At 69.4% G+C, this 56,187-nt stretch carries 55 protein-coding genes and 1 pseudogene (1 of these 56 only partly in view); 23 read left to right on the top strand and 33 right to left on the bottom strand.

The features are described from left to right. Positions 1–46: 46 nt before the first annotated feature. The 4 genes from rsgA to ACFWTE_RS06075 form a co-directional block, all read right to left on the bottom strand. On the bottom strand, positions 47–1,153 hold the full coding sequence (gene rsgA, locus ACFWTE_RS06060) for a ribosome small subunit-dependent GTPase A (RefSeq protein ID WP_378778225.1): 1,107 nt from the start codon (positions 1,151–1,153) through the stop codon (positions 47–49). A 240-nt stretch (positions 1,154–1,393) separates the two neighbouring features. Next, positions 1,394–2,275, bottom strand: coding sequence for an MHYT domain-containing protein (locus ACFWTE_RS06065; RefSeq protein ID WP_378778226.1), 882 nt, complete (start codon positions 2,273–2,275; stop codon positions 1,394–1,396). A 130-nt stretch (positions 2,276–2,405) separates the two neighbouring features. After that, the gene (locus ACFWTE_RS06070; RefSeq protein ID WP_378778227.1) at positions 2,406–3,287 is read right to left on the bottom strand and encodes an MHYT domain-containing protein; all 882 of its coding nucleotides are present in this window, start codon (positions 3,285–3,287) and stop codon (positions 2,406–2,408) included. Positions 3,288–3,576: 289 nt separating this feature from the next. Then, a complete protein-coding gene (locus ACFWTE_RS06075; RefSeq protein WP_378778296.1) occupies positions 3,577–4,110 on the bottom strand; it encodes a TetR/AcrR family transcriptional regulator in 534 nt (177 codons plus the stop codon). A 429-nt stretch (positions 4,111–4,539) separates the two neighbouring features. Here ACFWTE_RS06075 and ACFWTE_RS06080 point away from each other — a divergent pair, with 429 nt between their 5' ends. From ACFWTE_RS06080 to ACFWTE_RS06100, 5 genes are all read left to right on the top strand, one after another. After that, the gene (locus ACFWTE_RS06080; RefSeq protein ID WP_378778228.1) at positions 4,540–5,241 is read left to right on the top strand and encodes a carbonic anhydrase; all 702 of its coding nucleotides are present in this window, start codon (positions 4,540–4,542) and stop codon (positions 5,239–5,241) included. Between the two features lie 217 nt (positions 5,242–5,458). Then, positions 5,459–6,163, top strand: coding sequence for a carbonic anhydrase (locus ACFWTE_RS06085; protein WP_378778229.1), 705 nt, complete (start codon positions 5,459–5,461; stop codon positions 6,161–6,163). 300 nt (positions 6,164–6,463) lie between these two features. After that, on the top strand, positions 6,464–6,976 hold the full coding sequence (locus tag ACFWTE_RS06090) for a hypothetical protein (protein ID WP_378778230.1): 513 nt from the start codon (positions 6,464–6,466) through the stop codon (positions 6,974–6,976). A gap of 98 nt (positions 6,977–7,074) precedes the next feature. Then, positions 7,075–7,446, top strand: a complete 372-nt coding sequence (locus tag ACFWTE_RS06095) for a hypothetical protein (RefSeq protein WP_378778231.1) — start codon at positions 7,075–7,077, stop codon at positions 7,444–7,446. Positions 7,447–7,517: 71 nt separating this feature from the next. Next, positions 7,518–7,763, top strand: coding sequence for a hypothetical protein (locus ACFWTE_RS06100; RefSeq protein ID WP_378778232.1), 246 nt, complete (start codon positions 7,518–7,520; stop codon positions 7,761–7,763). Between the two features lie 102 nt (positions 7,764–7,865). On the opposite strand, the gene ACFWTE_RS06105 is transcribed toward ACFWTE_RS06100, so the two are convergent. The 8 genes from ACFWTE_RS06105 to ACFWTE_RS06140 form a co-directional block, all read right to left on the bottom strand. Then, the gene (locus ACFWTE_RS06105; protein WP_378778233.1) at positions 7,866–8,870 is read right to left on the bottom strand and encodes a sugar phosphate isomerase/epimerase family protein; all 1,005 of its coding nucleotides are present in this window, start codon (positions 8,868–8,870) and stop codon (positions 7,866–7,868) included. 41 nt (positions 8,871–8,911) lie between these two features. Beyond that, positions 8,912–9,622: a hypothetical protein gene (locus ACFWTE_RS06110; protein WP_378778234.1), complete on the bottom strand. Its 711-nt coding sequence runs from the start codon at positions 9,620–9,622 to the stop codon at positions 8,912–8,914. Positions 9,623–9,785: 163 nt separating this feature from the next. Beyond that, entirely contained in the window at positions 9,786–10,637 is an 852-nt protein-coding gene (locus tag ACFWTE_RS06115) for a sugar phosphate isomerase/epimerase family protein (RefSeq protein WP_378778235.1), read from the bottom strand. Then, entirely contained in the window at positions 10,638–11,840 is a 1,203-nt protein-coding gene (locus ACFWTE_RS06120) for a substrate-binding domain-containing protein (protein ID WP_378778236.1), read from the bottom strand. Positions 11,841–11,842: 2 nt separating this feature from the next. Beyond that, positions 11,843–12,919: an ABC transporter permease gene (locus ACFWTE_RS06125; RefSeq protein WP_378778237.1), complete on the bottom strand. Its 1,077-nt coding sequence runs from the start codon at positions 12,917–12,919 to the stop codon at positions 11,843–11,845. Continuing rightward, a complete protein-coding gene (locus ACFWTE_RS06130) occupies positions 12,916–13,992 on the bottom strand; it encodes an ABC transporter permease (protein ID WP_378778238.1) in 1,077 nt (358 codons plus the stop codon). Before ACFWTE_RS06130 ends, ACFWTE_RS06125 begins: the two co-directional genes overlap by 4 nt. Further along, complete coding sequence (locus ACFWTE_RS06135; protein ID WP_378778297.1) at positions 13,989–15,599, bottom strand: sugar ABC transporter ATP-binding protein; 1,611 nt, start codon at positions 15,597–15,599, stop codon at positions 13,989–13,991. Before ACFWTE_RS06135 ends, ACFWTE_RS06130 begins: the two co-directional genes overlap by 4 nt. A 74-nt stretch (positions 15,600–15,673) precedes the next feature. Beyond that, complete coding sequence (locus ACFWTE_RS06140) at positions 15,674–16,813, bottom strand: Gfo/Idh/MocA family protein (protein ID WP_378778298.1); 1,140 nt, start codon at positions 16,811–16,813, stop codon at positions 15,674–15,676. Positions 16,814–16,928: 115 nt separating this feature from the next. Here ACFWTE_RS06140 and ACFWTE_RS06145 point away from each other — a divergent pair, with 115 nt between their 5' ends. Beyond that, positions 16,929–18,158: an ROK family protein gene (locus ACFWTE_RS06145; RefSeq protein ID WP_378778239.1), complete on the top strand. Its 1,230-nt coding sequence runs from the start codon at positions 16,929–16,931 to the stop codon at positions 18,156–18,158. A gap of 31 nt (positions 18,159–18,189) precedes the next feature. On the opposite strand, the gene ACFWTE_RS06150 is transcribed toward ACFWTE_RS06145, so the two are convergent. From ACFWTE_RS06150 to ACFWTE_RS06165, 4 genes are all read right to left on the bottom strand, one after another. After that, entirely contained in the window at positions 18,190–19,080 is an 891-nt protein-coding gene (locus ACFWTE_RS06150; protein ID WP_378778240.1) for an immunity 49 family protein, read from the bottom strand. Between the two features lie 99 nt (positions 19,081–19,179). Further along, on the bottom strand, positions 19,180–20,070 hold the full coding sequence (locus ACFWTE_RS06155; protein WP_378778241.1) for an immunity 49 family protein: 891 nt from the start codon (positions 20,068–20,070) through the stop codon (positions 19,180–19,182). Positions 20,071–20,198: 128 nt separating this feature from the next. Next, positions 20,199–20,636, bottom strand: a complete 438-nt coding sequence (locus ACFWTE_RS06160; RefSeq protein WP_378778242.1) for a hypothetical protein — start codon at positions 20,634–20,636, stop codon at positions 20,199–20,201. Between the two features lie 38 nt (positions 20,637–20,674). Further along, the gene (locus ACFWTE_RS06165) at positions 20,675–21,520 is read right to left on the bottom strand and encodes an immunity 49 family protein (RefSeq protein ID WP_378778243.1); all 846 of its coding nucleotides are present in this window, start codon (positions 21,518–21,520) and stop codon (positions 20,675–20,677) included. 122 nt (positions 21,521–21,642) lie between these two features. On the opposite strand from ACFWTE_RS06165, the gene ACFWTE_RS06170 reads away from it, so the two are divergent. Continuing rightward, positions 21,643–22,095 (top strand): hypothetical protein, encoded by a 453-nt coding sequence (locus tag ACFWTE_RS06170; protein ID WP_378778244.1) that lies wholly within the window; start codon positions 21,643–21,645, stop codon positions 22,093–22,095. 60 nt (positions 22,096–22,155) lie between these two features. Here ACFWTE_RS06170 and ACFWTE_RS06175 read toward each other — a convergent pair whose 3' ends face one another. The 5 genes from ACFWTE_RS06175 to ACFWTE_RS06195 form a co-directional block, all read right to left on the bottom strand. Beyond that, the gene (locus tag ACFWTE_RS06175) at positions 22,156–22,563 is read right to left on the bottom strand and encodes a toxin-antitoxin system YwqK family antitoxin (protein ID WP_378778245.1); all 408 of its coding nucleotides are present in this window, start codon (positions 22,561–22,563) and stop codon (positions 22,156–22,158) included. After that, complete coding sequence (locus ACFWTE_RS06180; protein ID WP_378778246.1) at positions 22,563–25,538, bottom strand: hypothetical protein; 2,976 nt, start codon at positions 25,536–25,538, stop codon at positions 22,563–22,565. Before ACFWTE_RS06180 ends, ACFWTE_RS06175 begins: the two co-directional genes overlap by 1 nt. A 106-nt stretch (positions 25,539–25,644) precedes the next feature. Continuing rightward, positions 25,645–26,022, bottom strand: a complete 378-nt coding sequence (locus ACFWTE_RS06185; protein WP_378778247.1) for a DUF6507 family protein — start codon at positions 26,020–26,022, stop codon at positions 25,645–25,647. A gap of 33 nt (positions 26,023–26,055) precedes the next feature. Further along, positions 26,056–26,397 (bottom strand): hypothetical protein, encoded by a 342-nt coding sequence (locus ACFWTE_RS06190; RefSeq protein ID WP_378778248.1) that lies wholly within the window; start codon positions 26,395–26,397, stop codon positions 26,056–26,058. A 413-nt stretch (positions 26,398–26,810) separates the two neighbouring features. Next, the gene (locus ACFWTE_RS06195) at positions 26,811–27,539 is read right to left on the bottom strand and encodes a DUF6069 family protein (protein ID WP_378778249.1); all 729 of its coding nucleotides are present in this window, start codon (positions 27,537–27,539) and stop codon (positions 26,811–26,813) included. Between the two features lie 193 nt (positions 27,540–27,732). Between ACFWTE_RS06195 and alr the strand changes: the two genes are divergently transcribed. From alr to ACFWTE_RS06225, 6 genes and pseudogenes are all read left to right on the top strand, one after another. Further along, complete coding sequence (alr, locus tag ACFWTE_RS06200; protein WP_378778250.1) at positions 27,733–28,863, top strand: alanine racemase; 1,131 nt, start codon at positions 27,733–27,735, stop codon at positions 28,861–28,863. Positions 28,864–29,079: 216 nt separating this feature from the next. Beyond that, positions 29,080–29,571, top strand: a pseudogene (gene tsaE / locus ACFWTE_RS06205) (tRNA (adenosine(37)-N6)-threonylcarbamoyltransferase complex ATPase subunit type 1 TsaE); the annotation flags it as partial. A gap of 141 nt (positions 29,572–29,712) precedes the next feature. Further along, positions 29,713–30,390, top strand: coding sequence for a tRNA (adenosine(37)-N6)-threonylcarbamoyltransferase complex dimerization subunit type 1 TsaB (gene tsaB / locus ACFWTE_RS06210; protein ID WP_378778251.1), 678 nt, complete (start codon positions 29,713–29,715; stop codon positions 30,388–30,390). 59 nt (positions 30,391–30,449) lie between these two features. Next, entirely contained in the window at positions 30,450–30,884 is a 435-nt protein-coding gene (rimI, locus tag ACFWTE_RS06215; RefSeq protein ID WP_378778299.1) for a ribosomal protein S18-alanine N-acetyltransferase, read from the top strand. Continuing rightward, positions 30,877–31,911 carry a tRNA (adenosine(37)-N6)-threonylcarbamoyltransferase complex transferase subunit TsaD gene (gene tsaD, locus ACFWTE_RS06220; RefSeq protein ID WP_378778252.1) on the top strand — a complete coding sequence of 345 codons (1,035 nt, stop codon included), beginning with the start codon at positions 30,877–30,879 and terminating at the stop codon, positions 31,909–31,911. Before rimI ends, tsaD begins: the two co-directional genes overlap by 8 nt. Positions 31,912–32,224: 313 nt before the next feature. Beyond that, complete coding sequence (locus ACFWTE_RS06225) at positions 32,225–33,055, top strand: SDR family NAD(P)-dependent oxidoreductase (protein ID WP_378778253.1); 831 nt, start codon at positions 32,225–32,227, stop codon at positions 33,053–33,055. Between the two features lie 72 nt (positions 33,056–33,127). On the opposite strand, the gene ACFWTE_RS06230 is transcribed toward ACFWTE_RS06225, so the two are convergent. The 4 genes from ACFWTE_RS06230 to ACFWTE_RS06245 all read right to left on the bottom strand — a co-directional run bounded on the left by ACFWTE_RS06230 (position 33,128) and on the right by ACFWTE_RS06245 (position 35,410). Continuing rightward, entirely contained in the window at positions 33,128–33,607 is a 480-nt protein-coding gene (locus ACFWTE_RS06230; protein ID WP_378778254.1) for an ATP-binding protein, read from the bottom strand. After that, positions 33,604–34,119 carry a hypothetical protein gene (locus ACFWTE_RS06235; protein ID WP_378778255.1) on the bottom strand — a complete coding sequence of 172 codons (516 nt, stop codon included), beginning with the start codon at positions 34,117–34,119 and terminating at the stop codon, positions 33,604–33,606. Before ACFWTE_RS06235 ends, ACFWTE_RS06230 begins: the two co-directional genes overlap by 4 nt. Positions 34,120–34,424: 305 nt before the next feature. After that, the gene (locus tag ACFWTE_RS06240) at positions 34,425–34,607 is read right to left on the bottom strand and encodes a DUF397 domain-containing protein (RefSeq protein WP_378778256.1); all 183 of its coding nucleotides are present in this window, start codon (positions 34,605–34,607) and stop codon (positions 34,425–34,427) included. Then, complete coding sequence (locus ACFWTE_RS06245; RefSeq protein ID WP_378778257.1) at positions 34,604–35,410, bottom strand: helix-turn-helix domain-containing protein; 807 nt, start codon at positions 35,408–35,410, stop codon at positions 34,604–34,606. Before ACFWTE_RS06245 ends, ACFWTE_RS06240 begins: the two co-directional genes overlap by 4 nt. A 189-nt stretch (positions 35,411–35,599) precedes the next feature. On the opposite strand from ACFWTE_RS06245, the gene ACFWTE_RS06250 reads away from it, so the two are divergent. The 6 genes from ACFWTE_RS06250 to ACFWTE_RS06275 all read left to right on the top strand — a co-directional run bounded on the left by ACFWTE_RS06250 (position 35,600) and on the right by ACFWTE_RS06275 (position 42,280). Next, on the top strand, positions 35,600–36,154 hold the full coding sequence (locus ACFWTE_RS06250) for an ATP-binding protein (RefSeq protein WP_378778258.1): 555 nt from the start codon (positions 35,600–35,602) through the stop codon (positions 36,152–36,154). A 290-nt stretch (positions 36,155–36,444) separates the two neighbouring features. Beyond that, positions 36,445–36,747, top strand: a complete 303-nt coding sequence (locus tag ACFWTE_RS06255) for a hypothetical protein (RefSeq protein WP_378778259.1) — start codon at positions 36,445–36,447, stop codon at positions 36,745–36,747. A 44-nt stretch (positions 36,748–36,791) separates the two neighbouring features. Further along, positions 36,792–39,209 carry a hypothetical protein gene (locus tag ACFWTE_RS06260; protein WP_378778260.1) on the top strand — a complete coding sequence of 806 codons (2,418 nt, stop codon included), beginning with the start codon at positions 36,792–36,794 and terminating at the stop codon, positions 39,207–39,209. A gap of 42 nt (positions 39,210–39,251) precedes the next feature. Then, on the top strand, positions 39,252–40,526 hold the full coding sequence (locus ACFWTE_RS06265) for a PQQ-binding-like beta-propeller repeat protein (protein WP_378778261.1): 1,275 nt from the start codon (positions 39,252–39,254) through the stop codon (positions 40,524–40,526). 91 nt (positions 40,527–40,617) lie between these two features. Next, complete coding sequence (locus ACFWTE_RS06270) at positions 40,618–40,899, top strand: hypothetical protein (protein WP_378778262.1); 282 nt, start codon at positions 40,618–40,620, stop codon at positions 40,897–40,899. A 115-nt stretch (positions 40,900–41,014) separates the two neighbouring features. Next, the gene (locus ACFWTE_RS06275) at positions 41,015–42,280 is read left to right on the top strand and encodes a PQQ-binding-like beta-propeller repeat protein (protein WP_378778263.1); all 1,266 of its coding nucleotides are present in this window, start codon (positions 41,015–41,017) and stop codon (positions 42,278–42,280) included. A gap of 86 nt (positions 42,281–42,366) precedes the next feature. Here ACFWTE_RS06275 and ACFWTE_RS06280 read toward each other — a convergent pair whose 3' ends face one another. The 3 genes from ACFWTE_RS06280 to ACFWTE_RS06290 form a co-directional block, all read right to left on the bottom strand. Continuing rightward, positions 42,367–43,272 carry a phosphorylase gene (locus tag ACFWTE_RS06280; protein WP_378778264.1) on the bottom strand — a complete coding sequence of 302 codons (906 nt, stop codon included), beginning with the start codon at positions 43,270–43,272 and terminating at the stop codon, positions 42,367–42,369. Positions 43,273–43,374: 102 nt separating this feature from the next. Beyond that, on the bottom strand, positions 43,375–45,243 hold the full coding sequence (locus tag ACFWTE_RS06285; protein WP_378778265.1) for a hypothetical protein: 1,869 nt from the start codon (positions 45,241–45,243) through the stop codon (positions 43,375–43,377). Between the two features lie 135 nt (positions 45,244–45,378). Next, complete coding sequence (locus tag ACFWTE_RS06290) at positions 45,379–46,128, bottom strand: hypothetical protein (protein WP_378778266.1); 750 nt, start codon at positions 46,126–46,128, stop codon at positions 45,379–45,381. Positions 46,129–46,245: 117 nt separating this feature from the next. On the opposite strand from ACFWTE_RS06290, the gene ACFWTE_RS06295 reads away from it, so the two are divergent. Together ACFWTE_RS06295 and ACFWTE_RS06300 are read left to right on the top strand one after the other, a co-directional pair. After that, positions 46,246–46,998, top strand: coding sequence for an NUDIX domain-containing protein (locus ACFWTE_RS06295; RefSeq protein WP_378778267.1), 753 nt, complete (start codon positions 46,246–46,248; stop codon positions 46,996–46,998). A 105-nt stretch (positions 46,999–47,103) separates the two neighbouring features. Further along, on the top strand, positions 47,104–48,072 hold the full coding sequence (locus ACFWTE_RS06300) for a zinc-binding dehydrogenase (protein ID WP_378778268.1): 969 nt from the start codon (positions 47,104–47,106) through the stop codon (positions 48,070–48,072). Between the two features lie 595 nt (positions 48,073–48,667). Here the strand turns inward: ACFWTE_RS06300 and ACFWTE_RS06305 are convergent. The 5 genes from ACFWTE_RS06305 to ACFWTE_RS06325 all read right to left on the bottom strand — a co-directional run bounded on the left by ACFWTE_RS06305 (position 48,668) and on the right by ACFWTE_RS06325 (position 55,117). Further along, a complete protein-coding gene (locus ACFWTE_RS06305; RefSeq protein ID WP_378778269.1) occupies positions 48,668–49,684 on the bottom strand; it encodes a permease prefix domain 1-containing protein in 1,017 nt (338 codons plus the stop codon). Next, entirely contained in the window at positions 49,681–50,043 is a 363-nt protein-coding gene (locus ACFWTE_RS06310) for a PadR family transcriptional regulator (protein ID WP_378778270.1), read from the bottom strand. The genes ACFWTE_RS06305 and ACFWTE_RS06310 overlap by 4 nt, the downstream gene beginning before the upstream one ends. Next, a complete protein-coding gene (locus tag ACFWTE_RS06315) occupies positions 50,040–50,375 on the bottom strand; it encodes a hypothetical protein (protein ID WP_378778271.1) in 336 nt (111 codons plus the stop codon). Before ACFWTE_RS06315 ends, ACFWTE_RS06310 begins: the two co-directional genes overlap by 4 nt. Before the next feature lie 897 nt (positions 50,376–51,272). Continuing rightward, complete coding sequence (locus tag ACFWTE_RS06320) at positions 51,273–53,447, bottom strand: hypothetical protein (protein WP_378778272.1); 2,175 nt, start codon at positions 53,445–53,447, stop codon at positions 51,273–51,275. Between the two features lie 371 nt (positions 53,448–53,818). After that, on the bottom strand, positions 53,819–55,117 hold the full coding sequence (locus tag ACFWTE_RS06325) for an SAM-dependent methyltransferase (RefSeq protein WP_378778273.1): 1,299 nt from the start codon (positions 55,115–55,117) through the stop codon (positions 53,819–53,821). A gap of 293 nt (positions 55,118–55,410) precedes the next feature. Here ACFWTE_RS06325 and groES point away from each other — a divergent pair, with 293 nt between their 5' ends. Together groES and groL are read left to right on the top strand one after the other, a co-directional pair. Next, positions 55,411–55,722: a co-chaperone GroES gene (gene groES, locus ACFWTE_RS06330; protein ID WP_267948087.1), complete on the top strand. Its 312-nt coding sequence runs from the start codon at positions 55,411–55,413 to the stop codon at positions 55,720–55,722. A gap of 114 nt (positions 55,723–55,836) precedes the next feature. After that, a protein-coding gene (groL, locus tag ACFWTE_RS06335) for a chaperonin GroEL (RefSeq protein ID WP_378778274.1) crosses the window boundary here: on the top strand, positions 55,837–56,187 show its start. Its footprint extends 1,257 nt past the window's final position; only the first 351 of its 1,608 coding nucleotides appear in the window; it begins with the start codon at positions 55,837–55,839; the stop codon falls past the right edge of the window.

The raw sequence follows: 56,187 nt of genomic DNA on the forward strand, positions 1-56,187 counted from the left end.
CTCCCGGCCGGGAGGGGCCCCGCTTCCGTCGGGCCGCGGCGCCGGGTCAGCGGCCGCGCTTGCGCCAGGCGTTGGCGCGGGCCTCCTGGTCGGCCGCCTTCCAGCGCTGCTTGCGCTCCGCGCGCACACGCTGGTCGCCGCGGGAACGGTTCCACTCGGCCTCGCGGCGGAGCCGGTTCCAGCGGGCCAGCCGCCGGGCGTCCAGCTCGCCCTCGTCGACGGCGGCCAGGATCGCGCAGCCGGGCTCGGACTCGTGCGCGCAGTTCCGGAAACGGCACCGCCGGGCGAGTTCGCGGACGTCGGCGAAGGTCTGGTCGACGCCGCCCGGGTCGCCCGGCACGTCGATGCGCCGCACACCGGGGATGTCAAGGACCAGCGCGCCGCCGGGGAGCTCCAGGAGTTGCCGGTGGGTGGTGGTGTGCCGTCCGCGCTTGTCCTGGCGGATCTCTCCGGTGGCCGCCAGCGGTTGCCTGGCGATCGCGTTGACCAGGCTGGACTTGCCCGCCCCGGAGGTGCCCAGGAGCACCCACGAGGTGCCGGGCAGGAACCGTGCGGCCAGCTCCCGCAGTCCGTCGCCGGTGTGGGCGCTGACGGCGTACACGTCGGCGCCGGTGGTCACCGACCTGACGAGTTCGAGGACCCCGGGGAGGCCCTCACCAGCCAGTTCGGTCTTGGTGACGGCCACGACCGGGGTCGCGCCGCTCGCCCAGACCAGGCTGAGGAAGCGTTCCAGGCGGCCCACGTTGGGACCCTGGTCGGCGGCCTCGCAGATCAGGACCGCGTCGATGTTGGCGGCCAGCACCTGGTCGTGGGAGTCCTTGGCCACGCCCTGGCGGACGAGGCTGCTGGAGCGTTCGAGAACCGCCTCCACGAGCCAGGTGTCACCGGAGCGTCGGACGGCGACCCAGTCGCCGGCGCACGGGGCACAGGAGGGGTCCGCCTGCGCGGCCCTGGTCAGGGCCGGGGCGTAGTCGGCGCGGGCCTCGACTGGGAGGCGGACCAGCGCGCCTCCCCTGCGGGAGGAGGTCACGCGGGCGGGGAACAGCGGATGTTCGCCGGCGTTGGCGGCGGCGTCAAAAGCGCGTTGGACACGCGGGTTCCATCCCAGTCGGCTCAGCGGGTGGAGGGTGGGCGTGTCCGTGTCGGGTGTCATCACGGCGGTCTCTCCGGGAGGCGAGCCGTCTGGAGGGCGGGGCCCTCAGGGCTCGCGGACGATCAGGAAGGTGGGGACTGGGGTACTCGCAAAGGCAGCCATGGCTTCTTCCTTCCGTCGTCGGCCGTCGTCCTGTCCACGACGCGCTCGGGCCCGCCGAGTCTAGGACCGGCGGGCCCGGGGCCTCCAGTGGTTTTTCCGGGGGCCGCGACGGTGCGCGGCCCCCGGTCGGACGGTGGTTCAGCGGCGCCTGGTCCACACGTCGTCCCCCGGGGGCCGCGTCGGCGGGGCCGGACGTGAGGCGGCCACGCCGTGCCGGGGGCGGTATCCGGCCTCGGGCGGGCGCTCGCCGTCAGGGGGCGCGGGGGCCGCGTGGACCGGGCGCCGGGTGTACTCGGGGCGCTCCTCGTCCACCCCGAGGAGGAGGAAGAGGCTGCATACCAGCAGGAAGACGAACAGGCCCACGATCAGGGGCAGCAGGAGGTCGGTGGCGCTGGCCCCGGGCGGGGGGCCGTAGCGGTTCAGGCGCGGGGGCTCGATGTGGACGCCCAGCATGCCGGTGTAGTGCATGGAGGTCACCGCGACACCCATCACCGGCGAGGCGAGCAGGAGGGCGGTGAACCCGCGCAGCCGGGAGGCGCACCACAGGGCGCAGGTGGCCGCGACCAGCGCGATGCCGCAGGCGAGGGCGACGTAGCCGGGCTCGTGGTGCATCTCGCCGTGGACGTTCATCGAGGCCATGCCGGTGTAGTGCATGGCGATGATGCCCGTTCCGGCGATGAGTCCGCCCAGGAGCAGGGTGGACGTGCGCTGCCGGACGATCGTGATGGTGAGGGCGGCGCCCATGACCACGACGGCGGTGACGCCGCTGACACCGGTGAGCACGGCGTCGTAGCGGATCGAGGTGCCGACGGGGGAGAACCCCATCATGGCGATGAAGTGCATGGACCACAGGGCCATGCCGCCGAGGGAGAGGGATGCCAGGGCCAGCCACTGCCACCGCGTGAAGGTCGTCGACCGGCGCGCACGGGCGGCGAACGCCAGCCCGAGGAGCGAACCGATGGTCGAGACCGTGAAGGCGATGGTGGGGGTCAGCCAGTCCTGGGTGGGGAAGTCGGCCACAAATCGCTACTTTCTATGACCTGAATCACAATCGACCAGGACCTGGATAGTAGGGATGGCCTGGGGTGGGACGCCAGAGGTTTCCCGAAACCCGCGTGGCCTGATGTGGCCATTGACCGCCCAGCATCGCTCAGCGACGTTCCGGTGACGCCCCGCGGTCTCGTGCCGGGCGGTCCCAGGCGCTGCCGGTGCTGTGGCGTCCGGTGTAGCGGCCCGTCTCGTTGCCCGGGGACGCGGGGTCGGACGCGCGTTCGCCGTCCTGCCCGTCGCTCCCCGACCTGCGGCGGGGGGCGGTGTCGTCGACGCCGAGCATCAGCAGGAGGCTGCACACCAGGAGGAAGACGAACAGGCCGACGACCAGGGGCAGGAGCAGTTCCGGGGCGGTCGAACCCGGGACCGGTCCCCGGAGCGGGTCGTCGTTCACGGTGACGTGCATGCCGAACATGCCGGTGTAGTGCATGGAGGAGACCGCGACACCCATGACCAGGGAGGCGAGCAGGATCGCCGGCACGCCCCTGATCCTCTGGGCGAACCAGAGGGCCACGGTCGCGGCGACCAGGGCGATGACCACGGCCAGTCCCACGAACAGCGGGTTGTGTTCGAGATGGCCGTGCATGTTGATGGACGCCATGCCCATGTAGTGCATGCCGACGATCCCCGCTCCGGCGATGGCGCCGCCCGCCAGGAGCCACCCCGTTCCGCTGCGGACGACCGTCAGGTACTGGGCGAGCCCCATGGCCGCCACGGCCAGCAGGCCGCTGGCGATGGTGAGGGTCGTGTCGTAGCGGATCGACGTCCCGGGGACGTGGAAGCCGAGCATGGCGATGAAGTGCATCGACCACACGGCGGTGCCGCCGAGGCACAGCGCGCTGAACGCCAGCCACGTCCCCCGGGCCGCTCCGCGGGAGCGCCGGGCGCGGGTGGCGAACATGAGGCCGACGAAGGAGCCGATGACCGACACGGCGTAGGCGATCACTGGGGTCAGGACCCCGTGGGTGAAGTGCTCGATCATGGCCGGTGGCTCCAGAGGGGGTGGGGGGAGGGTCCTGTTCGTGCCAATCCTAGGAGGCCGGATCCGCTCGGGGGCGCCCCAGGGCTGTGTGGGGATCGGGCACGGCGCAAGGGGCCTTGGTCCCGGGGCTGTACGGGGGAGGGTGGTCGCGACCTCTGTGACGCGAAACATGGACGTGGGGAGGGGTATGCCGGGGAGTCACGGCCCTGCGTCGCCCGCGACGGACGCGCGGCACGCACCGGCCGCACGCACCGGCCGCACGGTTCGGTCGGCCGCACCGCCGTGCCGGCTACGCGCGCAGCCCCCCGAAGGCGATCCGGGCGAGGGTGTCGGCGACCTCCTCGGAGGCCAGCCCCCGGTCCGGCTTGTACCACTCCACGAGCGAGTTGACCATGCCGAACAGCAGGCGGGCCGCGACCGCCGGATCCACGTCGCTGCGGATGTCGCCGTCGACGATCCCCTCGCGCACCAGGTCGGCGATCAGGTGGTCGAACGCGCGGCGCCGCTCCAGGGCGCGCTTCTCCACCTCCGTGTTGCCGCGCACGCGCAGCAGCAGGGTCACGTGGGGCAGCTCCTCCACCAGGACGCGGACGCTGCCGCGCAGGACGTGGTCGAGCCGGTCGATGGCCGGGCCGGTCGTGGACGCCTCCTCGCGGGTGACCGCGAACAGGGCGTCCATCGCCAGGTCCAGGGAGCGGCGCAGCAGTTCGGTCTTGCCGGTGACGTGGTGGTAGATCGCCGACTTGGTCACGCCCAGGGCGCGCGCCAGGTCCTCCATGCTGGTGCCGTCGTACCCGCGTTCGTTGAACACGCGCGCGGCCACGCGCAGGACGGAGTCGGCGTCGTGGCCGGGGCGGCCGGAGCGCCGCCGTCCCGCCCCGCGGCGGGAGGACGCTGATTCGTGAGGGGAAGTTCGGGACACGGTTGTCGAATCTACCTGGTGAAGCGCACCGAGGTGCGCGGATGGCGGTCCGGGGGCGTCATCGGTGTCCCCGGATCCGCACGAGGGCGGGGAAACCCAACGAACGGTCGGTCGGTAACAGATCATAGGTGGACCCCGGACCTCGGACCCCGGACCGCCGTACGGCGCCCCCGTGTCCGGGGGTGTGCCCCGGCCGCCGGACGGCGGGGAACACGTTTGGCCCAAGGATTGCCACGGCGGGATTGTCCGCCGCGGCGACCAGGCGTAGCTTCGGCCTCATCGTGAGGGCCCGGGCACCGCCCGCGCCCACCCGACCCTGAGCGAGGCAGCATGGCGATCGTCCAGAACGCCGCCCCACGGAGGGCGACGATCACCGAAGGGCACGAGGCGGACCGCAGGCGGCAGAGGCTCGACCGGGGCAACGCCCGGTGGCGCAGTTTCGGCTCCGCCCATCCGCGCCAGGGCTCCGCGCGCAGACGCGAACTGCTCGAACACCAGGCGCCCCGGGTGTCCGTCCTGTCCTGCGCCGACTCCCGTGTGCCCCCCGAACTGGTCTTCGACCAGGGGCTCGGTGACATGTTCACGACCCGGTCGGCCGGCCAGGTGCTGGACTCGTCGGTGCTCGGCACGCTCGTCTACGGGGTGGACGAGTTCGACACGGTTCTCCTGGTCGTCCTCGGCCACGACTCGTGCGGGGCCGTGCAGGCCGCCATCAGGGCCCACCGCGCCGGGGCGCTGCCCCCGGGCCACGTCGGCTACCTCGTGGGGCAGATCATGGAGGTCGTGGAGACGGTGCCGGAACAGGAGACCGAGAAGGCCTTCCTGGACGCCTGTGTACGGGCCAACGCGCGTTCCGTCGCCGAGCAGGTACGGCAGGAGCCGGGGCTGCGGGAGGCGGTGGAGGCCGGAACCATGAGGGTCGAACCCGCCCGCTACGACCTCAGGCGCTCCCGGGTTGAGTGGCTGGACGACGCTTCCAGGAGCGGTCGGGGTGGCGAGGGGGTTCCGGCGCAGAGAGCCCGCAGCCGGTGAAGCAAGTGAAGCAAGTGGAGGAAGAGGCCGTCCGGAGAATTCCGGGCGGCTTTTTTCATGTTCTGCGAGGGGGTTGTGAGGCTTCCGAGCATGGGGTGATTCTGCGTGGCGCTAGGGATGCGTTAAAGCCCTTGGAGTCATTTGCCGTACAAGAGTAATTTGGTCCTCGTTTAGCGGCAAAAGTCCTTTCTGTCGCTAGTCGAGAAGGGAAACCCCCATGGCCATCACCCGTCGCGGCGCGCTGCGCGCATCCCTCCTCGGCGGAGTCGGAGCCGCGGTCGCCACCGCAGCCCCCGCCTCCGCCTGGGCGGTCCCCATGCCCACGCCCGCACCGCACCCCCAGGACGCGGCCTCGGCCCTGCGCCTCCTCAAGGAGGGCAACCGCCGCTGGCGGCGCACCGCCTCCCGCCACCCACACGAGGGAGCCGCACGCAGAGCCGAGATGGCGCTCGGGCAGGACCCGTTCGCCGTCGTCCTCGGATGCGCCGACTCGCGGGTCCCGCCCGAGCTGGTCTTCGACCGGGGACTCGGCGACCTCTTCACCATCCGGTCGGCCGGCCAGGTGCTCGACTCGTCGGTCCTCGGCAGCATCAGCTACGCTGCCGAACACCTGGAGGTCCCCCTCGTGGTCGTCCTCGGGCACGCCTTGTGCGGTGCGGTCACCGCGGCCGTGGACGCCCACCGCACCGGGGAGGTCCCGCACGGCCACATCGGCTACCTGGTGGAGCAGATCCTGCCCGTCGTCGAGGCCACACCGGACGACGGAGACGACTTCGTGGACGCCTGCGTCCGCGCCAACGCCGACCACATCGCCGACCAGCTCCGGGAGGACGACGACCTGCGCGACCTGGTCGACGCCGGTCGGCTGGACATCGTTTCGGCCCGCTACGACCTGGAGACCTCAAGGGTCTCCTGGCTCTGACGCCGGGGCTGTCCGGTCCAGGGCGTAAGACCTGAAAACCCCACAGAACAAAAAAGGTGATCGACCGGATTCTTCCGGTCGATCACTGCTGTGCAAGGGGTTCGGGGGAACATTCCCCCTCAATGCATTCCCGGAAGGAAATGCCAGGGAGGGCCTCCTGTCAGGCAAAACAAAACAGGTCATTCAAAAACCTGCGGATGCGAGGGAAGAGGCTTATTCTCGTGATGTCCGCAAAGGACTGTTCGCCTGATTCGCAGTGGGCCGGTCGGTAGTCGGCCCCCTTTCTCGCAAAGGACCGCCGTGCGTGCCTTCGACCAGCAGATGCGGGAGATGCTCCAGACCCCAGGGGTGCGCAGTGTCGGCCTCGTCGACTGGCGTGACGGCCGCACCCTGGCACGCGTCGGCGCCGAGGACCGGTCCGCCGACACGGAGGCGATCCTGCGGGCCGTCCACAGCGGTCCGCTGTGGTCCGTCGGCGACCTGGAGGACGTGGTCGTCACCGAGACCGACCACCACCTGCTGCTCGCCGTACTCGACAACCCCGACCTGTGCCTCCAGGTGTGGATGGTGCGGGAGGAGGGCAACCTCGGCTACACCCTGCGGCGGCTGCGCCGCATCGCCCGCACGATCCGGACACCGTCCCCTCCGCCACCCCCGCGCGGCGCGGACCTGCCTCCCCGGCACGACGGGGGCAGGCCCCGCCCCGCCGTCCGGGCCGTCGCGTCCGTGGACCGCCGCGTCCTGGAGCGGGTCCTCGCCGGGCTCCGCACCCTGCCCGTCGACCATTCCCGGACCGGAACGGTGGTCGCGTGACCGCTGGCGCCTCCCCCCGGCGGGGCGTTCCGGGGATTCGCCGCTGGATCGCCGACCGAAAGCCACCGCGCCGCCCTACACCAAGGAGAGAGAAGGACATGCCGAACATCGAATCCGGGCTCAAGGAAATGATGGAGATCGACGGGGCCGTCGGCGCCGCCGTCGTCGACTACAGCAGCGGAATGGCGCTGGGTACGCTCTCGGCCACGAACTCCCTCGACCTCACGGTCGCCGCGGCGGGGAACACCGAGGTGGTCCGCGCGAAGATGCGCACCATGGACCAGCTGGGCATCAACGACGCGATCGAGGACATCCTCATCACCCTGTCCGGCCAGTACCACGTCATCCGGCCCCTGGCCAGCCGCAAGGGGCAGGGACTCTTCCTGTACCTGGCACTGGACCGCGCCCGGGGCAATCTGGCCCTGGCGAGGCACCGGCTCAAGGGAATCGAGGAGACTCTGGAGGTGTGAACACTCCCGGAGGAGCAGGCGATGGGGGAGAATGCCGGTGTCAAACCCCCCGACGCCGCAGGGAGCCCGGTATGTTCCGGATCGTGATCAGCCGCCTCACCGACGACGGACTGCACGTCACCCCCGAACAGCACGGAACCGCCATGTCCGTCGACGAGGCGGTCCTGGCCGTCAGGCGGCACCTGCCCACCGCGGACACCGGGGCCCTTCGCAGCGACGCCGTGCAGACCTCCGTCAACCGGGTCAACGACTTCCGGCGCGACGTCCGCACCGGAGAGGGCGACCACTTCCGGGTGGTCATCGCACCCATGATGTGACCCGGTGCCCGACGGCCCCGGACAGGGGGCCGGCCCCGTCCCTCCCCGGATGGACTCCCGGGAGGGGCGGGGCCGGGTCGCCCCGGCGCCGGGGCGGACCGGTCAGTCCGATCCGAAGACCGAGTCGAAGGACGACTCCGGCGGGTCGTAGGCGTTGGAACGGACGAAGTCGACCGCCTCCGCGGCCCCGACCATGCGGTCCATGCCCGCGTCCTCCCACTCCACCGAGATCGGCCCCTCGTAGCCGATCGCGTTGAGCGTGCGGAAGCAGTCCTCCCAGGGGACGTCCCCGTGCCCGGTCGACACGAAGTCCCAGCCCCGGCGCGGGTCGCCCCACGGCAGGTGGGAGCCGAGCCGCCCGTTGCGGCCGTTGCCCGTCCGCCTGCGGGTGTCCTTGCAGTCCACGTGGTAGATCCGGTCCCGGAAGTCCCAGAGGAACCCGGCCGGGTCGATGTCCTGCCACACCATGTGGCTGGGATCCCAGTTCAGGCCGAACGCGGGCCGGTGGCCGACGGCCTCCAGCGCCTTCTGGGTGGACCAGTAGTCGTAGGCGATCTCGGAGGGGTGCACCTCGTGCGCGAACCGCACCCCCACCTCGTCGAACACGTCCAGAACGGGGTTCCACCGGTCGGCGAAGTCCCGGTACCCGGCCTCGATGACGTCCTCGCCCACCGGCGGGAACATCGCCACGTACTTCCAGATCGCCGACCCGGTGAAGCCCACGACCGTGGACACGCCCAGCCTCGCGGCCGCGCGGGCGGTCGTCTTCATCTCCTCGGCCGCCCTCTGCCGCACACCCTCGGGCTCCCCGTCGCCCCACACGCGGGAGGGCAGGATGTCCCGGTGCCGGTGGTCGATGGGATCGTCGCAGACGGCCTGGCCGAGCAGGTGGTTGGAGATCGCCCACAGGCCCAGGCCGTGGCGCTTGAGGATGTCCAACCGGTCGCGCACGTAGTCGTCGTCCACGGCGGCCCGTGTGACGTCGAGGTGGTCGCCCCAGCAGGCGACCTCCAGGCCGTCGTAGCCCCACGAGGAGGCCAGGGAGCACACCTCCTCGAAGGGCAGGTCGGCCCACTGTCCGGTGAAAAGTGTGACTGGTCGCGGCATGTTCGCTGTCTCCGTGGTCGGGGGTGTCGGTGCGTCGGGGGTCAGTGGTCGTCGTCGTGCCCCTCCCCGGGGGCGGGGGCTCCGCCGCCCTCCCCGGAACCGTCGGGCCGGAGGGCACCGGAGTCGGGGGCGGCCGGCAGGTACAGGTGGACGTGCTCGCCGCCGGCCCCGAGGCTGAGCAGGTCGAGCTGGGTGGCGGCTGCCGACCAGGAGACGACCGCCTCGGTGCGCAGGTCCATGGCGATGTGCAGGACGTCCATGCGCAGCTCCTCGTCCTCGATCTGCGCCGCCTTGGCGTAGGTCTCCACCGCCATGGACAGCAGGTGGACGGACGAGGTCAGCCCGGTGTGGGCGACGCTGTGGGAGGGCCCGCCGGACGGCGGATCGCCGAAGTGCGCGGAGGCGTCCCGGACGCCGGTCCGCCAGCCGTCGACGGTGGCGGCGTCGGTCGTGTCCAGCGGCGGGTGCGACCCGTCGGTGGGCAGGAACTCCTCCATGTCCTCCACGATCGGTGAGAGGCCCTCGTGGGCCATACGGGTGTGCCCGACGAGGTCGCCGACCAGGTCGGCCTCACCGCCGGCGGCGCCGGAGGAGGGGGCGGCGCCGCGGCCGAGGAGGAGAACGGCGGCGGCGACGAGTGCGCCGACCAGGAGCAGGGAGCAGGCGGTCAGCCACCACGTGGTGGCCGTGGCGGGTACCGCCGTGTCCTGCGTGTCGGTGACCGGGTCGGAGGGGGACGGGTGTGTGGACATCGTGACGTCTCCTAGAGAAGAGCGGAGCCGCCCAACTTCAGATGGCGCTTTCCGGTGAGCGCGGCACCGAGCGGGGGTGGTGGGGGTCGGCCCGGCCCGGGCGCCGCGGACCGCGGTGCGGACACGGTCGCGAACGGGTCGCGTCCAGGCACGGCGTCTCCTCTCAGGAGGTCAGTGAACGCAGGTGGGCCAGGCCGTCGACGGCGATCGCGTCCTGCGACGCCGCCAGCGGTCGCCAGACGGAGGCCGCCGTGGCGATGCTGGCATTGTCCGCCGTGAACGATTCGATGACCAGGGGCCCCCGGTACCCCGCCGCGTCCAGCGACGCGAGGATGCCGCGCCAGTCCAGGTGGTCGGCCCCCGGCGCGCCCCGGTCGTTCGCGCACACCTGCACGTGCTTGATCCGCCCGGCGGCGCGTCCTATCGCCGCCGCCACGTCCTGCTCCTCGATGTTCATGTGGTAGACGTCGAGGGCCAGCCCGCAGTGTTCGGCGGGCAGGTCCGCGAGCATCTCCATCCCCTGGTCCACGGTGTTGATCAGGCTCGTCTCGTACCGGTTGAGCGGCTCCACCGCCACGCAGACCCCCGCGGCCGAGGCGTACTCGACCACGGGGGCCAGGCCCTCGACCAGTTCCGCACCAGCCCGCAGACGTTCGTCCGCGGACAGCCTCCATGTGCGGCCGACCGAGGCGTAGGCCGGGCCGGCGACGACGGAGGAGCCGACCGTCGCCGCCGTGTCCACGACCCGCTTGAGGTAGTCCTGCGTGGCCGAGCGGGTGGCGGGGTCGGTCGCGACGAGCTCCCGCCCCTGCCCCATGACCAGCACGACGGTGGCCCGCAGGCCCAACCCGTCCAGCAGGGCGCGTGCGCGCCGGGGGTCCCAGTCGCCGACGTCCTCGACCGGAAGCTCGATCACGTCGAACCCCCACCCCGCCACGCGGGGGGCGATCCGCTCCAGTTCGGCGTCGGTCAGCGGCGACGTCCACACCCAGGTGTTGACCCCCAGCGCGCGCATCTACCGGTCCGTCCAGGCCTCGGGGAAGCCCGGCAGGTCCTCGCCGCCGAACTTCGCGTAGTGCAGCGACGGCATCTCGTCGTTGCGCTCCAGGTACTCGGGCAGGTCGTCCTGCGTGATGGGCGCCTGCGGCAGGACCCACTCGGAGGGGACCTCCTCGCCGGCGAGGATCATGCTCGCGGCGAGGACCGGCGTACGCCACTGGAAGTTGGAGTAGACCGGGGCGATGGCGGTGAGGCCCTCCTCGTCCCACTTGCGCATGAAGCTCAGCTCGTCCTCACCCGCGATCACCGGGTAGGGCTGTCCCGCGTCCTCGAAGGCCTCCAGGCCGGCGACCGCGCCGTCGCCCGCGTCCATCCAGATACCGTCGATCTCGCCGCGCTGGAGGTGCTGGGAGACCAGGTCCTTGATCTTGGCCCCGTCGCCCTCGGTGAACTCGTCGGCGACCACGTTCAGCTCGCTGCCGCCGAAGATCTCCTGCGCGGCGGCCCAGCGGTGTTCGAGCACGTCGACGCCGGGCAGGATGCGCAGCGCCAGCACGTTCGAACCGGGCTCCAGGTTGTCGACCAGGAACTCGGCGGCGTCCGCGCCGTAGGCGTAGCCGCCGATCGGGTGGATGAACGTGACCATGCAGTCGGAGTTCACCCCGCGGTCGAAGACCACGACCGGGACGCCGCTCTCGCACGCGGTCTCCACCGCCGGGGTCAGGGTGGCGGTGGTGGACGGCGAGATGATGATGGCGTCGCAGTCACCCGAGTCCACGAACGCCTGGATGTCGGAGATCTGCTGGTTGTCGTCGTCCGCGGCGTCCGACACCCGGAAGTCACCGATGGCGCCCTCCTCCTGGAGCGCCTCCACCTGCTGTTCCATGGTGATGAAGCCGGTGACCCGCCACGGGTTGGACACCGAGGCGTTGGAGAAGCACAGGGTGGCGTCCTCGGGCGCGTCGTGGGCGAACTCGGAGGTGTCGGCCCACTCGGGCTCGATCGCCTGCATCCAGGGCTCGTCCTCGGGCCCCTCCGGGGTGATCTCGCGCTGGGCGAGCTGGGTGTCGTACTCGGCCTGGTCGAACCACTCCTCGTTGGGGGTGAGCTCGGCGCCCTCCTCACCGGAGGCGCCGTCCTCCGGGGCGTCGGTCGTACACGCCGTGAGCATCAGTGTCAGGCCGGCGGCGCCGGCGAGCAGCACGCGGGGGACGCGCATGGTTACCTCCTGGAAGTGCCGAGCGGCTGCTCGGTCGTACGGTCCGGTCGCCGTCGCAGGCGCTCCGGAAGTCGAAGTCCGCCACGGCGGGCCGCATAGGCCACGGCGGCGATGATGATGACTCCCTGCACCGTCGGCTGGATGGTCGACGGCAGGTAGAGCTGGTTGAACAGGGTGAACAGCGCCTCGACGGTGAGGGCGCCCAGGACGGCGGCGACCACCGTGCCGCGGCCCCCGCCGAGGACCACCCCGCCCAGGACGACGGCGGTGATGGCGGTGAACTCCAGGCCCTGGCCGACCTGGGCGGTGACCCCGGCGTACCCGCCGACGAGGATCGCGGCGACGGTCGCCAGGAGGGCGGAGCCGACGAAGGCCAGGGTGCGCACCCACCACACCCGCACCCCGGAGAACGCCGCGGCGACGTCGTTGTCGCCCGTCGCGATGAGGGAGCGGCCGTAGGGCGAACGCATGAGGAACACCCCGGCGACGGCGAGGACGGCGGCGATCACCAGCGCCCACGGGAGCTGCCCGAGGAAGGGCAGGTCCTCGATGCCGCCGCGCCCCGGGACGCGGAAGGCCTCCGACAGGGCACCGGTGGGCGCACCCCCGGTCCAGTACCGGACGGCCCCGAACAGGATGAGCATCGTGCCCAGGGTGGTGATGATCGACGGCACCCTGAGCAGGGTCGTGACGAGGCCGTTGACCAGGCCGACCACCAGGCCGAAGGCCAGCATGGCGCCGATCACCGGAAGGGTCATGGACTCCTCCCCGTCGATCAGCCGGGCCGCGATCACCACCTGGGCGCCGACCAGGGAGCCGACCGACAGGTCGAACTCGCCGGAGACGATCACGAGGTACTGCCCGATCGCGAGGATGACCAGCGGGGCGGCCTTCTTGGCGAACGCCATCAGCGGCGGCCCCTCGAAGAACGACGGGTTCTGGGTGGCGATGACCACGAAGATCAGCACCAGCAGCAGGGCGACGGTCGCGGTCCCTCCCCGGCCCAGCGCGGCGAGCGCGGTGAGCACGCCCGCGCCGCGCCGGCGGACGTCGGGGGGAGTGGTCGTGGGCGCGGTCATCGGCGGCCTCCCAGGGGTTCCGGCGCGGGTCGGGGCCCGGGATCGGGGACGGGCGGCGGCGGTGCGCCGCCGGAGGGGAAGCGGACCCGGACGGCGGTACGCGAGTGCTGTCCCCGGGCGTAGACGGCGACGGCGGCGATGACGATCACGCCGCGCATCACGTCCTTGACGAACGGGTCGACGGCCAGCACGTTGAACACCGTGTCGAGCGTCGCGAGGATGAAGACCCCCGCGACCGTCCCGGCCACGCCGCCGCGCCCGCCGAGCAGGTAGGTGCCGCCCAGGACGACGGCGGCGATGGCCTCCAGCTCGTAGCCGTTGCCGTAGACGGTGGCGCTGCCGGTGCCGAACCTGGCCGCGAGCAGCAGGCCCGCCACACCGGCCATGACGGAGCACAGCACGTGCGCGGTGACGGTGGGCACCCCGGCGCGGACCCCGGAGAGCCGCGCGACCTCGGCGTCGCCGCCGACCGCGTACATGTGGTAGCCCGTCCGGGTGCGGTGCAGGAACAGCACGGCGGCCGCCGCGAGGCCCAGCATGACGAGGGTGGACACCGGCAGGACGCCGATCCGCGTGTAGCCGAAGGCCTGGAACGCGGTGGGGATCGCCCCCGCCGGGCCCTGGAAGTTGGTGTCCAGGTAGCCCTTGATGATCAGCCCCATCCCCAGCGTGGTGATGAAGGGGTTGACCCGCAGCCGGGTGATCACGAGGCCGTTGGCCAGGCCGATCAGCGCGGCCAGGCCCAGCGCCGCCCCGACGCCGAGCAGCATCCGTGACGGGTCGCCCGCCATGGTGGTCGCCGCGACCACCGTGGACAGGGCGGCCACGTAGCCGACCGACAGGTCGAGGGAGCGGCACAGGATGACGAGGGTCTGACCGATGGCCAGGAACCCGAGCAGGCTGCTGCGGGTGAACAGGTCGACCGTGTTGGCGGTGGTGAACAGGTTGCCGCCGCGCGTGGCGACGTAGACGGCGCCGGCCGCGAGCAGGACCACCAGGGCCAGGTAGACCAGGCCGGTGGTGCCGAGCCGGGACCACAGGCCCCGGGAGGTGGAGGTGATGGCGCGTGTCACGGGGCGGCCTCCTCGTGCCGTGCGGGGGAGCCGCTGCCGTCGTCGGGGTCCGACGCGGTGCCGGTGTCGGGTCCGGTGCCGTCGGAGCGGACGGCCGCGATGCGCGGGTCCTCCGTCGGGGGTGCCCCTCCCGGGTCCTCGGGCGGGGCACCGGTGGCCATCGCCATCACGGCCTCCTCGCTCGCCCCGCCGGGCAGTTCGCCCGCGATCCGGCCGTCCTCCAGGACGACCAGCCGGTCGGCCATGCCGATCAGCTCGGGCAGTTCGGAGGAGATCAGCACGATCGCGGCCCCGGACGCCGCGAGCTCGCGCATCAGCCGGTAGACGGCCTGTTTGGCGCCCACGTCGATGCCGCGCGTGGGCTCGTCGAGGATGATCACCCCGGGTTCGGTCGCCAGCCACTTGGCCAGGACGACCTTCTGCTGGTTGCCGCCCGACAGGTACTGGACCTCCTGGTCGTGGCCCCCGCGCGTCACCAGCTCCAGGGAGGAGAGGATGCCGGGCAGCCGCCGGACCCGGCGGGCCGAGCCGAACGGCAGCACCGCGTCCAGGACGAGGCGGCCGTTGGCGGTGATGGACTGGTTCAGGGCCAGCCCCTGCGCCTTGCGGTCCTCCGTCACCAGGACCAGCCCGGCGCGCACCGCCTGGCGCGGCGAGCGCAGAGCGATCCGCCTGCCGTCCACCACGACCTCGCCCCGGGTGAAGCGCTCGATGCCGAACAGGGCGTGGGCGACCTCGGTGCGGCCGCTGCCCTGAAGGCCCCCGAGCCCCAGGATCTCGCCGCCCCGCACCTCGAACCCGATCCCGTCCAGCTGGGTGTTGCCCCCGCCCCCGACCGACAGCCGGACCTCGCCGACACGGTCGCCGTGCGGTTCCAGGCGGTCGGGGAAGACCGACGAGACGGGGCGGCCCACCATCTTGCGCACCAGCTGCGCGGGGCCGATCCCGTCAGCTGGAACCGTGTCCACCAGGTGCCCGTCCTTGAGGACGGTGACGGTGGCGGCCAGGTCGAAGATCTCCTTCATACGGTGCGACACGTAGAGCACCGCCACCCCGCGCTCGCGCAGCCGGCCGATGATCCGGTACAGGACCTCCACCTCGTGGTCGGCCAGCGCCGCGGTCGGCTCGTCCATGGAGATGATGCGCGCGTCGTGCGACAGCGCCTTGACGATCTCCACGACCTGCTGCCCCGCCACCGACAGGGACCGGACCTTCGCCCACGGGGCGATGCCCTCCAGGTCGAGTTCGGCGAGGAGCTCGGCGGTGGCCCGCTCCATGGCCCGGCCGTCCACGAGGCCCCGGCGGCGCGGTTCGCGGCCCAGGAACACGTTCTCCGCGACGGTGCGCTCGGGAAGGAGGTTGAACTCCTGGAAGACCGTGGCCACCCCGGCGCGCTGCGCCTGGACCGGGTGCTCGAAGGAGACCCGGTCCCCGGCCAGCTCGATGGTGCCCGCGTCCGCGCGGTGCACCCCGGCCAGCACCTTCATCAGGGTGGACTTGCCCGCGCCGTTCTCCCCGACGAGGGCGTGCACCTGCCCCGGGTACAGGTCCAGGTCGATGCCGTGCAGCACGCGCACGCCGAGGAACGACTTGGCGATCCCCCTCATCCGCAGCAGGGGCTCCCCGGGCTCCGGGGTCGGGGGGCCGGCGGGGGCCGCGGAACCGGACGCGGGTGCGGCGGTCATACCGCCTCCTCCGGGACGTCGACCCAGCGGCGCTCCCGTGCGGAGGCCATGACCGCCTCGGCGATGACGGCGGCGCGCAGCCCGTCGGCGAACACGGGCAGGCCCTCCGGTTCCTGTCCCGCGATGGCGGCGCCGGTGTCGAGGACGAGGGCGTTGAAGCAGTCCTGGTAGCCCTGGGGGTGGCCGACGGGGACGGTGACCAGGCGTGCGGCGTCGGCGCTCAGCGCGGGGTCGTCGCGGGTGATGGTCGCGGTGCGTCCGCGGCTGCCCGCCCAGAGTGTCTCCGGGCGCTCCTGGTCGAACATCAGGGAGCCCTCGGTGCCGGAGACCTCCAGCACCAGCTGGTTCTTGCGGCCGGGGGAGACCTGGCTGATCACCGCGCTGCCGATGGTGCCGCCGACCGTGGAGAACTGGAAGGAGACCAGGTCCTCGGTGGAGACGGGGCGGCCGTCCCGGGTGTCGTTGACGCGGGACGTCTGGGCGCACACGGTCGCGATGCGGTCGCCGGTGACGAACTCCAGCATGTCGCACCAGTGGGAGCCGATGTCGCCGAACGCCCTGGTGGGACCGCCGAGTTCGGGGTCGACCCGCCAGTTGTCCTCCTCCGGGTAGAGGAGCCAGTCCTGGAGGTAGCCGCCGTGGGCGAGGCTGACGCGGCCGATCGACCCGGAGGCGACCAGGGCGCGGGCCTCGCGGGCCATGGGGTGGAAGCGGTACGTGAAGGGGACCACGGCGACCCGGTCGGCCTCCCGCGCGGCGAGCACGAGGCTCCGCGCGGTGTCGGCGTCGGTGGCCAGGGGCTTCTCGCAGACGACGTGCTTTCCGGCCGCGAGGGCGGCCAGGCTCAGCTGCGCGTGGAGGTGGTTGGGGGTGCAGACGTGGACGACGTCCACGTCCTCGCGGTGGATGAGTTCGAGGGCGTCCGCGTGGGCGTGGGCGATGCCGTTGGCGAGCCGGAACCGCTCCGCCTTGGCCGGCGAGGAGCCCGCGACCCCGACGACCTCGCCACCGGCGGCACGGACGGCGTGGGAGTGCACCCGGCCCATGAAGCCGGTGCCGATCACCGCGGCGCGGTAGGCGTTGGGCGTGGTCAGACCGGGTTCGGCTACGTCACCCAGGCTTGTGACCTTTCTCACTGACATGTCGCGAACAGTACGCCGGACTTATGTCGATCGTCAAGCAGAAGTTGACTGAGGTGCCCACATTAGCCGGAGGCCGGGCAGGCATAAGATCCTGTGCTTCACTGTTTCCATGACGGAAGACGCGCTGACTGACTCGGGGGGCCAAGGCGTGACGGAACTGCGCGCCGCGGCCGCACCGACCTCCGCACCCGGTGCGGGAACCCTGCTCCGACTCCTGCGGGACGGCCGGCCACGCACCCGCTCGGAGCTGGCGTCGGTGACCGGACTGGCCCGCTCGACCGTCACCCAGCGCGTGGACGCCCTGCTCTCCAGCGGACTCATCGGACCCGCCGGGGAGGCCGTGTCGACCGGAGGGCGGCCCCCGACGACCTTCTCGTTCCGTCCGGAGGCCCGCGTGGTGCTCGCCGCCGACCTCGGCGCCACCCACGCCCGCCTCGCGCTCACCGACATGTCCGGGACCGTCCTGGCCGAGGACCGCGCCGACCTGGACATAGCGGCCGGCCCCGAGACCGCCCTGGACTGGGTCGTCGACCACGGCAAGGACCTGCTCAAGGGCGCTGACCGCGGGGTCGGCGAACTCCTGGGCCTGGGCATCGGCCTGCCCGGCCCCGTCCAGCACTCCACCGGCCGCGCCGTCAACCCGCCGATCATGCCCGGCTGGGACAACTTCGACGTGCCCGGCTACGTCCACAGCCGCCTCGACGTCCCGGTCCTGGTGGACAACGACGTCAACATCATGGCCATCGGCGAGCACCACACCGCCTGGCCCGACGCCAGCCACCTCATGTTCGTCAAGGTCGCCACCGGTATCGGCTGCGGCATCATCAGCGAGGGCAGCGTCTACCGGGGCGCACAGGGGGCCGCCGGGGACATGGGGCACATCCACGTGCCCGGCCGCGGAGACAAGCCCTGCCGCTGCGGCAACACCGGCTGCCTGGAGGCTGTCGCCAGCGGCGCCGCCCTGGCCGCCGACCTCACCGGGGCGGGCGTCCCCGCGTCGGGGGCCCGCGACGTCGTGGAACTCTCCCGCGGCGGGTCCGTCCCCGCCCTGCGCGCCCTGCGCCAGGCCGGACGCGACATAGGGGAGGTCCTCGCCGCCTCCGTCAACATGTTCAACCCGTCGGTCATCGTCATCGGCGGCGCACTCGCCCTCGCCGGCGACCACCTGCTCGCCGGGGTCCGCGAGATCATCTACCAGCGCTCACTGCCCCTGGCCACCGAGCACCTGAGCATCGCCTCCTCCCGCGCCGGGGAGAGCGCGGGCGTGGTCGGCGCGGCCGTGATGGTCATCGAGCACTGCCTGAGCCCCCAGCACGCCGACACCCTCGTCAACGGGTGAGTTGGTGAGGGCGGGGGCGTGGGCGGGTGCCTCACACGGGGAACTCGCCGTACCAGCTGCGCTGGACGAGGTGCTTGGGCAGGTACCCGGACTCGACCTCCAGCCGGAAGTCGGGGTCGACCTCCGCGGTGTCGTAGGCCAGACAGGCCATGGCCAGGAGCCCAAGGGGGGTCCCGCCATCTAGCTCCTCGGCGCGTTCGGGTGTGGCGGTGTGAAATGAGCGGAACAGCTCAAGGCCTTCAGTGAGGGCCTCATTGAACTTGGCGCTGTCGCGACGCACAAGGTGCACCAGAGTGTTCAGTTGCGGGAAAACCAGCTTGTTCAGGGTCTCGGGAGTTCCGATCTCGGAGCGCGCAGGGTCGGACAGTTCCATAGCCTTGGTGAGGTGATCGGGTAGGCCTGGCCGATTCAGAACAAAAGCCTGCAGAGCCTGGATCCAGTGGTAGATGTAGGGGTTGTACAGGCTTCCCTGGCTTTCCCCGGCCTGGCGCAGGGTCTCGACGGAGATCTGGCACAGCGAGCGGTATCGCTCCTGTTCACGGCACGTTACGGCCAGGTAGAAGGCGTCCAGCCAGTTGCTGGCGTTGGTGAAGTAGGCGGGTTCGACTGCGGTCAGGCTGTGTTCCTGGTAGTCGATCCTTCGTGTGAGCCGGGTGCCCGGCTCAGTGGTGGAGACAGCGAGAACAGCTTCGCTCACCTGCATCCAGGTGACCCAGGATTCCCAGGTCTCGGGCCTGGCCGCATCGGTGTCCACGGCTAGACACAATTCGGCCTGGTTCTTCACCCCGTTGAGGGGGCCACCTGCGTCGGAGAGTGACTCCACCAGCCATCCCACATAGAACTTGCGCCTTTCTGGAATTTTCGCGATATGCACAGGGTAGTTTGGGTTGCCAATGTTGTGTCTGGTGATCTTATAGGGCAAGTTCTGGATCTTCTTCGTGTATGGCCTGAGAAGCCCGAGGCGCTGTCCTGAACACTTCTTCCGGATGCGGGGGTGGGGCCGTTGTCAGCACTCTCGGGTTCAGATGGGGAACTCGCCGTACCAGGAGCGCTGGAGGATGTGTTTGGGCAGGTAGTCCGAGCTGAGGTCAGGGGTGAAGTCGGGGGCGATCTGGTTCATGTCGTGGGCGAGGCAGGCGACTCCGACGAGGGTCAGGGGTAGGGCACCGTTGAGGTCTTTGGTGCGTTCCTGGTCGGCGGTGTAGTAGCCGTGGAAAAGCTGGATTCCCTGACCGAAAGCCTCGTCGAATTTATCAGTGTCGAGCTGGGCGAGTCGGTAGAGGGCGTTAATCGGGGGGAAGACAAACGCGTCCAGTTTCTCGGGACTGCTGATCGAGGCATGCTCCGGTTGAGAAAGTCGCATGGCCTCGTAGAGGTTGTCGGCAAGTTCGGGGCGGTTGAGGATGTAGTCCTGGATGGCGGTGATCCAGGGGTAGACGTAGTCGTCGTATCCTCCGCTTCCGCTTTCTCCTGCCTCTCTGAGGAAGGAAGCGGGGATCTGGCACAGGGAGTGGACGCGTTCTTCGTCCCGGCAACTGACGGCGAGGAAGAAAGCAGTGATCCATGTTCCCGCGTCACAGCTGGGGCTGGGTCCGATGGCTTGCAAAGTGCGGGTCTTGTCGTTGATGAGGCGTTCGATCGTCTTGCCCGGTGGCGTGGTGGACATGGCAAGGAGAGCTTCGGACACCTGCATCCAGGTGGTCCAGGACTCCCAGGTGTACAGCTCGGAGGCGTCCGGGTCCATGGCCAGACAGATCTTGGCGCTGCGTGCCAAGCTGTTGAGGGATATGTCAACGGAGAAAGGAGCTTCAACCAGTCCCGCAACCGCGGATTCGCGCTTCTTCTGGATTTTTTCCAGGTGGCGCTTGTAGGCAGGGAGACTCGTTTCATGTCGGGGAAGTGATGGCGTCATCTGTTCTACTCCTCCCGGGGCTTTTCGATGTAGTCTGGTAAAAGGAAGAGATTGCAGCCGAGGCCCAGTGTGGTTGGTGGGATCTTGCTTCCTTGAAAAGTCGTGATAAGTGAGACGAAGTGCCTGCCTCAGCCTCCGCGGGCAGAATTTGCTTCTTCGAGCTTTTCGCGCAGCCAGGTCGGCGTGAATTCCTCGGTTCGGGGGAAAATCCTCACATCCCTGGTATACTCGCGAAGATTTACCCCAAAGAGAAGATTGGGAGGATCTTCGTAGTTGAATTCTGATCTGTACTTCCCGTTGCTCCACAGTTTCAGGTCGAAGGAAAACCATGTTCCCTGATTCTCCCTGAACATTCCTGCTCTGAGTTTCATGCACTTCATTCCAGAGTCGACCGGGAGTTCAGTCCTGATGATCCCCCCGGCTTCCTTCTCGACCTCGATGTATTCTTCCATGCAGAGGCCCATGATTCGTACGTGATATATTGCCGCTTTCCAGTCTTCGGGAAAGAACCTCGGAAGGCTGGAGGCGATAGCGTTTATGGCCTGCTGCTCTTCGAGCGGCCCCATGTAGCCTTTTTTGGTTCCGTACAAGTTTTACCCACTAATCAAGTATCTGGCTCTAAGACGGGGAACTCGCCGTACCAGCTGCGCTGGACGAGATGCTTGGGCAGATATCCGGACTCGACCTCCAACCGGAAGTCGGGGGCGACCTCGGCGGTGTCGTAGGCCAGGCAGGCCATGGCCAGGAGGCTCAGTGGAACTGCACCCATGATGGTGTGGGACCTCTCTGCGTTGGCGGTGTAGTAGTCACCGTGCAACGCCAGTCCCTGAGCCAACGCTTCGTTGAACTTGTCGCTGTCACGCTCTACCAGGCGAAGGAAGGTGTTCATGGGCGGGAAGACGAGCTTGTCGAGGCTTTCCGTGTCGCCGAAGTCGACCTGGTCGGGGGTAGACAGCTCCATGGCGGCGAGGAGTTCTTCGCCGAGTCCGGGTCGGTTGAGGACGAAGGCTTGGAGGGCAGAGATCCAGTGGTAGGTGAAGGGGTTGTACCGGGTCCCCCTTCTTTCGCCTGATGCACGAAGCAGGTCGACTGGGATCTCGCACAGTTCCCGATAACGTTTCTGGTCGCGGCAGATGACCGCCAGGAAGAAGGCGGTCGTCCAGTTGCTGGCGTTCGTAGAGGTCTTGGGTCCGGTGGCCCTGGTCCGTCGAATCTCGTGGTTGACCATCAACTCAAGATCGATACCCTGCTGATTGGTTTGTACTGTGAAGAGGGCATGGTGCATCTGCATATCAGCGGTCCACGCTTCCCAGGTCTCCAGGCGTGACACCTCCGGATCCGCTGCAGTGCTGAACATCACGTCCATGTGCAAAGTGCTCAACGCGAAATCAATGGACTCCGGGTTCGACTCCAGGATCAATGACAATTCATTGCGGTTTTCTGTGCTCAACTCCCAACGATTCTCATCAACTCGGCCTGTGAGGTCGTGTCCGGGGATATACAGAAGATTGTCTTTTTGGTGGGGTATTAGGGTGTACCGAGTCCCGGGTCGGGTCAGGTAGACGCAATCGTGTGATCACCTACGTCAGAGCTTTGACCGACCACTGGTCACAACCAGGGTGCAGGACGTTCTTCCCCTGTTTCGGGATCCGTCAGGAGCTTGGTAGGCTCAAACCTCTCCTCTCTGACGATGTTGCAGTGCTCGTCCAGTTCACGGTCAGTGATCCTGTTACCCAGAGCGTCATAGATCGTCTCCCGGAGGAGCCGACCCTCCTCGTCCCATTCGTGCCAGGGACCCACCGCTCCGTGGGGATGGCGGCGCATGCCCTGTACGACGAGCTTTCCGTTTTCTGCGCAGACCAGGACCGGACCGTCCTCCACCCCCTCGAAAAGGGTGCGGATCTCCGTACGGCCGTCCTCTCGGGTGATGGCCACCTCTCCCGTGAAGGGAGACCCGGCAAGGTACGTGACGCCTTGTTCGTTTTCGGGAGTGTCCAAAACTTCCGGGGTGACCCTTTTCATTGATACCCTTGCTCTTTATCTGTTGAAGTTGAGTGGTCTTCTTTTGGCCTAGGACTTGAAGGGTCACCTCCAGCGCAAAGGGCCTCGCTTTGCTATGTCGATAGGCCGGTTTCCTCGGAGTGCTTCGCGTATTTCCTCTCCTAGTATTCTTCCAGTTTCGTCCCATTCTCTGATGATCCTGATGTTGCCTGCAGCGTCGAAGACATGTTCTCGGATGAGATTTCCTTCCTCATCCCAGAAATGCCACGGACCGACTGCGCCGTGGTGTCTGCTCATATTTCCCTGGATCAGAAGCTGTCCTTCTGTGTTCCAGGTTAAGCGTGGCCCCTCTTCTCGACCGTCGATATATGTGGTGAGCTCGACGGGGACGTCAGCATCGTACTCGATCGCTCGTCCTGTGAACGGTTCTCCATTCAGTAGCGCGTTCGTGTCGTCGGGATAGTCCAACTCTGCTTCGTTGACTTCTTGCATCAAGTGCTCCTTCTGGGGAGATGGTTCCTGGGATCCCCGGCGAGATACCACAGCTTTCGCATTCTCGGGCTCGGGGCTCCGTCGGTCATTCTACTGCAGTTGGCACAGCACGGTGCCTTCTTGTCCTCTTCGATCTCCTGTTCTGTCTTCGGCTCTGATGGTGGAGATTGCGGGTTATTGTTGCTGCCCTGTGAGATGTCGTCCTTGAAGATGAATCGGTTGTCGAGCTGGAAATCGCTTATTCTGGCGTCTTTTCTTGCCAGAAGCAGTTCGTTGATGGCCTTCACTTCTGCATGTCGAAGGGGGTGGTCCCAATGCGGATGGATCATTTCACTGCCATCGCGATCTAAGTATTCCCCTTCCTCCTCCATCTTGTCCATCCTTGTCTTCAGGGCAGGGTGAAGTTCGCTAGGCTTGATCTGCACGCTCGAAGTTCTTCCATTAAAGCCCTCGGCGATTATTCCTGTTCTCCTGTCGATGACAAGCGAGTAGACGCCTCCCTTGCGTCCGCCCAGGTCGGCTCTGCTGATCTGAGTGAGAGTGGCTGTTTTGAGAGGGGATTTCCCTGGAAGGCTCTTACTCAAAGAAGATTGGTCAATGAGAATCTTTGGTCTCTTTTTTCCGTCAGTGAAGCTTTTGATATCGATCTCTCGTTGCTGAAGCCTCTCCAGGAGGAAGTGTGTCAGGTCTCTTCCATCAACTCTGCTAATAAGCCCGTCGTCGTCGAGTTCAACTCGTGACATATCCAACTCTTCGAGAATACTGCCACGAGTGAGGTCAGGAGGAATTTGTTGGCGTTGTCCATCTTGAGTAATGGGAGTTCTGTTGGGTTCTGGGAGATTTTCCAGGATTTCCTGAGAGTAAGAATCGATGATTGATCGCGACCATTCTCCCTCTGGGGGCTGATCGTTGGTCGGATTCGTCTCGGATTTGTTATCTGGCATCTCCTCGCCAGGGGAATCGGCGTTCTGCTCGCCCTTATCTATAAGGAGATCAGCGTCGATAGCCGGTGTTGCTGACTCGTGCATGCCTGGCGAGTCTGCCCCGGGAGCGGTGTGAGATTCAGCCCCTTGGTGCGCAGGTGACTGCTCTGCCTTCTGTTGGGAAGCTCTGTCGTTCTCAGCGCGGGGATTTGTGCTGTCGTCGGCACCATTCTCGTGGGAGAGAAAGCGATTTCGCTCCGTGCCGGTGACCTCAGAACTCCGGTCCCTCGAGTCTGAGCCCTGACCGTTCTCTGTTCCTTCGCTCAACTGGTGGGAATAAGTTTGATCGCCGATGGAGGTCAGGTCGACCACCCGGTCCGGGGCCGACACGGGTGCATCGCGCTCGGCGGTCAGGGTGTCGCCGTCGTCCCGTCCGCCCACACGGGCCAGAACCCGGTCACCGGCGGCCTCCGGCCCCTCCGGGCGGTCCGGTTCGATCTCGTTGGCCTCCCAGGAACCGCCCCCGCCGTCCGGGTCGGTCTTGGCCTCGCGGTCGACCTCGTCGATCCGCTGCTGGTTGTCCCGCACGGACTCGCGACCGACCTCGGCCAGATCCGGGTGGTCGACGATGTCCCAGAACGCCTCGCTGTCGGCCAGCTGCTGGGTGGTGGGATCGACCGCCCGATCCGGCTCCTGGTCGTCGCGGTCGTTCCTCGGCTGTGCGGGGCGACCGGGCTGGCCGGGCCGCCCCCCGGGGTCCGAGGAGTCGCTGCCGCCGGAGGCGGACGACCACCGGTCCAGATGGGTCTGCAGCTCTGTCAACTGCGCGGCGCTGTAGTCACCCCGGTTGAACGAGCTCGCGTCCAGGCTCGCGATCGGAGAGGTCAGCCCTCCGTAGTTGGGGACGCCGGCGGGCAGGTCCACGTCCACGTCGACACCCGACCCGCCGTCGGAGCCGCCGCCGCGTCCTCCCATGCCGTCGACGATGGCCATTCCGCGCCAGGCCATTAGCGGCACGCCCACGACCGAACCCACGCCCGTCGCGGTCAGGGCGGCGCCGCCGACCATCGCGACGATGTTGAGCGCGGCGGTGCCGATGACGTACCCGGGGCGCTCCCCCCACTCCTCCCAGGGCACGACCGAGTGCGCCAGGTCCTTCCACGCCGAACCAAGCGCCTCCCCGCCCGCCCAGCCCCAGCTGTCGGACTCGCCGTCGTACATCCCCGCCAGGGACGCCAGGGACTGGACGTTGGTCTCGTGGTACTCCCACAGGGCGTCACCCCAGGAGGCCTGGAACCAGCCCTCGGAGCTGTGCATACCGAGCATCGCGCCGGTGCCCTCGACCGCCCCGACCCCGAAGTCCCACACGGCGTGGCCCGCGTCGACCCACCAGTGCTCGTCGGTGGTGGCCCCGCCCATGTCCCACTCGGTAGCCAGGCCCGACAGGCTCTCCTCGTAGCCGTGGTAAAACACGTCGGGGTCCAGGTCGACCCCACCGGGGGGCATCGCCTCGAACCCGGTGCGGTCGGGGACGAAGTAGTTGATCTGGTTGGCGCAGTCGCGCTCGGCCTCCTCGTAGTCCTCGATGATGCGGGTGCCCTTGTCGATGAGGCGGGTGTTCTCCTCGACATCGGGGCTCTTGCCGACACCGAAGAATCCGGCCACGCCCTCGGCCTTGTCCCACTCGTCGCCCTTCGCGTCGATGCGGGCACGGAACTCGTAGGCCTCGGTGCGCAGGGTGGACCAGCGGGACTTGATGCCGCGCAGGTCCTCGGCGAAGTTCTCCAGCGCGTTCGCGGCGTTGTTCAGACCGGTCAGGACCTCGTCGCCGTCGCCGGCCACGGGGCCCAGGACCGTGTAGAGGTGCTCCGCTTCCGGGGCTTTGTAGCTGGAGGTGAGCGCGCCCCAGGACGAGTTGATGTCGTTCCCGGTGTCGGCCACCGACTCGCCTGCGGTGCGGAGCCCGCCGGCGAGGCTCTCGATGTACTCGGGGGACGGGGTGGGGATGGGGAACGTCGCGGGACTGATCTTTTCGTCGCTGTCGGTGAGCATGGCGGTCTGCTCGGCGGTGGTCAGAGGGGTGGTCGAGGTCGACAGGTCAGGGGCTGGGGGCACGGGTGTACTCCGGGGGAGGGGCCGGGGGCGGGCCGGTCAGGGGTCAGAAGGCTTGGGCGGTCTGCCCCGGGCCGGGGGGAGGCGGAGGCGGGTCGGGGATGACACCCGCGTTCTGCTGGGCTTCCAGCGCCATCGTCTGGTTTCCCTCGACGTAGGCGGTGGTGGCCTCACTGGTCTGCCGGACGGCGTTGGAGGTCAGCGCGAGCATGTCGCCCATGAGGCCGAAGTAGTGCCCGGCGAACTCGCCCAGGGCGATCCCGATGGGGTTGCTGTTGATGTGGGTGCTGAGGGTGGTGACGCGCTGCTCGATCGTCTCCATGTCACCGAACAGGCCGTCGGTCCCGCCCTCCTCGCCGAGGTAGGACATGGTGGTGGTGAGTACGGTGCCGACCTCTGAGGGCTCGATGTCCCAGGTGGTCATGGTGTCCTCCGGTCACTGGTCACTGGTCATGGGTCACTGGTCACGGGGTCGGGTCCGGGTTCGCGGGCGGAAGTTCTCGGGGCGGAACACGTCTGTCTCGTCTGCGGCACCGGGTTCCGGACCCGGGGAGACCTCTGCCCGGACGCCTTCCGCCCGGGTGGCCTCGACGGTGTGGAGCAGCCGGTTCAGCGCCGGGCGGACCCGCGCGAAGTCGGTGCGGGCGCGCAGACGCATGTACTCGGAGGACTGCTGGAGCCTGAGGACGTGGAGCGGCACGGAGGGTTCTGCCGTCGGGTCCTGGCCCTCTTCCGGGAACCGGGCGTCGGGGGGCGGCGCCTCACCCTCGTGACCGGGGTTCACGTGGTCGAACTTCACCGGGGGTCCTCTCCTGAAAACGTCGCCGCGTCGGACACCGGGAGCGCTGCCTCTCTCGACGTGCGGGACAGGCTTTGCGCGGCCCGTCCGATCGTCAGAGCCGGTGCTCACCGTTCGAAGGAACCGACGTACGGAATGTAGGCATAGTTCCTTTTTAGCGTGCTTCACCGACACCCGAGGGAAGCGGTCACGCGGGGGCTATTCCCCTGCGGCGCCGGGCCTGCCGGTGCCCGCTCGGCATCGGCTCAGGTCAGGAGGGGACAGCGGACGGGAGCCGGGCCGCAGGCCCTCCCGGGCCTGTGGCCCAGGGCACACCCGCGTGGCCGGGAGCGGCCACGCAGAAGGGGCGGAGCCGATCGGCTCCGCCCCTCGCGTACTACTCGTTGTCGGTGTGCCACGCGTCCCGAAGGCGCCTACGGGGTCCTCGGGTCCTGCCGGACCCTTTCCTCCCTGACGACCTCCACCCTGGCCTGCTCCTCCTCCGCGTCCTGGTCCTGAGCGCGGACCTGGGTGCGGTGGTACTCCTCCTGACTCACGTCGGGCAGGATGCCCTCGTGCTTCAGGGCGGGCTCCCCGGGGTGAGCGGGAACCACGTGTTCCTGCTCGTCGCCGGGTCGCGGCGGGGTCTCCCCGATGGGGATGACGGTCGCCCCGGGTGTCTGCGCGGCCTGTGTGCTCTGGGCCGTCGGAGCCACTCCGGCGCTCCGCGCGTTCAGCGTGGAGGCGCGCCCCACGCTCCGCAGCAGGGTGATGATCGCGATGCCCGCGACCAGGTTGATCAGCGCCGTCGCGATCTGGCTCGGCACCTCGGCGCCCTGACTGAACGGGGCCACGGCCGCGATCGCGGTCGCCAGACCGACGATCCAGCCGAAGAAGGTCCCCGCCTTCGGGGCCGAGAGCAGCAGCAGGTGCATCAGAGCGGTGGCGAGCAGGGCCGCGACAGCGGCCATGAGCGCGTAGGCGACGGTGCTCGCGTCGCCCAGGTTCCCTGCCTCCTCCGGTGCGAGCACCGGTATGTCGAACACCCCGCGGAAAACCAGGGCGCCCGCGAAGATCACCAGTGCCGCGACCACGGCGGTGGCGAGGCCACCAGACCACAGGCGCGTGGTGTTGACGGGTCTTTCACTTCCGAACTCGGTCATGCCGGTACCCCCAGATACGGCGTCGAGCCGGTCATACCCTGCATCCTTCCGTTTACTACGAGTGACCATGAAAAACAGCAAAGCTCCTGGTCATTCGGTATAAATCAGCATGGGACCGATAAGTCCGAACTCGGTCGCAGGCCACATACCCGCAGCTCCACACGGGTAACCCACACGTGGAACACTGGTGTACATGGCTCACTTCGCGCACGCTCGCGTCGACCTGGACGCGCTCACCTCCAACGCCCGCCTGCTCCGCGAGCACGCGGGCGGCACCCCGTTGATGGGGGTGGTCAAGGCCGACGGCTACGGGCACGGGATGCTCCCCGCCGCACGCGCCCTGATCGCGGGCGGCGCGACCTGGCTGGGCACGGCCCACATCGGTGAGGCCCTCGAACTCCGCAGGGCCGGGATCACCGCCCCGGTCCTGGCCTGGATCATCCCCCCGGGCGAGCCCGTCGGCACGGCCGTCGAGGCCGACATCGACCTCGGGGTGAGCGACCAGGCGGTCCTGGACACCGTCGTCTCCGAGGCCCGCCGCCTCGGCCGCACCGCCCGCGTCCAGCTCAAGATCGACACCGGCCTCAACCGGGGCGGGGTGAGCGCGGCGGACTGGGCCGGGCTCGCCGAGTCCGCGGCCCGCGCCGAGGACGACGGCCACCTGCGGGTCAGCGGAATCTGGTCGCACTTCGCCTGCGCGGACGAGCCGGGACACCCCTCGATCGCCCTCCAGCTCTCCGCCTTCCACGAGGCACTGGAGATCGCCGACAAACTGGGGCTGACCCCCGAGGTCCGCCACATCGCGAACTCGGCCGCCCTGCTCACCCTCCCCGAGACGCGCTTCGACCTCGTCCGCAGCGGGATCGCGAGCTACGGGCTGTCCCCTATCCCCGGTCTCTCGGTGCCCGGACTGCGGCCCGCCATGACCCTGCGCTCGCGCGTCGCCCTCACCAAGCGGGTGGGGGCCGGAAACGGGGTCTCCTACGGTCACCGCTACGTCACCGACCGCAACACCACCCTGGCCCTGGTCCCGCTCGGCTACGCCGACGGCGTCCCCCGGGCCGCCACCAACAAGGGCCCCGTCCTCCTCGGAGACCGCGTCCGCACCATCGCGGGAACAGTCTGCATGGACCAGTTCGTTCTCGATGTGGGGGACGACGAGGTGGAGGCCGGTGAGTACGCGGTACTGTTCGGCGACCCGGGTCAGACTCCGGGCGTCCCGACCGCGCAGGACTGGGCCGCCGTCTTGGACACGATCCCGTACGAGATCGTCACCAGGGTGGGCCCCCGGGTCCCGCGCGAGTACGTCGGCCACGGCGCCTGACCGGACACACAGAACCGGTCACAGACGCCCCCCACCCCGCCTAACCTGGGTGAAGAGGTCACTTCCGGCACGCCCCGCCGCAGGGGCGCCCCGGCGGGGCCGATTCCATGCGGGCGACGCCCCGCGGCGCGGTCCGGCACGTCCTCACCGGACCGCCCCCGGACCCGGCGTTGCCCGACACCGACCGACCACATCCCAACACGAGCTGCGAGCCCGATGACAGACGTGACAGCACCCACCGTGTCCACCGTCCGCGAGGTCACCGCCGCCACGGACGACGCCATGCGCGCCCTCGGCCGCGACCTCGCGGCCCTCACACGCCCCGGCGACCTGCTGATCCTGTCCGGGCCGCTCGGCGCGGGGAAGACCACCCTCACCCAGGGCCTCGGCGCGGGTCTGGGCGTGCGCGGTTCGGTCACCTCCCCGACCTTCGTCATCTCCCGCGTCCACCCGTCCCTGGTGGGCGGCCCCGCCCTCGTGCACGTCGACGCCTACCGGCTCGGCGGGCCGGACGAGATCGACGACATCGACCTCGACATGACCCTGCCCGACTCCGTCACCGTGGTCGAGTGGGGCGAGGGCGTCGCCGAGGAGCTGTCCGAGGACCGGCTGGAGATCCGGATCGAACGGCACCGCGACGACACCCGCACCGTGCACCTGCGCGCCGTCGGCGCCCGGTGGGCCCACGCCGACCTGCCCCACACGGCCCCGTCCGGCCCCCCGCCCGCCCAGGACGGGCCTCCGGGAGCCGCCGCGGCCGACGGCACCCGCCCCGACGAGGAAACCCCGGCCGACGCTCCCAACGACCCGCCCGGCGCCGACGCCGGGCTCGGATAGGCGGAAAAACCCGTGCTGCTCCTGGCCTTCGACACCGCCACCCCGGCGGTCACCGCCGCGATCGGGGAGAGCGCCCCCGACGGGGCGTTCACCCTGCGCGCCAGCGCCTCCTCCGTCGACGCCCGCCGCCACGGCGAGCTCCTCAGCCCCACCGTCCAGCGGCTGACCGAGGAGGCCGGGATCACCCTGGCCGACCTGGACGCCGTCGCGGTGGGCATCGGCCCCGGCCCCTACACGGGGCTGCGGGTCGGGCTGGCCACCGCACACGCCCTGGCCGACGCGCTCGGCATCCCCTGCCACGGGGTCACCACCCTGGACGCGCTCGCGTTCGCGACCGGACGCGCCGAGCCGTTCCTCGCGATGACCGACGCCCGCCGCAAGGAGGTGTTCTGGGCGCGCTACGACGACCGACTCACCCGTGTGGGCGAGGTCCAGGTCGCCAAACCCGCCGAACTCGACACCGGCGGACTGCCCCTGGTCGGCGGAGGCGCCCACATGTACGCGGAGGTCCTCGGCGCGGGTGCGGGCGACCCCGAACCGCTCCACCCGGACGCCGCCGCCATGGCCGAACTCGCGCTGCTGCGACTGTCCCAGGGCGTGAAGCTCCCCGAACCCCAACCGCTCTACCTGCGCCGCCCGGACGCGGTGGAGCCCGGAGCCCCGAAGAAGGTGCGCCAGTGGGTGAAGTGAACGACAGCACCGACCGGACGCCCGGCACGGTGGGGTCGAGCGCCGTTCGCCTGCGCGCCATGACCAACGACGACGTCCCGGCGGTCATCACGCTGGAACGCGCCCTGTTCCCGCTCGACGCCTGGAGCGAGGACATGCTCCGCGACGAGCTGGCGGAGGCCACCCGCCACTACGTGGTCGCCGAGACCGGCGACACCGTCGTGGGCTACGCGGGGCTGCGGTTCGTACCCCCCGAGGGGGACGTGCAGACCATGGCCGTGTCCGAGCAGGTCTGGGGGAGGGGGATCGGGAGCGCGCTGCTCACCGAACTCCTCGACCAGGCCGCCGCCCGGGGCGCCACCCACGTGTTCCTGGAGGTGCGCTCGGACAACCCGCGCGCCCAGGACCTGTACAAGAGGTTCGGCTTCGTGCAGATCGGTGTCCGCCGGGGCTACTACAACGGGGCCGACGCGTTCGTCATGCGACGCGTCGCGGAGAAGAGGACCCATGAGTGACCTGCCGCTGATCCTGGGGATCGAGTCGTCCTGCGACGAGACCGGCGTGGCCCTCGTCCGCGGCTGTGAGCTGCTCGGCGACTCGGTCGCCTCCAGCGTGGACCAGCACGTCCGCTTCGGAGGGGTCGTGCCCGAGGTCGCCAGCCGTGCACACCTGGAGGCGATGACCCCGACCGTCCACAGGGCGCTGGACAACGCCGGGGTCAAGCTGTCCGACGTGGACGCGATCGCGGTCACCGCCGGCCCCGGCCTGGCCGGAGCCCTGCTCGTGGGCGTGTCCGCCGCCAAGGCGTACTCGATGGCGCTCGGCAAACCGCTCTACGGCGTCAACCACCTCGTCGGCCACGTGGCCGTGGACCAACTGGAGCACGGGCCGCTGCCCAAGCCGGCGATCGCCCTGCTCGTCTCCGGCGGCCACACCTCCCTGCTGCTGGTCAACGACCTGGCCACCGACGTGGTGTCCCTCGGCGACACCGTCGACGACGCCGCGGGCGAGGCCTACGACAAGGTCGCGCGGCTCCTCGAACTGCCCTACCCCGGCGGCCCGCCCATCGACCAGGCGGCCCAGCGCGGAAACCCCAAGGCCATGCGGTTCCCGCGCGGCAAGTGGGGCGACGGCACCTACGACTTCTCGTTCTCCGGCCTCAAGACCGCCGTGGCCCGCCACGTCGAGGACGCCGACCGCCAGGGCCTGCCCCTGGTGGTCGCGGACATCGCCGCCGCCTTCCAGGAGTCGGTGGTGGACGTGCTGACCCGCAAGGCCGTGGACGCCTGCGTCGAGCACGGGGTGCGCACCCTGGTCATCAGCGGCGGGGTGGCGGCGAACTCCGCCCTGCGCGTGCTAGCCGAACAGCGCTGCCGGGAGGCCGGGATCGAACTGCGCGTCCCCCGCCCCCGCCTGTGTACGGACAACGGCGCGATGATCGCCGCCCTGGGCGCCGAGGTGGTGGCCGCGGGGCTGCCGCCGTCGGAGCTGGACCTGGCCACCGACACGTCCCTGCCGGTGGAGTCCCCGCTGGCGACGTAGACGGCCGGTCGCACGGGACGCGACGGACGGAGTGGGGGGCGGGACGCACACGCGTCCCGCCCCTCGTGTGTCGCCGGGTTCGCGCACGGGGGGATCCTCCTCTGCGGGTGAAGGTGCGGGAGTCGCGGGCCGGACGGGGAAGTGCCGCGATCCGACTCGGGGAAACAGGCCTCGATGTCAGGTTCGATGCCTTATGGTGGCGGCTGTCGGGCACACAGCGGCCCGGGAGACGACCCTGTCGGCGAACGTACCGCCGCCTTCACGCAGACACCGCGAACCCAGTCAGCACAGCCAGCGACTCAGGAGATCCGCAGTGACCCGTTCCAGCACCGTCCTCATCACCGGCGCCACCGACGGCCTCGGTCTCGGACTGGCCCAAGCCCTCGCGGCCGACGGCGCCGACCTGATCCTGCACGGCCGCAGCCAGGACAGACTCGACCGGATCGCGGCCCGGATCGAGGCAGACGGCGCGGCCAGGCCCCGCACGGTGACCGCGGACCTGGCCGACCTCGACCAGGTCCGCCGCATGGCCGCCGAACTCCGCGCCTCGGAGAGCCGTCTCGACGTCCTGGTGAGCAACGCCGGTATCGGGGCCGGGGAGCCGGACGGGCGTACCCGCCGCACCAGCACCGACGGCCACGAACTGCGCTTCGCCGTCAACTACCTCGCCGGTTTCCTGCTCACCCTCGAACTCCTGCCGCTGCTGCGCAGCTCGGCCCCGGCCCGCATCGTCAACGTGGCCTCCCTCGGCCAGGCCCCGCTCGACTTCGGCGACCTGATGCTGGAGCGCGACTACGACGGCACCCGGGCGTACCGCCAGAGCAAGCTCGCCCAGATCATGTCCGGTTTCGAGCTGGCCGCACGGCTGCCCGCCGACGAGGTCACGGTCAACAGCCTCCACCCCGCCACCTACATGCCGACCAAGATCGTCCGGGACATGACCGACCACAGCGTCGACACCCTGGAGCAGGGGGTGGCCGCCACCCGCCGACTCGTCACCGACCCGGAGCTCGCCGGCACCACCGGTCGCTTCTTCAACGGCACGGGCGAAATGCGCGCCAACGACCAGGCGTACGACAGCCGGGCCCTCCACGATCTGTGGGAGGCGAGCCTGGAGCTCACCGGCGCCAAGAGCCCCTTCTGAAGGACCGACCGGAACCGTTGCCGGTGTGACGGGCGGGCCTGGGCGCCTTCCGGCACCCGGCCCGCACCGGCGTCAGACGGAGGTGAAGACGTAGGGGCGCAGGCCGGCCGGGACAGCGGCGGGGTCCGCGTCGAACTCCGCCCACACGCTCGTGCCCAGGTCGCCCCACGGTCCGAGCGGGTGGTGGCCCCACCTCCGCGACAGGTTCTCGACGAGCAGCAGGCCCCGCTGCCCCTCGGCCCAGTCCCACTCGTCGTCGCTGCGTTCGACCGGGACGCGCGGCATGCCGCCCCCTCCTCCGGAGTCGCTGACGGAGAGGCGCAGGGTGGCGTGGTCCGGCATGGACAGCGCGCGCAGGACCTCCCCGTACCCGGTACCGGAGTCGGTGTACTTGAGCGTGTTGGCGAACAGCTCCGAAAGGCACAGCTGGAGGGTCGCGACCAGGTCGGGGTCGAACCCGGTGAGGTCGTGCGCCAGGTCCGCCCGGACCAGGGCGAGTTCGCTGAAGTCACCGGAGTACATGCGGTGCTCCCAGTGGACGAGGGGGCTCATGCGGCCACGCTCCTACGGTCCTGCTGGTCGAGCCAGACGCGGGTCAGGCGGGTGAAGGTGCGCCAGTCGTCGGGGTCCTCGCAGTTCGGTGAGGGTGCGCGTGGGGCGGGGACCGGCACGGGTTCGGCGGCGAGGAGGTCCCCCAGAGGGGCGGATGCGCGGGACCAGCGGCGCAGGCGTTCGGCGGCCTCGGCCCCGACGCGGTCGAGTTCGCGTTCGTGGGCCTCGAAGTAGGGCCGGACGAGGGCGAGGTCGTCGGCGGGGAACCGCTCGTGCGGGGGCGTCAGGAGGCGCGCGGGAGGGAGCGGCTTCGGGTGTCCGGTGGCCGGGGCGACCCGCGGGGGAGGCGTGGTGGCCTCGACCGGTGCGGGAACGGGCGCGTAGCGGCGGACGCGGGTGGACCTGCGGCGACGGCGTCCGGTGGCGGAGGCGTGGCGTCCGCGCGGGGGCGTGAGGAGGGCCGTGAGCGGGCTGAGGGCACGGCTCAGAAGGGCAGCGCTAAACTGGCGCATGCTGGCAATTCCTTTGGTTAAAGGGTGGAAGTTGCTGGCCACGGCCCCGGGCGGTTGTTTCCGTCGCGGGGCCATTTGTGGGTTGAGTTGTGTGTTCGAGGCCAGATTAGGGGGAGGGGGTCGGGGGTGGGCGGAGTTTTGGCAAAGTAGTGAGGGGAAATTTGGGGCGGACTGGATTCTCCCAGGTGAGGGCGGGTGTCAGAACCTTTCTCGCAAAAGTGGTGAATGGCTCTTTTGGGGCAGAAAACACGAAACGGCCCCCGTGCCCAGGTGCTGGGACGGAGGCCGTTGTCGGGCGAACGCGGCTAGCGGTCGCCCTTGACAGTCGCGAGGAAGCCGGACCAGGCGGGGCTACCGAAGCTGAGGTGCCCGAGGTCGCGGTTCTGGGTGTCGCGGACCAGGGTGGCGGCCGGGCCCTCGGCGACCTCGACGCAGTCCTGGTGCGACCCTCCGCTGTAGCTGCTCTTGTGCCACTGGACGTCACTCATGGCGGGAATCCCTCAATCGTCTCTTCGACCAGCCGCAGCGACTGCCCCGGATTCATGGCCGCTGCCTGCAGGCGGTGGAACCTCAGTTTGAACTCTCCCACGGCGTCGGCGTCGTGCACGAACTGGCCCTTGTAGGCCGACTCCGCGTACACGATCTCCCTTTCGGGGGAGGGGTCGAGCACCTTGAACGGGCCTACCAGACCGGGATGCAGGGGTTCGTCCGTGATCTGCAAGGTTATCCGTTCGCTCCTCGCGAGAGCATGGATGTGCTGGAGCTGCTCGCGCATGATCGGCCCGGAATCGATGGGATCCAGCAGAACCGCGCGCCCGATCACCACCATCATCACGGGGGTCTCCGCACTCTGGAAGCGCTCACCGCGCGCGATCCGTTCTCCCACGCTCGTCTCGGTCCTGACCGAGGGCTCCCACGGGGTGACCGCGCGCATGACCGCCGTCGCGTAGCGCGCCGTCTGGAGCAGCGAGGGAACCAGGAACGGATGGAACTCCAGGATGGACGCGGCCTTCTTCTCCAGGTCCTCCATCTGACCCAGCCAGGGGATCTTGCCCGCCCTGGACAGGTCGTCCCACAGCCTCGCCAGTTCGTCACCGGTGCCCAGGACATCGTCCAGGGTCGCGAGCACGTCCTCGGTGGGGGAGGTCCGGCCGCACTCCAGGTTGGACACCGCCGAACCCTTCACGCCCAGGGCCCGGCCCAGCGTCTCCTGGGTCATTCTGGCGGTGTCCCGGCGCTCCTTGAGAACCACACCCCACCGCTCGCGGACATCTGTGCTCGCCTTCGTCATGCCTGATATTTGCACACCCGAAATGGACAAAATGGTACTACCGTGATTTTCGTTCACCCGATGGATTTTCGCAAGAACTCCATCCGTAGGAATGGACTTTCGCAGAAACACCAGAGGAGGAGGCGGAGGGCCCGACCCGTTGCCAAACTGACGGATGACGGCGAAGCGCAGGTCAAAGGAGTGATAGCGATGAACGACGGTCAGGGGCGCGGCGGCGCGCTGTGGTGGGCGGAACTCCCCCGGAGGATCCCGCCGCGCGTTCCGGGCGTCCGCATGGTGAGTTGGGGGTCGCTGCCCGAACAGGTCGCCTCCGCCCGGCACTGGTGCCGGAACGGGACCAGGCTCAGCTACGACCGCGCCTACCCGCTGATCGCCATCCTGACGGAACTCCACACGAACGCCCTGCGCCACAGCGCCTCGGGGCAGCCGTGCGGACGGGTGCGCATGGAGATGGCGGAGAGCCAGGGGAGCTTCCGGATCGCCGTGACCGACGACGGTGCGCGTGCGGGTGCGCCCCACAGCGTCCCCGAGGTGGGGGACGGTTTCGGTCTGCGCCTGGTGGAACGGCTCGCCACCGACTGGGGCTGGTCCGGTACCCCCGGACACCCGCTCACCGTGTGGGCGGTCGTCGACCCGCGCGCACCGCTCGGGTCGGACGAGGCCGGTCCCGCTCCTGTCCCGAACCGTGCACCCGCTCCCGGAGGCCGAGCCCCGGAGGTCCCCGCGCAGCGCTCCGCCGGGTGACGCCGGCCAGACCGGGAAAGGGGGAGGGAGAAGTCGAGGGGAGGGCCGTGAGCACGGTCCTCCCCTCCTTTTCTGCACGCGATGCCCGTCCCCGCCACCCCCCTGGCCGCTTCCGGCCATGCGAGGAACCCCGTTGCAGGTCAGGGGGACTGCCCGCTCGGCCCGTCCCCGGACCTGGATATCTTGGGGTCCGGTAATCGGCTGAATACGACTGATACTTCCGGCTGTGCCAGAACGTATTCGCAGCTCAGAACAGGGAAGTGGGTGAGCCTGTGTCCGGTGGCACTGGTGTGAACGCGGACGACGCCTATGCGGGCGGCTCGGCATCGGCAGACGCGGCGGCCCGGCTCCGGGATTTGCCGACCGACTTCGACGAGGCGATCCAGGCAGCCAAGAGCGCGGTGAGTTCTCCGCCGGGCGTGACGGGGTGGAGCGCCTTTGGCGCGGACCACACGCAGCACATGGTCGACGTCAAGGAGCATGCGAGGACCCTCGCGGAGAACATCCAGGACGGTTCCTATGAAGCTGCCGTGACGGACATCGAGGCAGCGGAGGAGTACCACATCCCCATCAACGGCCCCCAGTTCAACTAAGAGCCCCCTCACACCCCCTTAGATCCCCAGTTTTGGAGTTCCCCGTGTCCGCGCTCAACTACACCCCCTGTGATATCGACCGAGGTGTTATCGCATCGGCCAGAACCACCTTCGAGGAGTTGCACGCCGCGATCAGCGGGCGATCCGGCGAGTACAACACCATCACCCAGCCCGTGGGATTCGAGTTCACGGACCTGATCGGTGAGGGGCTGAGGAGTTCCGCCGAGGAGAACCACTCCTCCTGGAGCAGTTCGATGATGGCGTGCACCCACGCCTATGGCGTGCTCGACAAGGTCAGTACGGACGTCCAGTGGTACGAGAACAAGATCGAGGAGATTGAGGGAGAGCTCGACGCCGCCCTGTCCAACAACGCTGAGCCGGACGACCCGAACATCGTCCAGCAGATCATCGATTCCCACGATCTGGACGCCGAACAGGCGTGGCGGGATCTGGAAATCCGATGCGGCGAGTCCGAGGATCTGCTGAGCGGCGGCCCGACCCCGGGAAACATTCGTGCGTTGGCTGAGGGCGGTCACTTGGGAGAGTACGGCCTCATCGGGTTCTACACCACCAATGACCTGGACTACTTCTACGTCGATGAGAGCCAGGCGGAGACGATCGCGATCCACATCGAGAACGCGGTCCTGCACGGCTATGACGGAAGCATCGAGGCTCTCGAAGACAACCCCGAGTACCTCGCGCTCATCGGGAACATCGTCTCACGCGCACAGACCGCGCAGCAGAACGGGGACCAACTCCTGGATGGGGAGATCGAGTTCCTGGAGACGCTCTTCGGTGATCTCAGCGCCGTCAACAGTGACGACCCTGGATTTCTCAACTTCATGGACCAGGTTAACTCCAGCGAGCACATCAGTGACTCGCTGAGGGGGGACATCAGCCGCAACCTGGCAAACTCCATGCTCTTGCTGTCCGACGAGAACATCGGCGGCGGCATGGACAGGATTCCTCAGGACGTCATCGATGTCATGGATGTTCCTGAATTTGCTGATGTCAATAGCCTCCACCATGAATCGGAACTCACCGGGTTCATGGACTCCTACAGTGACTGGGGAGGTCCATTTGCGACTTTGAGTACCTTCCTTGACAGCGCCGGTCCTGGCATCCAGGGCGGAACCGAGTTCTCTACCACGCTGATGGGCACCGTTGCCGCCACACTCGACGTCCCCTACTTCGGTGGCGAGCCCGGGAACGAGCACTTCCAGAACGTCATCGAGGTTGCCTCACGCAACGACGAGGCGAACTACATCATCCTGACGGGTGAGGACTTCGAGGGGAATGAGTTCCAGCACCACGAGAGCCACGGGGACCTGACCCCGGAGAAGATCCTGGAGACCTTCTACACCCACAACTGGCCCGACGACGGCGCCGCGGTGAGCGGCATCACCGACTGGATCGGCCAGAGCCGGGGCGTGGACGTCGGCGAGGTCACCGACGAGATCCGGGGGACCGCTCTGGCTAGCCTTCTGGAAACGATGGAGAACCCTGAATTCCAGGAGGCTATATTCGCGACTGGCCACAGTGTCAACGAAAGTGTAGGTGAAGGGGATGCTGAAGAGGAAATCCTTTGGATGGATGTGTCGGCTGGTTTCCTGAACGGAGAGTTGGCTGATGGGCTTGGTGATGTCTTCATCTCATACATGAATGAATTTTCGGATTCAGATGGACTTCCGGGAAACAAGGATGTCTCTCACGGCTGGAATGAAGAGCTCGGGCGAGTTGAACTTTCGGCGGAGAGTCGGTTGGCATTCACCCAGTTTATTATGGGTGACCCAGATGCGGCTGCGCGAGTATATGGTGAGGTTTCCATGCATACGGCGGAGGGGATGGAAGGTTACGCGGACAGTAGTGGTGAAAGGGATCACACGCCCACAGTGCTGGCGGGAAGCCTGCAGGGGCTTGTCGATAATGCACTGATGAATGAAAGTGCGATTCGATCGGACGTTCATAACGATGCTGCGGCTTACCATAACAAGGTAACGAGTGCGGCTGTGGATGTGATTGGTGGCCTTGCCGGGGACAGGAACGTTTCCGGATTCATCGTCGAGATGGCAAAGTTTGCCGCCAAGGAGTCCCTGTCGATTCCCGAGAATCCTGAGGGAACCAGAGTTCCCGTTGTTGAAGATTGGGCTCATGATGAGAAATTGATGGGATTTGCTATATCTGCTGCGGCAAATGCTGATCCTGATCTTATGGAGGAGCTTGTGGAGGTAGGTGCGGTGAAGGAAGACGGTGGGGGGAGTCAGTATGTTCCTGTGGATCATGCGCAATGGGATGGAAAGAATTCGGACGGCACCTTTCAGACCGTCTTTGACAGCTTGGATGAGAGGCCCTGGCTGGATGGTGAGGGGAGTATGGCGAATGCGGTCAACAATTACTTGAGTGCATTTGATAGGACTGGGGACAAGTGGGAATCAGTTTCCGTATGGAAGCCTGAGGGCTAAGCGGCTCGCAGTATGATTTGACCCTATCGATCTGGAAGTTCCGTGCGAATTATATTCTCTATTTTCTTTCTCATGGTTTTTCTCGTTGGGTGTTCTTCTCCAGGGCACCAGGTCACGGAATCCGTCGTTGAGCTGGACCACCGCACATCCGTGAGCGAGGTCGCGTGGGAGTGGGGTACCCCTGACAGTTCACGGTTGGCGGTGTTCCCGGTGCCTGGCGGTGTGGCGGTCTTGCAGACAGCCGGAGTCGTTGTTCTGTCCGGGGAAACCGGTGAGGAGCTCTGGCAGTACCAGGTCTCAGAGGGGGAGGTCTCGGGAAACGTCTCCGACAACGGTCGTTACGTCGTGCTCCGGTGGGAGCGGAACGGCGGGGAGGACACGGGCGGGGCAGAGCTGATCATCCTGGACTCGGGAACCGGTGAGATCGTGCACGAGTTCGACTCCACCGACATCGAGGCCGTGGAACGTGTCGGCTGGATGCCTCAGATCGGAGAGTCCCTCAGCGGTGTCACCGGCGACGTGTGGGTTGTCCAGGACGAGGACGGGTTGACCGCCCACCAGTTGGAGGACGGTGAAGTCCTGTGGTCGTCGGCCACGGGCGACCTGGCCCGGTGTGCGGACGTCGGATCCGTCGACGACCTCGCCGTCCTCGACGACGTCGTGGTCGCCGCCTTCACCTGTTACGAGCAGCCGGAAGGCCAGGAACCGGTCGACATGACGGAGGGACAGGAGTTCGCCTCAGGGCTGGTGGGGTTCGATCCCACCACCGGTGAGGAACTCTGGCGGTCCGAGAGCCAGATCGGTTTGTTCCCGGCAGACTCCCACAGCAGAGTGCTGACGGTTCAGGGCAGAGGTCTGATCGTTGTCGAATACCCCTACGAAGAGGTCCGTCAACTGGTCGACCCCTCCACCGGTGACGTGACGGATCTCGGACGGAACGACGTCCTGTGGTCGAATTCCGACGGCTCGGGACTGGGGGTCTGGCACGCCGAATCCAGGGACTATCGACGTGAGGATCGTTCTGGTGAGGTTCTCGCGAGCCTCGTGGAGGAGACCGGCGCCGCGCCCGCACCGACTGTCAGCGGAGGCGGGTTCCTTGGCCTGGAGGACGGAGTCCTGTACCTGGCGGAGGAGGTCGAAGGAGGGGCGGATACGCCTATGCTGGCCTACTTCGCCGGCTTCCAGGGTGTTTCCGAGATCACGGTCGACTGGGATGCGCAGAGGACGGAGGTCCACGACGCCGAGTCCGTGCCGGGCGCCGTCGCGGTTTCCTACACCGATGGCGAAGGACGGAGCGGTGTCATCGGGCTGCGCTAGAGGACGGCCGGGGCGACTGTGCCCCTTGGACGCGGCGTGTCACAGCTGCCATCCTCGCGGCCGCTGCCATGAGACCTGAGGTGAAAGCGTGATGCAGGGCCGTTGGGGGTACGCGCTTGCCGGGCTCGCCGCGGTAGTGCTGGGAACGGGGTGCGCGGCTCAGGGCGAGACGGTGGCGGATGCCGAGGTGGCCGACGACGCGCGGGGCGCATTCACCATGGCGGAGGTCGAGGCGGTGGAGGAGTTTCTGGCGGATGACCCACGGGGGCCTGTCACGGAGTTGCTGGCCACCGGCTCCGGGGTGCTCGCCCTGTTCGACGACCAGGTGGACGGAAGGTCCCCGGACCCCACGCGGTTGGTCGTCTACCAGTGAGGCGGGTTCAGTGCCCGTCGCGCGCCACCGGTGCCCCGGAGACTCCGGGCCGTACCGGGACATGACGATTCTGAAAGGGCCCTCCCTCATGAGACACGGGGTACCCGTCGCCGCTGTGGCCACTTTCCTCCTCACCTCCTGCGCGTCGATCGGGGACCAGACCGGTCCGGCCGGAGCCCCCGAGGAGATCAGGGACCTCGACCGGCCGACCTCCGTCAGCCGCGTGGCGTGGACATGGGAGGCACCCGAGGGCGTGGCCGACCTCGCCGGTGTCCATGCCGTCCCCGGGGGCGTCGCCGCTGTGGTGGACGACGGGGTGATCGGTCTCTCGGGGGAGAACGGCGGCGTCATGTGGGAGCACAGGGTGCCTGGGAGTGAGGTGTTCGGTGCGGTGGCGGGCCAGGGGCGGTACTTCGTGCTCCAGGTCCTGGACTCCGACGACACGGAGGCCCCACCGAGGATGGTCGTCATCGACCTCTCGACGGGGGAATCCGTCCACGACTACGAGCTCCGAGACGGGGACAGCGCGTCCGGGCTCGTCCGGGGAGGGCTGGGCAGTGTCACCGGTGAGCATTGGATCACGGTGGAGGACGATGAGAACCTGGTCGCCCATGAGTTGGGCAGCGACGCGACCGCCTGGTCGGTCCCGGACGTGGCCGGGTGCGACGACGTCGGCAGCGTCGACCGGACCGCTGCGACGGATGACGTTCTGGTGGCGGCCTTCACGTGCTACGAGCAGCCCGAGGGTGAGGACCCGGTCGAGATGACCGAGGGGCAGGAGTTCGTGTCGGGGTTCGCGGGGTTCGACCCGGCGACGGGTGACGAACTGTGGCGGACAGAGGCCTCAGCGGGCATGTTCCCCGCTGACGCGCACGAACGCGACCTGACGGTCCACGAGAGCGGACTGGCTACCGCCTACTACCCCTACGACCAGGGAGGCCAGGTCATCGACCCCGCCACGGGTGACGTCGAAGCCCTCGACGGGGGAGAGGTCCTCTGGTCCAGCGAGGACGGCTCCCTTCTGGGGGTGTGGGACGGGAGTACGCGCGGCTACCGGATCCAGGAACTCGGGGGAGACGTGCGTGCGAGCCTGGGGGACGAGCGGGTCGGCGCGGGCACGGCGATCGTCAACGCGTTGCAGGGAGACATCGAGACGGTCGGGCTGGAGGGTGGCCTGCTCCACATGGGCGACCTGTTCGAGGGCGGGACGGGCGAGACGGAGCTGGCCGCCTTCGAGGGCTTCGAGGAGACCGTTCCGGTCACCTTCTCGTGGGAGGCCGAAGCCTCCATGGAACTGGACCAGACCGTCGCCGTGCCGGGCGCCGTCGCCGTCTCCTACATCGACCACTCCGGGAGCAGCGGCGTCATGGGTCTGCAGTAGGCTCGCCCGGTCCCAGCCCACGCACGGCCACGGGCGCCGGACCGGGGGACCCGACCCGCGCCCGCGCCCGACGCCCGACCCGCCGCCTACCCCTCCGAACCGAAGAGGTCGAGGAACTCGGCGGCGAAGGCCGCCGCGTGGGCGGCGGCGATCGGCTGCCACAGGGTGTCCGAGGCCTCGTCCTTGCCGCTGAGCAGGTCCGAGATGCCCCGGATCACCAGGGGCTGCGTGTCCGAGGACAGGTAGGCGCTGCGCAGGAAGCCGTAGCCCTCCATCTCCACCGCGACCGCGTCCCCGCAGTGCTTGCGCAGCCGCTCGGCGGTGAGCGCGTCCCGGTGCGCCACGACCTTGTTCCCCGAGGCCACCGGCTTGACGAAGGCCCGGGGCGGGTTCGGGAGGGGGCTCGTCAGCGCACGCCGGGGCCACTCCTGGCGGAACGCCACATCCATGGCCCGCTGCACGGCGGCGTAGGACGGGGCCGCCGTCTTGGCCCGTGAACCGAAGCCCTCCCCGTCCTCCTTCCCCGTCTCGTAGTCGTAGATCGCGTCGGCCACCACCACGTCACCGAGCCGGACGTCCTTGATGCCGCCGGCCACCCCGACGAACAGGATGACCTCGGGGGCGAAGGCCGTACGCGCCCTCTCCAGGGACACCCCCGCGTCCACGTTGCCCGGCCCGACCTGGGCCAGGGCGACCCGGCGCGACCGCCGGGCCCCGCTGAGCGTGCCGACCCGGTAGAGGGTCCCGTTCTCGCCGCGTTCCTCGAACGGGCCGGTCAGGTGCGCGGCCACCGCCGCGTACTCGCTCGCGATGGCGGTGATCACCACCGCGTCCGCCACCGCACCCCGCCGGGTGTGCCGGCCGCCGGACGGCGCTGCTGACGGCTCGGGCGTGGCGGGCCCCTTGTTGACGGTGGTGTTGCCGGAGCCGAAGTTCATGCCGTCGGCGTTCTGTGTGCCATACGACTGGTTTCCGTAGTTGTGGCCGCCCATGGTGCTGTCTCCCTACCTCGAACCGTGACTCTGCCTGTGGGTGGGTGCCCGGGGCCGTGCGCGTGTCGTCCGCACACGTGCACGGCCCCGGGCGGGGAGGACCTAACTCCGGTCCGGGCCGCCCGAACCTCCGCTGCCGGCCCCCTTGTTGACGGTGGTGTTGCCGGGGCCGAAGTTCATGCCGTCGGCGTTCTGCGTGCCGAAGACCTGGTTGCCGGAGTTGTTGTTGATGTTCTGGAGGATCTGGGCGACCTGCGCGGTGCTGTAACCCGCCTCCCGCAGCACCTCCCGGATGCAGACGAACACCTTCTCTGGAACGGTCTCGGTGACCCGCCTGACGTCGTGCGCCTGGAAGAGCTGGTCCAGCCGGGTCGTGGCCGACCGGGCCCGGATGCCCATCCGGGGGGAGTAGTCGAAGAAGTCCTGGTGGGCCCGCGCCCAGGCGTACAGCTTGTTGTTCGCGTTGGTGGCGACCCTGGACCTGTTCCACGCGAGGGCCTCCGCCGGCAGGGCCCAGAGGTTCTCCGGGACGCCGCGGAGCGAGGCCCAGAGCAGCTGTGCCACGCCCGCCGGATCGGAGCCGAGGGGGAGGGGCCCGGAGGGGACCTGGTGGCCGGGGGAGATCGGGGGCATCACCATGGTCTCGCCCTCGACGCGCAGGAGCCCGCCCTGGGTGGTCAGCCTGACGAACACGGTGACCACGACCTGGCTCTCCCACATGCTGACGCCGATCTCCAGGAAGTGCCGGGCGCGCTCGTGGAAGGCCTCGACGAATCCGCTGATCCACTCCTCCCGCAGCGCCCACCGGCCCGTGTCGATCAGGGCCGGGGCCAGGACGGTGATGTCGTCCTGCCGGACCCCCGGGAGGAACACGCAGTCGGCCACCTCGACCTCGCGCCGGGTGGTGGTCAGGGTGCCCTCGGTGCCGGTGAGCAGGGGCATCTCGGTGCGCAGCCTGTCGTAGAGGCGCTCGATCAGGGCGGCGCCCGCCACCGTGGGACCGGTTTCGCCCGCGTCCCGCACAGCCTCGCCCACGGTGCCCGCGGCATCCGCGGCCCCGTCCGGCCCGTCCTGTTCCGGTGGTGGCGACGTGTGCTCGTTGACGACCTTGGCAGGGAGGAGCTTGAGCGTCACCGGCCAGGACTCGTAGGGCACCCCGGCGCCGACGAAGGGCATGAAGTCGCTGTAGAAGGCCACCGGGACGGTGCCGACACCGCTGCCCTTCCAAGGGCGGTCCGCCCCTGCCCGGATGGCCAGGAGCGCGGTGTTGGTCCTCAGCCGCACCCAGTAACCGAGTCCCACCACCGCGGCGAGCAGCAGGAGAAAGGCCAGCCAGGACGGAATCAGGCCGCCCGTCCCCCCGTCGCCCGAGTCCTGGGCGAAGCCGTCGGAGGTGCCGAAGGGGTCGTCGGCGCCCATGCCCGAACCGGTGAACGGTTCCAGCAGGGCGCCGAGCACCGCGAACACCACGGTGGAGCCGACCAGCAGGATGAGGGTCCAGGCCACGCAGCCCAGCCGCGCCGTCGATCCCCGGTGGGCGCGGTAGCGTGCCACACCGCCCAGGATGGCGGACAGGGCGAGGGCGGTGACCCCGGCGAGGAAGTTGAAGAGGAGGAGGAAGACGGCGAGGCCGAGGAACCAGGCGCCCGCAGCGGCCCGGACGTTGCGCGCCCTCCGGCACTCCTCGGTGACCCGCGCGGCGTCCAGCCCGGGCTCCCGGGCCAGTGTGCGGCTGGGGTTCTCCTGTCGTTCCCGGAGGACGTCGGCGCGGAAGGAGGCGTCCGTCCAGGCCGCGCAGCTCAGACGGGTGGTCGAGTCGTACTGGGGGGCTCCGGCCGCGGCCTCCACGCCCGACACGGGCACGGGGGCGGGCCCGGGTCGCCCGTCGGGACTGTGGGGGTGGTGCCCGCCGGGTGGGCCGGCCGCCTGCCGGTCGGAGTGCCCGCGGTGCTCTGCTCGTGGTTCGGTCACGACTGGCTCCTTCGGATTCCGGGTGCGCCTCACGGCGCCCGGTCCCGGATGGATGGGGAAACGGGGGGTGCGGGGTGACCTGAGCGGAGGTCCTTGGTGCTGGTCGCCGCCACGGGGCTTCTCGTCGCGGGTGCGTCAGGGGCCGGGTGCGGGAGCGGCGCCGGGGACCCGGCCGGACTCCCACGCGGTGTCGAAGATCCGCAGCGCGAAGTCGTACAGGGAACCGGATCGGTGCGCGACGATACACGGGGACCTTCTGCCGTGTGCCCCGTTCTGGTACAGCGTGAGGAAGACGAGATTGTCGGTGGCGATGATCCGGTACAGGTGCGGCAGTTCGTAGAACCTGATCTCGGTGTTGGCCAGGTCCCGGGTGGCCTCGGACAGGTAGTGGAAGTTGGCGAGTACCTGCTCGGAGAGCAGACCGCGACCGAAACCGGGGTCGAGCGCGATCAGCTCGGCCTCCCGCCGGTCGAGCCAGGACAGCGGGCCCCCGTCGTGGCGGGCTGCGGCGGAGCCCGGGGCCTCCCCCGGAACCTCCCCGGAGACGTCGGAGGAGGACCGGGTGGAGGCCGGGTCGGGCAGGAGCACCCGGACGTGGTCCGGCGGCCGTCCTCCGCCGCTCCACAACGGCGCGAAGCCGTCCCGGGTGAGTTCGTTCCCCCGCCCGACCATGACGCGGAGCCAGCGCGCCCGGCTGATCTCGCCGGACAGTGCGGCCTTCGCGTCGTCCTGGTGCCGGTGGACCCGCAGCACTCCGAGCCCGCTGAGCCGGGAGACCGCGGCCAGGAGCCACCAGCGCAGACGCCGGGACAGCAGGCCCCCGAGCCCGACGGTGACAGCCGTGGCGGCCAGCGAACTGGTGACGCCGAGCATGAATTCCGTCAACGTGGGCTCCTCGTGTGGGGTCCGGCTGGTCCTCGATCGGTAGGGAATTTTTCTGGTCATCTTGACCTTAATGGGAGTCCGAGTTTAGGTCAAGTTGACCTTGAGTAGGTTGGCAGGATGACGCACAGCGCCCCACCAGCCGTTCCGCGGTACCCCGTCTCCGTCACGGTCGACCTGGTCATCTTCACCGTCCGGGACGACGCGCTCCACGTGCTCCTCGTCGAACGCGGCAAGGAGCCCTTCCTGGGCGGCAGCGCGCTGCCCGGCGGCTACGTACGCCCCGAGGAGGGCCTGGACCAGGCCGCGCTCCGCGAACTCCGGGAGGAGACGGGCCTGGACGGCGGACGGCTCCACCTGGAGCAGTTGCGGTCCTACGGGGCCCCCGGCCGCGACCCGAGGGGCCGCGTCATCACCGTGGCCTACCTGGCGCTGGGTCCGGACCTGCCCGCCCCCGTGGCGGGAACCGACGCCGCCCACGCCTTCTGGGCCCCGGTGGGGGAGGCCCTGCGGGCGGGCTTCGGCCTCTCCTTCGACCACGGGGTGATCCTGGCCGACGCGGTCGAGCGCGCCCGCTCCAAACTGGAGTACACGACCGTGGCCACGAGTTTTTGCCGGGAGCCCTTCACGGTCAGCGACCTGCGGCACGTCTACGAGGTGATCTGGGGGATCTCCCTGGACCCCAGCAACTTCCGCCGCAAGGTCACGAGGACGGCGGGCTTCCTCCAACCGACGGGCGAGCGCCGGGCCGCCGAGACGGGCCGCCCCGCCGCCCTCTACCGCTTCGGCGGGGCCGAGGTGATGTACCCGCCGCTCCTGCGCTCGGGGGACATCACCGGTCGGGCTCCGGAGAGCGGGCCGGGCGGGGGGTGAGACGGTCCCGGGGACGGCAGGAACGCCGGAGCCGCGGGGCCGACGCCCCGGGACCTGCCGGCCCCGGGGTAGAACCGGGTTCGGTCGGCGTGGTTGGCTACCGTCATGTTCGCCATCACCGCAGCACGCATCGCACCCGAGGACCCGCTCTCCGGACTGGAGGCGGGCGAACGCCCCGACCCCGAACCCCGCGAGGGGTGGACGGTGGTCGACGTGAGGGCGGCGGCCCTCAACCACCACGACCTGTGGAGCCTGCGCGGCGCGGGGCTCAGCGAGAAGAGCCTGCCGATGGTCCTGGGCACCGACGCGGCCGGTGTCGACGAGGACGGCAACGAGGTCATCGTGCACGGGGTCATCGGCGACCCCGCGGCAGGAGGCGGTGACGAGACCCTCGACCCCCGCAGGTCGCTGCTCTCGGAGGTGTACGACGGCGCCCTCGCCCAGAGGGTCGCCGTGCCCCGCCGCAACCTGGTGCCCAAACCGCCGGAACTGAGCTTCGAGGAGGCCGCCTGCCTGCCCACCGCGTGGCTCACCGCCTACAGCATGCTCTTCGGCAAGGCCGACCTGCGGCCCGGTTCGACCGTGCTGGTGCAGGGCGCGGGCGGCGGGGTGTCGGCGGCACTCATCCGCCTGGCGTCGCACGTCGGGCACCGCGTGTACGCCACCAGCCGCAGCGACGCCAAGAGGGAGCGGGCCCTCGCCCTGGGCGCCCACGCGGCGCTGCCCACGGGCGAGCGGCTGCCGGAGAAGGTCGACGCCGTCTTCGACTCGGTCGGCCAGGCCACCTGGGCGCACTCGCTGCGCTCCCTCAAACCGGGCGGCGCGGTCATCACCTGCGGCGCCACCAGCGGCGACGCACCCCCGGCCGAACTCAACCGGGTGTTCTTCCTCCAGCTGCGGGTCATCGGCTCCACCATGGGCACCCGGGAGGAGCTGGACGCGCTGGCGCGGATGTGCGCCCGGACCGGGGTGCGCCCCGAGATCGACCGGGTGCTGCCCCTGGCGCGGGCCGAGGAGGGTTTCCGGGCGATGCTCGACGGCGACCTCTTCGGCAAGGTCGTCTTCACGGTCTGACCCCGCACGGCGCGGCCTTCCGGCCGGGTCGGCGGTGACCGCACCCGTCGCGGGCCTGCGGGTGCCCCCGCCCCGGAGCCACCGGGGCGGGCCCCCTGACTCCGGGACGGGGCCGACCCCGGGGTGAACCACGTAAGTCGAAAAGGGACAATGGTGGCTGATAGCGGCTGCGGTCGGGATCAGATGCTGATCATGAGCCGATGGCCGCTGGGGAGCACTTCTTCGGCGCGGTAGCCGGACCATCGGTGCAGAGCCGGGGCCCTCATCACCGCGTGCTCGGGCCGCCCCACAGCGCCCACGGACCGGCGCCTCCTGCAATCCGCATACCGATCGTGTCCAGGCCGCTTTGGGGCGGCAGATGTCGCACGGTCTTGTGCCTCTCCGCCGGGCTCTGCCGGTCGCTCAAGGCGTCCTGGACCCGCTCAAGGGGTGTGCCATTCCGCTGCCCTTCCTGTCGTTGTCGCATCGGTGTGTTCCGGTGAGTGGTCCCCGCGTTCTCGGGTGAGTGCTCCGTTCTGCGCGGCGGCCGTGCCGACCGGGGAGACGAAGCATGTCCAGGCGTGCCCGGACAGCCGGTCGTGCGCCAGAGGGTGGGTCAGCGTGCCCTGCGATAGCTCGCGATCGCAGGGCTGCCCGCTGCAATCCCAGCGAAGAGCGCCGCCCCGATGGGCCACACAACCCATGAGTCGTCCCAGGCGTTGCCGATGAAGCTCCAGGCGAGGTAGATCGCGGCGAGGAACGGCCAGTAGAACACCGCGATCACGCCGACGACGCTGCGCTCTCCGCCGCTGCCACGGGTGAGTTGCCCGGTGACGGTGTGCGCCCAGGTCTGGGGCAGCAGTATCCCGAGTCCGGCCGCGACGATGGCGAGTACGACCACGACGCCGATGACGGTCCATGCGTCGCCCCGGGGTGAGCTGTCCGTGAAGAGCGCGACGGCGATGAGTGGCAGGGGGGCCAGGATCCAGAGTGCGATCGCGACCCGCAGGGCGCGGGTGCGACCGCCGTTGTTCCGTCCGGCCAGCGCGTCGGCCCAGCGGGTGACTTCGGGGTTGACGGAGAAGTGGCCCTCCGTGATGCATCTGTGGGGCGCGGTCTCACGCGAGGCGGTGACCAAAAGCATCACCCCGATAGCGACCAGCACGAGCAGGGCCAGGATTCCGGTGAACGCCCCGGCGGCGTTGCCGAGGGCGAGCACGCCGGACTCTGCGGCGACCGGGAGCGCGATCAATGCTGTGGGTGAGAGTACGAAGAGCACGACCGCTGTGCTGGTATGGAAGCGGGTACGGCGCTGCGCGTCGGCGTAGTCCTGGGCTTCTGCGAGGGTCACGGGCGGGTACCGAGGGGGCGCGGGGGCCGTTCCGGCGTCAGCGGCAGCAGCCGGTGTCGGGGTGATGTCGGCGGTGATACCGAGGACCGGCGCGACCTCTTCGAGGCTGCCGAAGTCGCGGATGACGCGTCCGACCGCCTCGTTCTCGGTGTGGCCCTCGGCGATGAGGGTCGTGTAGGCGTCCTCCATCATGCCTTGCAGCTCGGCCTTGGCCTCGAGCAGGCGCGGGGTCTGTGGGTAGGTGCTGAACATCGTGTCCAGATAGGAGTTGACGACGTTCACGGGGAGTCTCCTTCGCTGGCTATGTCGATGAATTTGTCGACGACGGACTTCGTGCTGTGCCACTCCTCGATCTTGGCGTCGAGGTGGGCGAGGCCCATGCCTGTGATGCGGTAGTAGGTGCGCGCTTTGCCGGAGGGTGCGATGTCGGCGGATGAACTGACGTGGCCGCTGGATTCGAGCCGTTTTACTGCCGAGTAGAGGGTGGTCTGCTTGATGGCGTAGTCGCCGCCACTGATCGCGGTGATGCGCTGGGCGAGCTTGTACGCGTAGGACGGGCCGTGGCGCAGCAGGGAGAGCACAATGAGGTCGACGTAGCCGCGGATGGCGTCGGCGCTGATCACGAGAACGCTCCTGTTCATCCTTGGCTCCTTAGTACCTCGACCGTACTACGTCTGTCGTAGTACGACAAGCCCGTGACCGAACTGCCGGTGTGTCGGGATCGCCGCCCGCCAAGGGTCCGCCGAGCGGTACCCGGGCTGGCGAGGACCCGGACGTGGTGACGGGGGCGGTTCTGGTGGAGGCCGGTGATCGAGTAGTCGGTATTCGTCTCTTCCCGCACCATGTGATTACTCTGCGTGGCGATCGGGGCGTAGGCGCCGAACCGGGAGATGCGGGCGCACATGTAGGGGGAGAGTGCAACCAGGTCCTCGGCGGTGGCCTTGGCGATGTCGATGTGGCGGTTGCACACCACCGGCAGCTCCCGGGCGGTGATCCCGGCGATGCGGCGCGCGGCCTCGGTGGTGCCAGCCCGGCCAGTGGGCGGTGCGGCCCACGATCCCCAGCAGCGACCGCTCTGGCAGGCAGGCCTCGATCGCCGCGGCCTGCCTCGGCGCAGAAGGCCTCCGGACGGCGCTCGTACTTCTCCCAGGGCAGTAGGCGCTCGGTCCAGTCGGTGTACTCGTTCGGCCCGGCCACGGTGATGTCGCCGGTGCGCAGCTCCTCGGGCAGGTAGCAGAAGACCATCGCCTCGAAGCGGCGCCGCTCAACCAGGCCGGGGAGGCACTGGTCGCACACCCCTCCCGCCGCCAGGTACCCGCGGCGAAGCCCAGCCCCGAACCGGGGCCGGTGGGCGGGGGCAGGGAGATGAAGTCGCGCCGCTTGGCAGCGTACTCCCGCGCGGCCAGCACCGAGTCGTCCGACGGGGTCGCCCCCAGCTCCAGCGGGGAGACGAGGTCGAACACAACCTCCCGGTCCTTGCGGAAGGACCGGTGCACCAGCACCTCGCGGTTGTCGCCGTGCAAGGCCGACACCCCCTCGATGTCGGTGAACTGGGCGCCACCCCCTCCAGCCAGAGGTCGGTGTCCCCGATCTCATCCACCTGGACCAGGTGGACGGCCTGGGCCTTGTAGCCGGAGGCGAGAGCGGGCCGCAGCGGGTTCACCGGACCGCAACCGGCAGGGGAGGGATCAGCGCCTCTCAGCGGTTCGCGACGGGCTCAGGGGTGGCGCTGCCCCTTCCGGGTTTACTTGGTTCGCCCCACCCCGGGAGGACACCGGGCCCGACCACGCGGGAGGGCCGGGACGCCCACGGCGCCCCGGCCCTCCTCGGCTGCGGTCAGTCGGCCTACCCGCCGTCCCCGCCCCGCGCGCTACTCGTCGTCGTCCTCGTCCTCGTCACGGCGGCGCTTCTTCTTGCCGTCCCGGCCCGGGCGCAGCAGCGCCTCGGCCAGGGCGAGCACCGTCTCCTCCAGGGACGAGAACCGCTTGGTGATGTCGTCGTGCGAGTTCTCGACCGCCTCGGTGACGGTCTCCTCCAACTCGTGGCGGTCCGGACGCTGCTTGAGCTCGCGCAGCACAGGGCCCACCGCCGAGGTGACGTGCTCGTCGATCTCGTCCAGCTTGCCGGAGTGGTCCAGCTGCGGCCGGTCGACCAGGTCGGTCAGGCGGCGGTGCAGCTCGCTGACCTCCATGGTCTGCGGCAGCTGGTTGAGCCGCTGGTTGAGCGCCTCCAGCCGGTCGTCGATGGCCTCCATGCGGCCGTCCACGCCGTCGAAGTGCCCGCTGACACCCTCGAACTGGCCCTCGACGCCGTTGAGCCGGCCGTCCACGCCGTCCAGGCGGCCGTTGACACCGTCCATCCGGCCGTCGATGCGGTCGATCTTGCCCTCGACGGACTCGAAGCTGCCCTCGAAGTGCCCCTCGAAGCTGTCGAACCGGTCGGTCAGGCGACCCAGCTCGTGGTCCACCTTGCCGGTGATCTGCGAGAGGTGGTTGTCGACCTTGCCCGTCAGGGCCTCGCGCTGGCGCTCCAGGCGCTCGTCCAGCGCGCTGCGGTGCGACTCGACCTGCCCGGTGAGCGCCTCGGTCAGCGTCCGGTGCCGGTCCTCGGTCTCCGCGGACAGCGTGGTGCCGGACTCCTGCACGAACTCGCGCAGCTGCGCGAACCCGGCGGTGACCCGCTCGGAGTCCTCGGAGATCCGCGCGCCCAGGGCGTCGGTGCGCTCGGCCAGCGCCTCGCCCAGCCGCTCGGACGCGGCCTCCGCCTGCTCCCGGGTCTCGGTCCGGCCCAGCTCCATCTCCTCGCTGAGACCGGCCAGGCGCTGGCGCAGGTGGGCGCGCAGCTCGGCGAGCGACGACTCGTGGTTCTCCCGCAGCTTGGCGAGCGACCCCGTGACGTCGGCGACGGCGGCGGTGGCCTCCGCGTGGTTCTCCTCGGCCTGGGTGCTGAGGTAGCCGACGCTCTCGGTGACCTTGGCGGTCAGCTTCTCGTGCTTCCCGGCCAGCGCCTCGTGGCGCTCGCCGGACGCGGACGCCAGGGCGGTGAGCTCCCCGGCCAGGGCGGTGGTGCGCTCGCCCAGCTCGCCGGTGTTCTCCTGGAGACGGGCCAGTAGCGCCTCGTGCTGCTCCGCGGTGCGCTCCTCCAGGGAGGTGCGCAGCTCGGCCGTGCGCTCCTCCACGGCGGTGCGCAGCTCGGTGGCCCGCTCCTGCGCGAACGCGCGCAGCTCGACGGAGGTCTCCTCGACCTTGGCGGTGACGGTCTCGCCCAGGCGGGTGTCGGCGGCGGTGAGGGCCTCACGGCTCTCGGCGAGGGCGCCCTCCAGGCTCTCGCGCCCGGCCTCGACGGCCGCGGTGATCTCGGTCCGCCCGGCGGCCAGCGCCTCGGCCAGCTCGGTACGGCTTTCGGTCAGGGAACCGGAGAGTTCGGTACGGCTCTCGGCCAGCGCGGTGACGACGGCCTCGTGCCTCTCCCCGGAGACCTCCGACAGCGCGGACAGCGACGCCTCGACGGCCTCGGTCTTGGCGGTGAGGGAGGCGAGGGCGGTGTCGAGGGCGTCCAGGCGCGAGCCCACGGTCTCGCTCAGACCGTTCAGGCGCTCACCGAGGTCGGTGACCTGGTCGGCTGTCCGGTTCCCGTTCTCGGCCAGCCGTTCGAGGCGGGTGAGAGTGGTGTCCAGGTGGCCGGCGATGCGCTGGGTGTCGGCCCGCAGGGTCGGCATGTCCGACAGCGGCTTGACCTGCTGCCCGACGACCTCTATGTGCTCGGCGAGGGTCTCGGCCCACTCCGGCGGGCGGGCCAGGAAGTCGTCGATGCGTCCGTTGACCGTGGTGACGGCCTCGGCGAGGGAGGTGAGCTCGCGCTCGCGCAGCTCGCGGAGCAGCCACTCCATCCCTTCGAGGCGCTGGCGCACCTCCTCGCTGACCGCGCCCTGCGACTTCTGCTCGGAGACGTGCTCCTGTGCGGCCTGGGAGAGCAGGTCGCGCATCCGGTCGGAGACACCGGACTGACCTCCCGCGTTGAGGAAGTTGTGGTTGGTCTGTTCCACCGAGGTGCTCCTTTGGTTCTGGCGCTCCCGTGCCCATACGGGGGAGTGGAGGGTTCCGGACGGGTCGGGTTCTCGATGGTCCCCGGGCGGGCGGCGCTCCCGCGGCGGTTACCGGCCCTTCGTGACTGGAGTGTGACTTTCCGTATATGTCCGAGACAGGGTCAGGGAACTGACCGAAACTCGGGACAGGCCACCCCCATGAGCCTTCCGGGTGAATCCATGAGAAGGAAAAGACTTCAGCGGTCGCCAGTTTAACGACCGGGGCTCCTCCGCCCCCAGGGGAGGGCGAAAGATCTGGGTGAGAGAGGTAACGATATGGGGTCCTTCCCCCCGCCATCGGGCAGGCGGCAGGCGCGGGCGCCGCCGTCGGATCACCCCGAGGAGGCGGGGTCCACCTCGCGGCACAGCAGGCAGAAGGGCCGGTCGCCGATCCTGGTGAGGACGACCGTCACCGACTCCGGACCGGAGGCCCGCAGATCGCGGCGCAGCTTCTCCGTGTCCACCGCCGATCCGCGTTTCTTGATCGTTACCGTTCCGGCGTCCAGTGCACGCACCGCAGACCTCAGACGCTTCAACGAGAACGGCAGCACCTCCACCACCTCCAGCACCCGCCACAGCGGGGACACGGCCGCCGTGTCCGCGGTGAAGTACGCGATCCGCTCGTCCAGCAGCGCCCCGCCCACCCGGGCGGCGGCCTCCGCCACCAGGTGCGACCGCACCACGGCCGGGTCGGGGTCGTACAGGTAGCGCCGCGCCGGGGCCACGGGAGCCGGCCCCAGGCCCGGGTCCGCGTCCAGGTGGGCGACCGCCCCCTCGCGGGCCAGGAGCCCCTCCCGCTCGTGCAGGACCGTCGCCCGCCGGCGCACGCCCGACGCGCGGGGCCCGCCCTCCGCGGCGTCCCCGGCCAGGGCGCCGAACCACAGCGCCGTCTCCTTCAGCTCGCCGTCCACCGAGATCCACTCCGCCGTCGCACCGCCGGGCAGGACCTCGTGCGGGATGCCGGGCGCCGCCTTCAGGCACGCGGCGTCCGCACCCTCCGCGAGCTCCGTCGCCACGTCCCACGGAGGGGAGTAGGCGGCGGGATCGAAGACCCGGCCGCGCCCGCCCCGTCTCGCCGGGTCGCAGAACAACAGCGGGTAGCGGCCCACCGCGGCCGCGTCGGCCTCGCCCTCGCGGACCCGGGCCAGGCCGGACAGGCCCAGGGCCTCGATGTTGGCGCGGGCCACCGCCACCGTCAGCGGATCGGAGTCCACACCCTCCACCGGGACGCCGCGACCGGCCAGCGCCAGCAGGTCGGCGCCGATCCCGCAGCACAGGTCGCCCGCGACGCCGCCCTCCGGCACCGCCCCGGCCACCGCCGCCGTCCGATCCGCCCGGTAGTCGGCCACCACGCGCCGGGTGGACTGCTCCAGGCCGTTCGGGGTGAAGAACATCCGCCCGGCGCGGTCGCCGAACTTGGCCCGGCCGCGCTCGCGGAGGGAAACCTGGGTCAGGAGCGCGTTCACGAGCTCCGAGACGGGTAGGTCGGGTGCGAGGGCGGCCACACGGGGGTCGGCGCGCAGCAGGGACGCCGCTCCCAGCTGGTCCCGGACGGCGCTCCCCGGATCGACGTCCGCCAGCACCTCCCGGCCCGCGTCGGTGAGCAGCGCCTCGAAGGCGGGCACGCGCATGGGTTCCCCTCAAGCGTCGAAGAGCGGTCGGCGAGGAGCGGCCCCCTGCCCCGCGGGGCCCGCGGGGCGCCACGGCGCGGTCGGCGGAGCGGGGCGCCCGGCGGAACTCCCTGACCGGGGGTCACGTTCTCATTTCCATTCTGGCACTCTCGGGGGTAGAGTGCTAATCGCGACGACGCCGGTCTGGCACCCGCGACGACAGGCCGCCTCTGTCGCCCCTTTTTCGCAGTCGGTCCGTGCATCAGCACGGGCCGGAGCCAGTACACCGCAACTTTGAAGGGGGAGGTCACACCGTGTCGACCGCCACCAAGACCGTGTTGAAGCCGCTCGAGGACCGCGTCGTGGTCAGGACGCTGGAGGCCGAGCAGACCACCGCTTCCGGTCTGGTCATCCCGGACACCGCCAAGGAGAAGCCCCAGGAGGGCGAGATCCTCGCCGTGGGTCCCGGCCGTTGGGACGACGAGGGCGACAAGCGCATCCCGCTCGACGTCAAGGTCGGCGACGTCGTCCTCTACAGCAAGTACGGCGGCACCGAGGTCAAGTACGACGGCCAGGAGTACCTGGTCCTCTCCGCCCGCGACCTGCTCGCGGTCGTCGAGAAGTAGGTCTCGACGGGGCCCGGTCCGCCGGGCTCGGAGCCAGGCATCCCGCACCGGTCGGCATATCGCCGGGCGGGGCGGGATGCTCCTTTTCGACCAGCCTCAAGAGGAAGCACCCACATGCCGAAGATCCTGGAGTTCGAGGACGACGCCCGTCGTGCCCTCGAACGGGGCGTCGACCGCCTCGCCAACGCCGTCAAGGTGACGCTCGGCCCGCGCGGCCGCAACGTCGTCATCGACAAGAAGTTCGGTGCCCCCACCATCACGAACGACGGTGTGACCGTCGCCCGTGAGATCGAGCTGGACGACCCCTACGAGAACCTGGGCGCCCAGCTGGTCAAGGAGGTCGCCACCAAGACCAACGACGCCGCCGGTGACGGCACCACCACCGCGACCGTCCTGGCCCAGGCCCTCGTCCGCGAGGGGCTGCGCAGCGTCACCTCCGGCGGGTCCCCGCTCTCCCTCAAGAAG

The sequence above is a fragment of the Nocardiopsis sp. NPDC058631 genome (genome assembly GCF_042716955.1).
In the GTDB taxonomy this organism is placed as follows: Bacteria; Actinomycetota; Actinomycetes; order Streptosporangiales; family Streptosporangiaceae; genus Nocardiopsis.

Coding starts and splice junctions, on each gene's coding strand:
- ACFWTE_RS06155 (WP_378778241.1), bottom strand. CDS start 20,070: ATGACGCCATCACTTCCCCGACATGAAACGAGTCTCCCTGCCTACAAG.
- ACFWTE_RS06280 (WP_378778264.1), bottom strand. CDS start 43,272: ATGGGCGGCCACAACTACGGAAACCAGTCGTATGGCACACAGAACGCC.
- ACFWTE_RS06175 (WP_378778245.1), bottom strand. CDS start 22,563: ATGCAAGAAGTCAACGAAGCAGAGTTGGACTATCCCGACGACACGAAC.
- ACFWTE_RS06180 (WP_378778246.1), bottom strand. CDS start 25,538: ATGCTCACCGACAGCGACGAAAAGATCAGTCCCGCGACGTTCCCCATC.
- ACFWTE_RS06230 (WP_378778254.1), bottom strand. CDS start 33,607: ATGAGCCCCCTCGTCCACTGGGAGCACCGCATGTACTCCGGTGACTTC.
- ACFWTE_RS06145 (WP_378778239.1), top strand. CDS start 16,929: ATGACGGAAGACGCGCTGACTGACTCGGGGGGCCAAGGCGTGACGGAA.
- ACFWTE_RS06235 (WP_378778255.1), bottom strand. CDS start 34,119: ATGCGCCAGTTTAGCGCTGCCCTTCTGAGCCGTGCCCTCAGCCCGCTC.
- ACFWTE_RS06245 (WP_378778257.1), bottom strand. CDS start 35,410: ATGACGAAGGCGAGCACAGATGTCCGCGAGCGGTGGGGTGTGGTTCTC.
- ACFWTE_RS06135 (WP_378778297.1), bottom strand. CDS start 15,599: ATGAGGGGGATCGCCAAGTCGTTCCTCGGCGTGCGCGTGCTGCACGGC.
- ACFWTE_RS06120 (WP_378778236.1), bottom strand. CDS start 11,840: ATGCGCGTCCCCCGCGTGCTGCTCGCCGGCGCCGCCGGCCTGACACTG.
- ACFWTE_RS06070 (WP_378778227.1), bottom strand. CDS start 3,287: ATGATCGAGCACTTCACCCACGGGGTCCTGACCCCAGTGATCGCCTAC.
- ACFWTE_RS06195 (WP_378778249.1), bottom strand. CDS start 27,539: ATGACCGAGTTCGGAAGTGAAAGACCCGTCAACACCACGCGCCTGTGG.
- ACFWTE_RS06110 (WP_378778234.1), bottom strand. CDS start 9,622: ATGTCCACACACCCGTCCCCCTCCGACCCGGTCACCGACACGCAGGAC.
- ACFWTE_RS06160 (WP_378778242.1), bottom strand. CDS start 20,636: ATGGGGCCGCTCGAAGAGCAGCAGGCCATAAACGCTATCGCCTCCAGC.
- ACFWTE_RS06095 (WP_378778231.1), top strand. CDS start 7,075: ATGCCGAACATCGAATCCGGGCTCAAGGAAATGATGGAGATCGACGGG.
- alr (WP_378778250.1), top strand. CDS start 27,733: ATGGCTCACTTCGCGCACGCTCGCGTCGACCTGGACGCGCTCACCTCC.
- ACFWTE_RS06240 (WP_378778256.1), bottom strand. CDS start 34,607: ATGAGTGACGTCCAGTGGCACAAGAGCAGCTACAGCGGAGGGTCGCAC.
- ACFWTE_RS06295 (WP_378778267.1), top strand. CDS start 46,246: ATGACGCACAGCGCCCCACCAGCCGTTCCGCGGTACCCCGTCTCCGTC.
- ACFWTE_RS06185 (WP_378778247.1), bottom strand. CDS start 26,022: ATGACCACCTGGGACATCGAGCCCTCAGAGGTCGGCACCGTACTCACC.
- ACFWTE_RS06105 (WP_378778233.1), bottom strand. CDS start 8,870: ATGCCGCGACCAGTCACACTTTTCACCGGACAGTGGGCCGACCTGCCC.
- ACFWTE_RS06250 (WP_378778258.1), top strand. CDS start 35,600: ATGAACGACGGTCAGGGGCGCGGCGGCGCGCTGTGGTGGGCGGAACTC.
- ACFWTE_RS06310 (WP_378778270.1), bottom strand. CDS start 50,043: ATGAACAGGAGCGTTCTCGTGATCAGCGCCGACGCCATCCGCGGCTAC.
- tsaD (WP_378778252.1), top strand. CDS start 30,877: ATGAGTGACCTGCCGCTGATCCTGGGGATCGAGTCGTCCTGCGACGAG.
- ACFWTE_RS06125 (WP_378778237.1), bottom strand. CDS start 12,919: ATGACCGCGCCCACGACCACTCCCCCCGACGTCCGCCGGCGCGGCGCG.
- ACFWTE_RS06270 (WP_378778262.1), top strand. CDS start 40,618: ATGCAGGGCCGTTGGGGGTACGCGCTTGCCGGGCTCGCCGCGGTAGTG.
- rsgA (WP_378778225.1), bottom strand. CDS start 1,153: ATGACACCCGACACGGACACGCCCACCCTCCACCCGCTGAGCCGACTG.
- ACFWTE_RS06085 (WP_378778229.1), top strand. CDS start 5,459: ATGGCCATCACCCGTCGCGGCGCGCTGCGCGCATCCCTCCTCGGCGGA.
- ACFWTE_RS06325 (WP_378778273.1), bottom strand. CDS start 55,117: ATGCGCGTGCCCGCCTTCGAGGCGCTGCTCACCGACGCGGGCCGGGAG.
- rimI (WP_378778299.1), top strand. CDS start 30,450: ATGACCAACGACGACGTCCCGGCGGTCATCACGCTGGAACGCGCCCTG.
- ACFWTE_RS06100 (WP_378778232.1), top strand. CDS start 7,518: ATGTTCCGGATCGTGATCAGCCGCCTCACCGACGACGGACTGCACGTC.
- ACFWTE_RS06115 (WP_378778235.1), bottom strand. CDS start 10,637: ATGCGCGCGCTGGGGGTCAACACCTGGGTGTGGACGTCGCCGCTGACC.
- ACFWTE_RS06080 (WP_378778228.1), top strand. CDS start 4,540: ATGGCGATCGTCCAGAACGCCGCCCCACGGAGGGCGACGATCACCGAA.
- ACFWTE_RS06300 (WP_378778268.1), top strand. CDS start 47,104: ATGTTCGCCATCACCGCAGCACGCATCGCACCCGAGGACCCGCTCTCC.